This window comes from Tritonibacter horizontis (genome assembly GCF_001518015.1).
In the GTDB taxonomy this organism is placed as follows: domain Bacteria; phylum Pseudomonadota; class Alphaproteobacteria; order Rhodobacterales; family Rhodobacteraceae; genus Epibacterium; species Epibacterium horizontis.
The window spans coordinates 57,672-114,730 of the sequence record NZ_LPUY01000041.1 but is presented as its reverse complement, the minus strand read 5'-3'; the positions used below and the strand labels follow the sequence as shown (position 1 = coordinate 114,730).

Genomic DNA, 57,059 nt, shown 5'->3' with positions numbered 1-57,059 from the left:
GTTCAGGTGGATGACGCGGGGATGATCGACGCGGTGTTCCTGGTGCCGCAGGCGCCCTTGCTGGCCCAGACCGGCTATCGCCTGTTGAAGGCTGACCGTTTGAGCGCCCGCCAGACGCTGGCGCAGATGGCCTGCGTGTCCTTTACCCGTGGCACCCGGATCACACTGGGCACCGGGGCGCAGGTTGCGATCGAGGATCTGCAGCCCGGCGACCGGGTGCTGACCCGCGACAGTGGCGTCCAGGAGGTGACCTGGATCGGTCGCAGCACCGTGCGTGCCGTTGGCAGCATGGCGCCGATCCTGATCCGGGCCGGTGCGCTGAACAATGCCGCTGACCTGCTGGTCAGCCCCGATCACCGGCTGATGGTCTATCAACGCACCGACGAGATCGGCGCGGGCAGCCCGGAAATACTGGTCCGCGCCCGCGATCTGGTGAATGGCGATACGGTGGTGGTGCAGGACGGCGGCTTTGTCGACTATTACCAGATCCTGTTTGACCGGCATTACATCATCTACGCAGAAGGCATCGCGGCGGAATCGCTGCTGCTGGATCCGGTGACGGAAGTCACCCTGCCCGATGCGCTGCGGGACGAGGTCCGCCGCCGTCCGGCGCATGGGGTGCGTGCGGATCATGGGCTGGACATCAGCCGCAACCAGCAAAACCGCCCCGATCTGGTCGAACTGCTGAAACGCGCGTCGCTGCGCTAGCCCCGCCCGGCTTGCCCGGCCCGGTGGCACGGGGCTCCCTTGCAAGAGAGGCCTCTGCGGCGGAAGCCCTTGCGATGGCGGACGCGTGTCAGAGAACACTCTACGACACTGACGGTGACACTAAGCACGACTTTACAGGACTGAGCATGCCGCCCGGTCCTGTTGATTTTCGCCAATTTTGGCTAGCTGGTGTTCTGTCTGGCTAGTGCTTTTTCTGACTGCGGGCAAATCCTGCCCCTTCGTTCACACCGGCCATAAAGGCCTCTGCGACCGAGGGCGCAGTTGCAGCGTGGCCATTGGGATGGGCCACATGCGGCGCGCCCGACCGGGCCGCCCCAGCGACATCCGACAGATCCTCGCCCACGGCGGATTTCAACAGCAGGAATACGCCAGACATTCCGAACCACAGACAGGTCAGAATCAATCCCGCCATCGCATGTGTCTGACCGGAGGCCAGCAGGGCCGAATACAACGCCGCCGACCCAAAGCCCGCACCGACCAGGGCACAGAGCCCACAAAGGACCGAGAACAGGACCCGGCGCGCACCGCGCCGGGCCTTGGATTTCAGATGTCTCAGCATCGGGTTAGCGACGGTTGCTGAGAAAACCCAGCGCAAAGCCAAGACCGGCCGCGATGGCGGTTGCCGCAAGCGGCTGGGCGCGCACGGCGTCTTCGGCCTGACGCGTGACCTGCGCGGCACCATCGGCAATGGCCTGGGTTTGCTCGCGTGCGGTATCGCGGGCGGCCACCTTGGCCCGTGTGGCGCGATCCTTGGCAAGGTCGGACACAGAGCGGGTCAGCGCGGACATATCAGCGCGCAGCACTTCCATCTGAGCGGCGATATCGTCGGTCGAGGGGGCGGTTTGATCTTTCGGCATCGGAAAGCTCCTTCCTGTTCAATTCGTGTTCGACTGGTCAACGTCCGGGCCCGCGCCTTGTTCCCGACAGATGCGAAAAAAAATGCGCCCGCAGCTATTCCCCACAGGCAGGATCGGCGTTTGCCTGGCCTGCCCCGGCGCCGTTGCCAACACCGCTTTCCCTTGCCTCGGCTGCGGTTTCTGGCTAAGGCCAGCGTCATGTTGGACACGCCTCAGAACCGCCCTGAATTGCCGCCGGAAATCGCGCGGCGCCGCACGTTTGCGATCATCTCGCATCCGGATGCCGGCAAAACCACATTGACGGAAAAATTCCTGCTTTATGGTGGCGCGATCCAGATGGCTGGACAGGTGCGCGCCAAGGGCGAGGCCCGGCGCACGCGATCCGACTTCATGCAGATGGAAAAGGACCGGGGCATCTCCGTCTCGGCCTCGGCGATGTCGTTTGATTTCCAGAACCTGCGGTTCAACCTTGTCGACACGCCCGGTCACTCGGATTTTTCCGAAGACACCTACCGGACGCTGACGGCGGTGGATGCGGCGATCATGGTGATCGACGGCGCCAAGGGGGTGGAAAGCCAGACCCAGAAGCTGTTCGAGGTTTGCCGCCTGCGCGACCTGCCGATCCTGACCTTCTGTAACAAGATGGACCGCGAGAGCCGCGACACCTTCGAGATCATCGACGAGATCCAGGAAATGCTGGCCATTGATGTCACGCCGGCCAGCTGGCCGATCGGGGTTGGGCGCGATTTCATCGGCTGCTATGATCTGCTGCGTGACCGGCTGGAGCTGATGGACCGCGCAGATCGCAACAAGGTCGCCGAGAGCATCGCCATCGAAGGTTTGGAAGACCCCAAACTGGCCGAACATGTGCCCGCGCATCTGCTGGAAAAGTTCCTCGAAGAGGTGGAGATGGCGCGCGAACTGCTGCCCGCGCTTGATCCGCAATCCGTGCTCGAAGGACATATGACCCCGATCTGGTTCGGCTCTGCCATCAACTCCTTCGGGGTGAAAGAGCTGATGCAGGGGATCGGTGATTACGGCCCGTTGCCGCAGGTCCAATCGGCCGAGCCGCGCAAGATCGCCCCCGAAGAAACCAAGGTCGCCGGTTTCGTGTTCAAGGTTCAGGCCAATATGGACCCCAAGCACCGCGACCGCGTCGCCTTTGTCCGGCTCGCCTCGGGGCATTTCAAACGCGGCATGAAGCTGACCCATGTGCGCACCAAGAAACCGATGGCGATTTCGAATCCTGTGCTGTTCCTGGCCTCGGACCGCGAATTGGCCGAAGAGGCCTGGGGCGGCGATATCATCGGCATCCCCAACCACGGCCAGCTGCGCATTGGCGATACGCTGACCGAGGGCGAGGCACTGCGCGTCACCGGCATTCCGTCCTTTGCGCCAGAGCTGCTGCAGGGCGTGCGCGCGGGCGATCCGATGAAGGGCAAACACCTGGAAAAGGCGCTGATGCAATTTGCCGAAGAAGGCGCGGCGAAAGTGTTCAAACCCGCGATCGGCTCCGGCTTTATCGTCGGCGTCGTGGGCGCGCTGCAGTTCGAAGTGCTCGCCAGCCGGATCGAGATGGAATACGGCCTGCCGGTGCGGTTCGAGGCCAGCCAGTTCACCTCGGCCCGCTGGGTCCATGGCGACAAGCTGGCAGTGGAGAAATTCGCCCAGGCCAACAAGCAGCATATCGCCCATGATAACGACGGCGACGTGGTTTATATGACCCGGCTGCAATGGGACATTGACCGGGTGCAGCGGGACTATCCCGACCTGCAGCTTTCTGCGACCAAGGAAATGATGGTCTGAGATCGCGGGCGCCCTGTTGCAGGGGCGCCCGTTTTGCATGGCGCGCGACGACCACATGAGGAGCCTGAACCTGTGACGCAGACATCAGCGCAAGCCGCAAGCTGGGGCCTTGTCGCGACCATCAAGGCCGAGGCGGAACAGATCCTCGACTTTGCCGCCTGGCATCTGGAACAGGGGGCGCATCGGCTGTTTCTCTACCTTGATGCGCCCTGCCCCGACGCGCTGCCCCATCTGAGGGCGCATTCAAAGATTCGGGTGATCGAGACCGACGTCGCCCATTGGCAAAAGCGCCGGGGCGGAGTGCCGCCAAAACATCAGGCCCGCCAGAGCCTGAACGCCACCCGCGCCTATCGTCGTCAGGCCGGTGATGTGGACTGGCTGATCCATCTCGACGTGGATGAATTCCTGTGGTGCGGCGACAGGATTGCCGAGGTGCTGACCGCCCTGCCGGCGGATACGCTCTGCGCACGGGCGCGCCCGCTGGAGGCGCTGGCGGGCGAGGCCGAGACGTCGGCGGACAGTTTCAAGGCGCGTATCCCGTCGGGTCCGGAGCAGGACCACACCACAGAGCGGCTTTATCCCCGGTTCGGGCGCAACCTGCGCGGCGGTTTTGTCAGCCATGTGCAGGGCAAGCTGTTTGTGCGCACGGGCCTGGCGCCGGTCGAGCTGCGGATCCACAACGTCTTTGTCGATGGCGCGGAAAACCCCGGTCACTGCGAACTGCCCGCGGTCGATCTGTGCCATCTACACGCCGAGAGCTGGGCCCAATGGCTGGCGCAGTATCGCTACCGGCATCAAAAAGGATCCTACCGGGCGGAAATGGCGCCCGCACGCCGGTCGGACCCGACGTCCTGTAACCTGCACAGCCTGTTTGCGGCATTAGAAGCCGAACAGGGAGAGGCGGGGCTGCGCGCCTTTTTCGATGAGGTCTGCGCCAACAGCGACGATCTGCGCGCGCGGTTACAGGCAGAGGGGCTGTTGCGGCACCGCCCACTGGCCCGCCACGCGGCGCGGCAGCGACAATTTCCACAATATGGCTGAACTGTTTCCCAAAAACTGCAAATCAGCGCGAAGTCAAACGGATCTCCGAACTTCACCCGCGATCATTTGACCGTATCTCGCATTTTTGCTATGTGCCCGGCATCCGGGGACAAACTGCATCTGCAAGAGTTCGACTGATACCGGCATAAACACACACGCGCGGGCCAGGTCAGTGTCCGCAAAAACGGACGCATATGACAAAATTCACCGATCTGAACCTTAATCCCAAGGTCCTCAAAGCGATTGAGGAAGCCGGATATGAAAGCCCGACCCCCATTCAGGCCGGGGCCATCCCAGCCGCATTGGAAGGACGTGATGTCCTCGGGATCGCTCAGACGGGCACCGGCAAGACGGCCTCTTTTACGCTGCCAATGATCACCCGACTGGCGCGCGGTCGCGCCCGCGCCCGGATGCCCCGGTCGCTGGTGCTGTGCCCGACGCGCGAACTGGCGGCTCAGGTTGCTGAAAACTTCGATACCTACGCAAAACATGTGAAATTGACCAAAGCGCTGCTGATTGGCGGGGTTTCGTTCAAGGAACAGGACGCGCTGATCGACCGTGGCGTCGACGTGCTGATTGCCACGCCCGGCCGCCTGCTGGACCATTTCGAACGTGGCAAACTGCTGCTGACCGGGATTGAGATCATGGTGGTGGACGAGGCCGACCGGATGCTCGACATGGGGTTCATTCCCGACATCGAACGCATCTTCGCGCTGACGCCCTTTACCCGCCAGACGCTGTTTTTCTCTGCCACCATGGCAAGCGAGATCGAGCGGATCACCAACACATTCCTGTCCGCACCCGAGCGGGTAGAAATCGCCCGTCAGGCGACGACCTCCGAGACGATCAAACAGGCCGTGGTGATGTTCAAGGCCTCTCGCAAGGACCGCGAATCGACCGAGAAACGCCGGGTTCTGCGCGAGCTGATCGACCAGGAAGGTGACGCGGTCACCAATGCCATCATCTTTTGCAACCGCAAGACGGATGTGGATGCCGTCTCCAAGTCGCTGAAGAAATACGGCTATGACGCGGCGCCGATCCATGGCGACCTGGATCAGAGCCAACGCACCAAAACGCTCGACGGTTTTCGCGAGGGCAAGCTGAAGATCCTGGTGGCCTCTGATGTGGCTGCCCGTGGGCTTGACGTGCCATCGGTCAGCCATGTGTTCAACTTTGACGTGCCGGGCCACCCGGAGGACTATGTTCACCGTATTGGCCGCACCGGCCGGGCCGGACGGTCTGGCAAGGCGATTACCATCTGCAGTCTGCGCGACGAAAAATCGCTCAATGCTGTCGAAGGTCTGGTGCAACGAGAGATCACCCGGTTGGAAAACCCGGTGAAATCATCCGCTGCCGCGCCGAAGAAAGCCGACACCGCCGACGCGGAGACTGGACAGGCCGACAAGCCTGCACGGCCGACCCGCCGCCGCACCACCAGCAAGTCCAGATCAGCCACGACAGAGGCTGCTCCGGTGGCGGCACCGGCACAGCAGGCAGAGGCGACAACACCGGCACCAGAAGAGGCTGCAGCCCCCGCAGCCGCGGCCCAGTCTGAGCCAGCACCGGCAAAGCAGGAGCCGGCGAACTCTGATGCAAATCGCCACACAAGCGCCAAGTCCGACCCCAAGGCGCAAGACGCCGGCAGCGCCAACTCCGGCCCCAGCAAATCCAGCAACAAATCGCGTTCGCGCGGCCGCAAGGATGATCGTCGCGACGACCGTACCGTTGTCGGCATGGGCGATCATATGCCCAGCTTCATCGCGCTGAGCTTTGCTGAACGGCGCACCGGCTGACCGGTCACGGCCCGCTTTTGAGAGATGTCAAACCGCCCCTGCTCCGGCACGGGCGGTTTTTTCTTGCCGCATCTGCGGCTGGCGGAGGCCGGTCGGGGACACGACAGACCGGTGGCAGCCATCCCAGCCATTCCGGATCAAAAAAGGCCCGAACCTTGTGACAGGTCCGGGCCTTTTAATGTGATGTGGTGATCAAGATGCGCGTTTAGCGCATACGGCTGACAACCACGGTGACCTCTGGCTTCTTGCCGATTTCCGCATTGGCGGACTGACGGGCGATGCGCTTGAGTTCCTGTTCCAGCTTGTCGTCATCTTTCAAGGTCTTCTTGCCGGCCCGCATCAGGAACTGGTTGAGGTCCTCTTCCATCACCTCGACCAGCGCCGCATTGGACTGTCCGGTTTCGGCCAACCCCTTGATGTCGACCCAGGGTTCGCCCAGCGGTTCATCGTCCTCGTCCAGAATGGCGGTGACAACAACATGGCCGTTCAGCGCCATGCGGATCCGGTCGCGCACAATCCCGTCCATGGCGCCGATCTTGACCGACCCGTCCAGATAGGTGCGGCCAGTGTCGATGTATTCGGCCACCTTGGGCCGGTCCCCGGTGAGGTCCATCATCATGCCATTCACGACGATGGCAGACGCCATCCCCTTGGCCTCTGCAAGGCGGGAATGACGGCGCAGGTGGCGGTGTTCGCCGTGCATCGGGATCAGCATCGTCGGCTTGACGATGTCATGCATCCGCTCCAGATCGGGACCGTTGGCATGGCCGGACACGTGATAGAGCGAGGAGCTGTCATCAACCACATCCACGCCGCGTTCGGAAAACTGGTTGATGATCCAGATCACGCCTTTTTCGTTGCCCGGAATGGTCTTGGAGGAGAACAGGAACAGGTCGCCCTCTTTCAGCTCCAGACCGCGATATTTGCCCCGTGCCAGCTGCGCCGAGGCCGCCCGCCGTTCGCCCTGGCTGCCGGTGGTGATCAGCATCAGGTTTTCACGCGGGATTTCGCCCGCTTCTTCCGGTTGCAGGACCTTTGGGAAATCCGTCAGCACGCCGGTTTCGATCGAGGCTTCGATCATCCGGCGCATGGCCCGGCCCAGCAGCACGATGGAGCGCCCTGCCCGTTCGCCGGCTTCGGCCAGGGTTTTCACCCGCGCGACGTTGGAGGCAAAGGTGGTCGCGGCCACCATGCCGGTCGCCTCGGAGATGAGCTGCGTGATATTGCCGCCCAATTCGCTCTCGGAACGACCAGCGTGGGGCGAGAACACATTGGTCGAATCGCAGACCAGCGCCTTGACGCCATCCTTGGAGATCGAGGCCCAGAGGTCCGGATCGAAGGCCTCGCCCACGATGGGATTCTCGTCGAGTTTGAAGTCACCGGTGTGGACAATCCGCCCCGCCGGGCTGTCGATCACCAGCCCCCCGGATTCCGGGATCGAGTGCGAGATCGGCACCGCGCCAACGGTGAAGGGACCGAGTTTGGTCACTTCGGGCCAGGGCGAGATGATCTTGACCGCCTCCGGGTCCTGGCCGTGTTCTTCCATCTTGCGGCGGGCGATATTGGCGGTAAAGGCACGCGCAAAGATCGGCACGTTGTTCAGCCGTGAATAAAGATGCGCCACGGCACCGATGTGGTCCTCGTGGGCGTGGGTGATGAAAATGCCCTCCAGCTGGTCGGCGCGATCCGCCAGCCAGGTGATGTCGGGCATGATCAGGTCGACACCGGGGCTGGTGTCCATATCCGGGAAAGCCACGCCCAGATCGACGAGAATCAGACGCTCGCGGCCCGGCTCGCCATATCCGTAGACATAGGCATTCATGCCAATTTCACCCGCCCCGCCGAGGGGAAGGTAGATCAAACGTTCACTGCTCATGGTTACTTACCGATATCCTTGTTATGGTCGTGGATGAGCCTGAGACCTTGCATGGTCAGGTCATCCTCAAATGCGTCGAATAGGTCTGCTGCTTGCTGGAAGAGCGGCGCCAGCCCGCCGGTCGAGATAACTTTCATCGGCACGTCCGACTCGGCCCGGATCCGGGTACAGATCTCGCGCACAAGCCCCACGTAGCCCCAGAACACGCCGGATTGCATGCAGGCTACGGTATTGGTGCCAATGACGTTTTGTGGCTTGGAGATATCCACATGCGGCAACGCGGCGGCGGCCTGGTGCAGGGCCTCCAGGCTGAGGTTCACGCCGGGGGCGATCACGCCCCCAATATAGGCCCCGTCGGCAGCCACCACATCAAAGGTGGTGGCGGTGCCGAAATCGACCACGATCAGGTCGCCGCCATATTTGTGATAGCCCGCGACGGTATTGACCAACCGGTCAGGGCCGACCTGGGTCCCGACATCGACGCGCACATCCACCGGCAGCGCGCATTCGGGTTTGCCGACCACCAACGGGCGGGTGTTGAAATAGCGATCCGACAGAACCCGCAGGTTGAACACCACCCGCGGCACTGTCGAAGAGATGATCACATCGGTGATCTTGGCCTTGATCCCTTGCAGGTTCATCAGGGTCGAGAGCCAGACGTAATATTGATCCGCCGTGCGCTGCCATTCGGTCGAGGTGCGCCAATGGCCGACCATCTGATCCCCGTCCCAGATGGCAAATACCGTGTTGGTATTGCCGCAATCTACTGCCAGAAGCATGACGTCCCGCCCTCGCTCAAAAGAAAATATCCGCCGCCGGGATGCTGACAGGCCCCCGCGCGGTGGTGAGAACGAGGTTACCCGCCTCGTCAACGGTTTCAAACGTACCGGAAATCTCTTCGCGGGTGGTGCGGGCGGTGATCACCTCGCCCAGCTTCGCGGCGCGCGCCAGCCAGGCGGTGCGGATCGGCTCAAACCCATAGGTGGTGAACTGCTCCTCGTAGCGGGCAAAGGCATTGGCCAGGGCGGTCAGGAACGTTTCAGGGTCCACCTTCACGCCCATCTCCGACAGCAGCGAGACCGGCCAGACGGCGCCGGGTTCCAGCCATTCCTTCATCGGGGTTTCGGCGAGGTTCACACCGATCCCGATAGAAAGGTAGCTGACGCCACCTTTTGATCCGGCGCTTTCCAGCAGAATACCGGCCAGTTTGCCCCCGTTCAGCAGCACGTCGTTGGGCCATTTCAGCGCCAGCCCCTTGGTGCGGCCGGTCACGACCTCCACCGCGTCATAGAGCGCCAATGCGGCGACAAAGCTGCGCAGGGCGACCTGGTGCGGCGAGCCCAATGGACGATAGACCAGGGTTGCGGCGAAATTTCCCACCGGGTCGGTCCAGGCACGCCCCCGCCGCCCACGCCCCTTGGTCTGGCGCAGCGCAAGGATCCACTCCGGCCCGGAGAGGCTCGGTGCGAGGCGGGTTGCCTCGTCCAGCGTGCTGTCGATTTCCGCCAGCACGCGGCGTCCATATCCATTTGGCCATTCAGTCATGCGCGCCCTTTAGCACCCGGTTTCGCAAAAGGCAAAAGGCCCGGTCGCTCTGGACCGGGCCTTTTGATAAATTATCGGCGCACCCGCTCAGTGGACCAACATCGCAGCGGCCGTCGCAGCCGCGCCCTCAAGCCCGAATGTCGAGATCACGCCAATCAGCATCAGCGCGGCCCCCGCCGAGAAGAAGGCCAACAGCACCGGTGAGCGGGCGGTTTCGACCTCCACCCCTTCGGAGCCGAAGTACATGAAGAACACGATCCGCAGATAGTAATAGGCACCGATCACCGAGGCGATCACACCGGCGATCGCAAGCCAGGCCATGTCCGCCTCGACCGCGGCGCGCAGCACGAAAAATTTACCAAAGAAGCCAAGCATCGGCGGCACACCGGCCAGCGAGAACAGCAGCACAAGCATCCCCAGCGCCCGCCCCGGTTCGCGCTTGGCGTATTGGTTCAGCGCCCGGATGTCGGTCACCGGTTTGCCATCGCGATGCAGCATCATGATGAAGGCAAAGGTACCGATATTCATCGCAACATAGATCGACATGTAGATCAGCAGCGCCTGAATGCCGAGCTCGGTGCCCGCCGCCAGGCCGATCAACGCATAGCCCATGTGGGCGATGGAGGAATAGGCCATCAGGCGTTTCAGGTCGGTCTGGCCAATGGCAGCCACCCCTCCGAGGAACATCGACAGCACTGCCAGCAAGGCAACGATCTGGCTCCAGTCCGCAACGGCATGGCCAAAGGCGTCATGCATGACCCGTGCAAAGAGACCCATCGCAGCCACCTTGGGCGCGGAGGCAAAGAAGGCCGTGACCGGGGTCGGCGCACCCTCGTAGACGTCCGGTGTCCACATGTGGAAGGGCACCGCAGAGACCTTGAACGCAAGGCCCGAGATCAGGAACACGATGCCAAACAGAAGGCCCAGCGTGACCTCGCCATGCTGTGCCACTTCGATGATGCCCGAGAACAGCGTGGTGCCGGCAAAGCCATAGACCAGCGAGGCACCATAGAGCAGCAGGCCAGAGGACAGCGCGCCAAGCACGAAATACTTAAGCCCCGCCTCGGTCGATTTGATGCTGTCGCGCCGCAGGGCGGCGACCACATAGAGCGCGAGGGACTGCAGTTCCAGCCCCATATAGAGCGCCATCAGGTCGCCGGCGGAGACCATGACCATCATGCCAATGGCAGAGAGCGCGACCAGCAGCGGATATTCGAACCGCAGCATGCCGCGTTTGGACATATAGTCCTGCCCCATCACCATGACAGCAGCGGCGGACAGCAGGATCGCAACCTTGGCAAAGCGGGAGAAGGCGTCATCGACGATCATGCCGCCAAAGGCCTCGGTCGTGCCGGAGCCGGAGGTTCCGATCCAGACCCCGAGCACCGCCATCAGCGCGGCGGTAACCCACACGAGCATGGGCGCCAGCTTGTCCTTGGCAGTGTAAACGGCCCCGATCAGCGCCGCCATCACGTAGATGGCGAGGATGATCTCAGGCAGGATCACGGAGAGGTCAGCTTGCATCTGAGCGGCTCCTTAGTGGGAATTTGTGGCGGCGACATTGACCTCGGCCGCTTCCGCGAGGAAGCCAGCGTCGGCAACGGCCGTGTTGACGGAGGACACCAGTGCTTCGGTCGAGGGGCCGATCACATCGGTGACAACGGAAGGATAGACGCCCAGCAGCAGGGTCATGGCGACCAGCGGCGCAAAGATCCATTTCTCGCGGGCATTCATGTCCTGAATCGCCTTGAGGCTTTCCTTGATCAGGTCGCCAAAGACCACCCGACGATAGAGCCAGAGCGCGTAGCAGGCGGAGAAGATCACGCCGGAGGTGGCGACCAGCGCGACCCAGGTGTTGACCTGGAAGACGCCCATCAGGGTGAGGAATTCACCGATGAAGCCCGAAGTACCCGGCAGGCCGACGTTGCCCATGGTGAAGAACATGAACACCAGCGCATAGGCGGGCATGCGGATCACCAGACCGCCATAGGCGTCGATATCGCGGGTGTGCATGCGGTCATAAATGACCCCGACGCAAAGGAAGAGCGCCGCAGAGATGAAGCCGTGGCTGAGCATCTGGAAGATCGCGCCATCCACACCCTGCTGGTTGGCGGCAAAGATCCCCATGGTGACAAACCCCATGTGGGCGACCGAGGAATAGGCGATCAGCTTTTTCATGTCTTCCTGCACCATCGCCACGAGCGAGGTATAGACGATGGCAATCGCTGACATCCACAGGATGATATCCGTCATCACCTCGGACCCGATGGGGAACATCGGCAGGGAGAAACGCAGGAAGCCGTAGCCGCCCATTTTCAACAGGATCGCCGCCAGCACGACCGACCCGGCGGTCGGTGCCTGAACGTGGGCATCGGGCAGCCAGGTGTGAACCGGCCACATCGGCATCTTCACCGCGAAGGAGGCGAAGAAGGCCAGGAACAGCAGCGTCTGCATGCCGCCCAGCACATGAATGCCAAGCACATCAAAGCTGGTATAGGAGAATTCATGCACCAGCAGGCGGGTGATGTCGGTGGTGCCCGCATCGAAATACATCGCCACCATCGCCACCAGCATCAGCACGGAGCCGAAGAAGGTATAGAGGAAGAATTTGAACGACGCGTAGATCCGTTCCTTGCCGCCCCAGATGCCGATGATCAGGAACATCGGGATCAGGCCTGCCTCGAAGAACATGTAGAACAGCACCAGATCCAGCGCCATGAACACGCCGAGCATCAGCGTTTCAAGCACCAGGAAGGCAATCATATATTCCTTGACGCGGGTCGAGACGTTCCAGCTCGCCAGGATGGTCAGCGGCATCACGAAGGTGGTGAGCAGCACGAACAGGACCGAAATCCCATCAACGCCCATCTTGTATTTCAGACCGAAAATCCATTCCGCCTCTTCGACGAACTGAAAGCCTGTGTTGGCGGCATCAAACCCGAAATAGATGAACAGGCTCACCAAGAAGGTGATCGTGGTGGCCAGCAGCGCCACGTATTTGGCGTTGCGTTGCGCCGCCTCATCCTCGCCGCGCATCAGCAGGGCCATGACAGCCGCCGCCAACGCCGGGATGAAGGTGACGATGGATAGGATATTGTCCATCAGTGCGATCCTCCGCCGATCGACATCCAGGTGACCAGGGCGGCAATGCCCAGCACCATGTAGAAAGCATAAGTAAAGATATAACCGGACTGGGCCCGGCCAGCGAGACGCGTGAAGAAGGGAACGACGCCCATGGCAATCCCGTTCAGGAAGCCGTCGATGGTCTTGCCGTCGCCCTTTTTCCAGAAGAATTTGCCAATCGCCAGCGCTGGTTTGACGAAGACCACATTGTAGAGCTCGTCAAAGTACCATTTGTTCTTGAGGAACAGATACAGCGGCCGCTGCTGTTGCGACAGGCGTTTGGGCAGCTCCGGGTTGACGATGTAGAACAGGATCGCAAGCCCGAGTCCCAGCAGCATGGCGATAAAGGGAGACACCTTGACCCAGGCCGGTGCCGCATGGGCATCGTCAAGGACATGGTTGTCCGGCGCGATATAAAGCGCCCCTTCGCCCGGCGCACCGGCAAAGGCGTAGTGATGGTCACCCGCGTCGCCGTGAGCCGCCGCATCGCCATGATCGCTCTGCGCGACGGCGTGGCTGTCATCCGCTGCCCCGTGAGAGTCATCCGCACCATGAGAAACGTCGGCGGCACCATGGGCATCGGTCGCGCCATGACCGGCAGAGGCCTCTGCCACAGGGATGCCGTAGAATTTGCCAACCTTGTCCGCATGACCAAAGAAGCTGTTGTACCACAGCATGCCCGAGAAGACCGCACCAAGAGCCAGCACGCCGAGCGGGATCAGCATGACCATCGGGCTCTCATGCGCGTGGTCGTGCGTATGCTTGTCGCCGCGCGGCTTGCCGTAGAAGGTCAGAAAGATCAGACGCCAGGAGTAGAAGGAGGTCATCGCCGCCGCGATCACCAGCATCCAGAACCCATAGCTGGACCCGCCTGCATAGGCGCTCTCGATGATGGCGTCCTTGGACAGGAAGCCCGCGAAACCGATATGGGTGAGCGGAATGCCAACGCCGGTGATGGCCAGCGTGCCGATCATCATCGCCGCAAATGTATAGGGGATCTTCTTCCGCAGCCCGCCGTAGTTCATCATGTCCTGTTCGTGGTGCATCGCGTGGATGACAGACCCCGCGCCGAGGAACAGCATCGCCTTGAAGAAGGCATGCGTGAACAGGTGGAACATAGCCGCCGAATACATGCCGACACCCGCCGCCACGAACATATAGCCGAGCTGCGAACAGGTGGAATAGGCGATGACGCGTTTGATGTCGGTCTGCACCAGGCCCACGGTCGCCGCGAAAAACGCGGTTGTCGCCCCGACCACGGTAATAAAGGCGGTCGCTTCGGGCGCGACCTCCATCAGGGGCGACATCCGGCACACCAGGAAAACGCCCGCGGTCACCATCGTGGCCGCGTGGATCAGGGCCGACACGGGGGTCGGGCCTTCCATCGCGTCCGGCAACCAGGTGTGCAGGAACAGCTGCGCCGATTTGCCCATCGCGCCGACGAACAGCAGGAAGGCAATCAGGTCGGCCGCGTTCCACTCGGTCCACAAGAAGTGAACAGAGGTCTCCGCCAGCTGCGGCGTCGCCGCAAAGACGTCGCCAAGGTTGATGCTGTCGGTCAGCAGGAAGAGCGCAAAAATACCAAGGGCAAAGCCGAAATCACCCACACGGTTGACGATGAACGCTTTCATCGCTGCCGCGCCGGCTGTTGGTTTGCGATAGTAGAAACCGATCAGCAGGTAGGAGGCAACGCCCACCCCTTCCCAGCCAAAGAACATCTGGACCAGGTTGTTGGAAGTCACCAGCATCAGCATGGCGAAGGTAAAGAACGACAGATAGGCAAAGAAGCGCGGCTTGTAGCTCTCGCCGTCCTTCCACTGCGGATCGTGATCCATGTAGCCGAAGGAATACAGATGCACCAGCGCCGACACAGTTGAGATCACGATCAGCATGATCGCGGTCAGCCGGTCGAGCCGGATTTCCCAGGAGGTTGACAGGCTGCCGCTCTCGATCCAGCGGAAGATCTCGATGATACGGGTTTCGCCGTCAAAGGACAGGAAGGTGATCCAGGACAGGAGCGCGGTCAGGAACAGCAGCCCGGTCGCCGTCCACATGGCGGCTTTTTCGCCGATGATCTTATGGCCAAAGCCGCAGATCACCGCCCCCACCAGCGGGGCAAAGAGGAGAGTGGTTTCCATCTGGATTAGCCCTTCATCACGTTGACGTCTTCGACCGCGATGGTGCCGCGGTTGCGGAAGAAACACACAAGGATCGCAAGACCAATCGCGGCCTCTGCGGCGGCAACGGTCAGCACGAACAGCGTGAACACCTGCCCCACCAGATCGCCAAGGAACGACGAGAAGGCGACGAGGTTGATGTTCACCGCCAGCAGCATGAGTTCGATGCTCATCAAGAGGATGATCACGTTCTTGCGGTTCAGGAAGAGGCCGAAGATGCCGATGACGAACAGCGTCGCCGCGACCGTCAGGTAATGTTCAAGTCCTATCATTGGTCAAAGCCCCTGCCCCGGTTTGATGTCCTTAAGCTCCATCGCGGTGGCCGGATCGCGGTACATCTGCGCCAGGACATCCTGGCGCTTGACGTCCTGGCGATGGCGCAGGGTCAGAACGATGGCGCCGATCATGGCCACCAGCAGAATGAGCCCCGCAAGCTGGAACAGAAGGAAGTATTGGTCGTAAATGATGAGGCCAAGCGCCTCGGTGTTGTGGCGGTCGACAGGCACCGGCTGGGTGATGTTCGCGGCCACATCCTGGGCGCTCTCCCAGGAGCCGAAGGCGATCACGAATTGCATCAGGATCACCAGCCCGATCAGCAGGGCCAGCGGCATGTATCTCGCCATCTCGGCTTTCAGCTCGGCAAAGTCGACGTCGAGCATCATCACCACAAACAGGAACAGCACCGCGACCGCGCCGACGTAGACGATCACCAGCAACATGGCGACGAATTCCGCCCCCAGCAAAACAAACAGCCCGGCCGAGGAAATAAAGGCCAGGATCAGCCACAGCACCGAATGCACCGGCTGGCGGCTGATCACAGTGAACAGCCCGCCGGTGATGGCGCTGATGGCGAAGAGGTAAAAGGCAAAAACGCTCATGTCTCATCGTCCCCTTTGTCGCCCAGGACCTCTTGCGCCAGTTCCAGCGCCCGGGTCATGGCCGGAATGCCGGCAAACACCGACATCTGTCCGATCGTCTCGACGATCTCTTGTTTTTTCGCGCCCGCTTCCAGAGCGTGGCGCACGGTCTGACGCACGGCGCTGTCCGCCTGTGCGCCCTGCATGGTCAGCCCGGCCAGCGTCAAAAGCAGCCGGGTCTTGGCGTCAAGGCCGTCCTTGTTGACGGCATTGCCGAACATCATTTCCATGACCTCTTTGGGCATGGTCGGCCAAAGCGCCTCAAACCCTTTGGGAGAAAAGCTCTCCAGCGCGGGATTGAGGGCCTTCGCCATCTCCTGCGCCTGGGCCATCATGGCCTCGAAAGGGTTTTTCGGTGTTTCACTCATCGGTACGGCGCGTCCAGTTCGAGGTTGCGGGCAATCTCCGCTTCCCAACGCTCGCCATTGGCCAGAAGTTTGTCCTTGTTGTAGAACAGCTCCTCGCGGGTCTCGGTGGCGAATTCAAAATTCGGCCCTTCGACGATGGCGTCCACCGGGCAGGCTTCCTGACAGAAACCGCAGTAGATGCATTTGGTCATATCGATGTCGTAGCGCGTAGTGCGGCGGCTGCCGTCCTCGCGCGGTTCGGCGTCGATAGTGATGGCCTGCGCCGGGCAGATCGCCTCGCAAAGCTTGCAGGCAATGCAGCGTTCCTCGCCATTGGGGTAGCGGCGCAGCGCGTGCTCGCCCCGGAAGCGTGGGCTCAGCGGGCCCTTTTCATGCGGGTAATTCAGGGTCGATTTTGGAGCAAAGAAATACTTCAGCCCCAGTTTCATGCCCTGCCAGAAGTCCTGCAGCAGAAAATATTTGGCGGCGCGGGTATAGTCGATCTGGGTCATATCAGCCTCCTGTGCTCCAGCGGGCGAAAGCCCCCCAGAACCAATCGAAACGTGCGGCAAAGGCCACGAAGACCACCCAGACCAGCGAGAACGGCAGGAAGACTTTCCAGCCAAGGCGCATCAGCTGGTCGTAGCGGTAGCGCGGGGTGATGGCTTTGACCATGGCGAAGAGGAAGAAGAAGAACGCCATCTTCGCAATCATCCACAGCGGGCTGTCCGGCAGGAACGGAATGGGCGAGAGCCAGCCGCCGAAGAACAGCAGCGAGGTCAATGCGCACATCAGGAAGATGGCGATATACTCGCCCGCCATGAACAGCAGAAACGGCGTCGAGGAATATTCCACCTGATACCCGGCCACCAGTTCGGATTCGGCTTCGGGCAGGTCGAAGGGCGGGCGGTTCGTCTCTGCCAGGCAGGAGATGAAGAACAAAAAGACCATCGGGAAATGCGGCAGCCAGTACCAGTTGAACAGCCCGGCAGAGCCATCCTGGGCGCGCACGATGTCGCCAAAGTTCATCGAACCGGTGGTGAGGATCACGCCGATGATGATCAGGCCGATGGAAACCTCGTAAGAAATCATCTGCGCCGCAGAGCGCAGGGAGCCAAGGAACGGATATTTGGAGTTCGAGGCCCAGCCGCCCATGATCACGCCGTAGACCTCAAGCGAGGAAACCGCGAAAACATAGAGGATGGCGACGTTGATGTCCGACAGCACCCAGGTGTCGTTGAACGGGATCACCGCCCAGGCGATCATCGCCAGCACGAAAGAGGTGATCGGCGCCATGATAAAGACCGTTCGGTCTGCACCGGCCGGGATCACGACCTCCTTGACGATGTATTTCAACGCATCGGCGACGGTTTGCAGCAAACCAAAGAGGCCCACCACGTTCGGACCGCGACGCATCTGGACCGCGGCCCAGATCTTGCGGTCACCGTACACCAGAAACAGCAGCGAAATCATGACGAAGGCCACGACAGCCAAGGTCTGCGCCAAGATGATGACAGCAATGCCGCCTGGGGTGTTAAAGAAATCAGCCATAGGTCCTCACACCGTAGGTATTCCGTTTGCCTCGCAATTTGCGACCACGACTTCGGCGTCGATGGTGCGCAATCCGCGCGGGAGAGCTGGCGAGATGGTGTAGACAGCATCTGCCTCCCAAATGCCACCCTCTTGTTTCATTTTTGTGCGCACGTGACGCGCAAATCCGTAACCACGGATCAGGGCATACTGTGCGGCCGCACAATCGGCGTAATCGTTCAATTCATCCGCGGTTTGCAACCGGTCCATGGACAGGTGGAATTGAACCAGATCCCCTTCCAGAAGGCTGGTGCCGACGCCCAGATAAGAGGGCGCGGCGCGGCTGACCTCGCCGTCCGGCGCATCGGCGCAGGCGGCAAGGGCAAGCCCCAGTCCGGATATGAGGACCCAGCGGATCACTCGGCCGCGATCTTGGTGTCGCGCCGCGCCATCGCCTGTGCGGAAAGCTCCGCCATCAGCTGAGACGACCGCGCAATCGGGTTGGTCAGGTAGAAATCCTTCACGGCGGGCAGGAACGCCGCCTTGCCCAGCGGTTCCAGCGGCAAAGCATCGCCTTCGTTGGCGACGACCCGGTCCACTTTGGCCAGATGCGGTACGTCCTTGATCAGGGCGGTGCGCAACTGCGCCAGGCTGTCAAACGGCAGCGTCGCACCCAGCTCGGCTGAGAGTGCCCGCAGGATGGCCCAGTTTTCCTTGGCCTCGCCAGGGGCGAAACCGGCGCGCATCGCCAGCTGAGGCCGCCCTTCGGTGTTCACGAACAGCGCGTTTTCTTCGGTATAGGCCGCGCCAGGCAGGATCACGTCGGCCCGATGAGCGCCCCGGTCCCCGTGGCTGCCCTGATAGACCACAAATGCGCCCGGGTCGATTTCGACCTCGTCCGCGCCCAGGTTATAGATCACCTCGGCACCGTCGATTGCGGCCGCCATGCCGCCTTCGGTCACTGCGCCGATGTCGAGCGCGCCAACGCGGGCCGCCGCCGTGTGCAGCACCAGGAGCTTGCTGTTGGTGTCCGCCGCCAGCTTTTGCGCCGCTGCCAGAACCGCCAGACCGTCGGCCTCGCGCAGAGCGCCCTGCCCGATAATCACCACGGAGGGCGCGTCGCGCACATCGCCGTAGTCCTTGTTCAGCAGACCGTCCAGCGCGGCGCGATCCGTGCCGACATGGGTATAGTCATAGGTCAGATCCACTTCGGGACCGACCACCCCCACCTGCGCGCCCTTCAACCAGGCCTTGCGGATGCGGGCGTTCAGAACCGGTGCTTCGTCACGCGGGTTGGTGCCGATCAGCTGGATGAACTTGGCGCTGTCGATATCCTCGATTGTCGCGGTGCCGACATAGGCCGCGCGGTTGCCGATGGGCAGGCGGGCGTTGTCCGTGCGGGCCTCGACCTTGCCACCGAGCCCTTCGATCAGCTGCTTCAGCGCATAGGCGGCCTCGACAGAGACCAGATCACCGATCAGACCGGCGACCTTTTTGCCCTTCATCGCGGTGGTGACCGCGTCGAGTGCCTCGGGCCAAGTGGCGGGCCGGAGCTTGCCATCAATCCGCACATAGGGGCGGTCCAGCCGCTGACGCCGCAGACCATCCCAGACAAAGCGGGTCTTGTCGGAAATCCATTCCTCGTTCACGCCATCGTGGTTGCGCGGCAGGATCCGCATCACTTCGCGGCCCTTGGTATCGACGCGGATGTTGGAGCCTAGCGCATCCATCACGTCGATGGTTTCCGTCTTGGTCAGCTCCCACGGACGGGCGGTAAAGGCATAGGGTTTCGAGGTCAGCGCGCCCACCGGACACAGGTCGATGATATTGCCCTGCAGGTTCGAATTCAGCGTTTCATTCAGATAGGAGGTGATCTCGGCATCCTCGCCGCGACCGGTCTGGCCCATCTGAGTGATGCCAGCCACCTCGGAGGTGAAGCGCACGCAGCGGGTGCAGGAAATGCAGCGGGTCATCGCCGTTCCGACAAGCGGGCCGAGGTTCAGCTCGTCCACCGCGCGTTTGGGTTCGCGGAAACGCGAGAAATCCGCGCCATAGGCCATCGCCTGGTCCTGCAGGTCACATTCGCCGCCCTGGTCGCAGATCGGGCAATCCAGCGGGTGGTTGATCAGGAGGAACTCCATCACCCCTTCCCGCGCCTTTTTCACCATCGGCGAATTGGTTTTCACCTGCGGCGCCTGACCTTCCGGTCCGGGGCGCAGATCGCGCACCTGCATCGCGCAGGAGGCCGCCGGTTTCGGCGGGCCGCCAACAACTTCGACAAGGCACATGCGGCAGTTGCCGGCAATCGACAGGCGCTCATGGTAGCAGAAGCGCGGAATTTCGATGCCCGCCTGCTCACAGGCCTGGATCAGGGTCATTGCCCCGTCCACTTCGATCTCGTTTCCGTCAATGTTGATCTTGCGGAGGTCAGACATGGTCTATTTCGCCCTCAGTAACACGCCGATCGCGCTGTTTTTCTCAATCTCTGCCAGCCCGTAGGCGCAGAAGGTTTCCGGTTGGTCCAGTTTGACCCCTTCCTGCGTCAGCAGGCGCTCGCCCTTGGCGCGCATCCGGGATTTTTCCTGATCCGATTTGATGTAGGCCTTGATCTCGCTGTCGCTGTACCCAAGCGCATTGGCGCGCGAGCGGATCTGGTAGAGCTGGTTCAGCCCCTTCAGGGTTCGCGGCGCCAGCCTGTGGTTGCAGCTGTCTGCAACTTCGCTGGCCACAGCGACCGCAAACAGCGGGTTTTCGATTTCCGGCACATCGCGCAACGAGGGCCTGGCCTCGCCCGCGGTGGCGCTGACCGCAAGTACACTGGCCAGCATCAGCGACCAGAACACGGTCAACAGAAGACGGGACGGGGTCGGGGCGGCAACAGTCATGGCATTCTCCTTGGGTGGTGTTTTGCAACCACCTGTGGAAATCGCCCTGCTATGCAATAGCAGTGCCGCGCGCCCGGTTTCAAACCGGCCAGGATATGCCGATCTGCCCGTCACGGTTTGCAGGTCCCCGTGAACACACCGGCCCCGTTGTCCAGATGCAGACCATAGCTGCCGTCGGGTCCGACCGTGATATTCGTCCAGTCGAATTTCGAGGTGCCGTAATTCTCGATGCAATAGCTTTTGGCGGCGTGGTCAGCCGCAGCATATGCGCCAGACTGCGACCGTGTCGCATCTGCCACCTCGACCCGGAAATCGGCCAGAGTTTCCCGCTTGTTGATCGCCTTGGCACTCACCCGGAACGGTACGCCGTCAAAGCGCGGGTATTTGTCCTCGTTGAGCTTGCCACAAGACACCAGCCCGAGGCCAAGCGCCGCGATCAAGGTCACTGGAAGAGCTGGGTGCATCCGCATATCCTTGGTTATTCCGCTGCCATCGCGCCCAGGCGGCCCGATTTTTGCGCCTTGATGCGGTCTTCGATTTCCTCGCGGAAGTTGCGGATCAAGCCCTGGATCGGCCAGGCCGCCGCATCGCCGAGCGCACAGATAGTGTGGCCTTCGACTTGTTTGGTCACATCCCAAAGCATGTCGATCTCTTCGATTTCCGCTTCGCCACGGACCAGACGATCCATCACACGCATCATCCAGCCGGTGCCTTCGCGGCAAGGGGTGCACTGGCCGCAGCTTTCGTGCTTGTAGAACTTGGACAGGCGCCAGATCGCTTTGATGATATCGGTCTGCTTGTCCATCACGATGACCGCCGCAGTGCCCAGGCCCGAGCCGAGCTCGCCCCGCAGGTAGTCAAAGTCCATGATCGCGTCTTTCATCTTCTCGCCGCGCACACAGGGCACCGAAGAGCCGCCAGGGATCACCGCCAGAAGATTGTCCCACCCGCCGCGAATACCGCCGCAATGCTTGTCGATCAGCTCCTCGAAGGAGATCGACATCGCCTCTTCGACGACGCAGGGCGTGTTGACGTGGCCAGAAACCGCAAACAGTTTGGTGCCTGCGTTGTTTGGGCGCCCAAAGCCCGCAAACCATTCGGCCCCGCGCCGCAGGATCGTTGGCACGACGGCAATGGATTCGACGTTGTTCACCGTGGTCGGGCAGCCATAAAGGCCGGCGCCAGCCGGGAACGGCGGCTTCATCCGGGGCATGCCCTTCTTGCCCTCAAGGCTTTCCAGCAGCGCAGTTTCCTCGCCGCAGATATAGGCCCCTGCCCCGTGGTGCAGGAAGACGTCGAAATCCCAGCCGGAACCGGCCGCATTGCGGCCGAGAAAGCCCTTGTCGTAAGCTTCGTCGATTGCGGCCTGCAGCGCCTCGCGCTCGCGGATGTATTCGCCACGCAGATAGATATAGCAGGTATGCGCCTGCATCGCGAAGGACGCGATCAACGCCCCTTCGATCAGCGTATGGGGATCATGACGCATGATCTCGCGGTCTTTGCAGGTGCCGGGTTCGGATTCATCGGCGTTGATCACCAGATAAGACGGGCGACCGTCGCTTTCCTTGGGCATGAAGGACCATTTCAGACCGGTCGGAAAGCCCGCGCCGCCCCGTCCGCGCAGCCCGGAATCCTTCATCGTCTGGATGATCCAGTCCCGGCCCTTGCCGATGAGATCCGCTGTCCCATCCCAATGGCCGCGTTTCTGGGCGCCCGCCAGCGTGCGCTCATGCATCCCGTAAAGGTTGGTAAAGATCCGATCCTGGTCTTTCAGCATGTCTGCCTACCTTTGGTTCTTTTGTTCAGTGGCCTGACGCAGGCGCCAGAGTTGAAAAATATTGATCGCCGCATAGACCATGCCCGCAAGCGCGGCAAAATCAAACAACAGCGCGTATCGTCCTGGCAACCCGATGGCGGGACCGACAAAGAGTGACAGGATCAACCAGGCCACCATCGTTCCGGCAATCACCAGCGCGGCGTGCCGTCCCTTGGCTGCTATGGCCTTGTCCTGTGCGTCGGCGTCCATCGGTCCTGCATCATCCTCGCCTGTGGGCATGCGCGATCACCAAAAGGGTCGCCGCGCTGCACCTTGGCTATTTATCGTCGTCGTAACGGCCGTCTTTCTTGGCCGTCTTGGCAAATTCGGTCTCTTCGCCCGCTGCAAGCTGTGCCGCCTGAGCGATCCAGCCATCGCGTTCGATGCGGCCCTTGAATTTGAGCCGCGCATCGACCCAGGCCACCTCAGCCTCGGTCCATTTGGCGATCTGGTCAAAGTGGAAAAAGCCCAACTCGTTGAGCGTCTCTTCGAGCTTTGGTCCCACGCCCTTGAGCAGCTTGAGGTTGTCAGCCTGACCACCGCGCGCAGCGGTCAGCGTCTCTGGCGCTTCTTCTTCGGTCACCGCTGCGGCGGCCGCTTCCGGCTGCGCCGGGGTGGCGGCTGCGGATTTCTTCAGCGGCGCCTTTTTCGCGGCGGCCTGCTTGACGGCTGGCATCGGACGTTCCGGCGCTGGCGGCGTCGGGGCGGCGGCGTCACGCCCTGCCACCTTGCCGTCCTTGCCGATCCATGGGGTCAGCAGAGGCACCTCGTCGCCCTGGATCCGCTTGACGCTATCGCCCAGTTCGGTGGCCAGCGCGACAGAGGCGTTATACTGCGGCTTGCCCGCATCGTAATCAGCCAGCGAGGTCAGGCCGGATTTCGGTTCGGCTGCGTAACGCCCGTTCTGCGGCCCCGGCACCACGGGTTTGCCCGCAGCAAGGTCGTCCAGCAGCTTCGCCAGGCTCTCGGTCGTGAGATCCTCAAAGTAGTCCTTGCCGATCTGCGCCATCGGCGCATTGGTGCAGGACCCGAGGCATTCCACCTCTTCCCAGGAAAATTTGCCATCGGCCGACAGCATATGCGCCTTGGGCGCGATCTTTTCGCGGCAGACCGCGATCAGGTCTTCGGCACCGCAGATCATGCAGGACGTGGTACCGCATATCTGCACATGCGCGACCGAGCCGGTCGGCTGCAGCTGGAACATGAAGTAGAACGACGCCACCTCCAGCACGCGGATATAGGCCATGCCGAGCATATCGGCGACATATTCCAGCGCCGGTTTGGTGACCCAGCCTTCCTGTTCCTGGGCACGCCACAGGATCGGGATCACCGCCGAGGCCTGACGGCCTTCGGGGTATTTGGTCATTTGCGCCTCGGCCCAGGCCTGGTTGGCGGGCGTGAAGGCAAAGCTTTCGGGTTGTTCGGAATGCAGACGACGGAGCATTAGCGGTCAATCTCTCCAAAAACGATATCCATGGTGCCGATGATGGCGGCGACATCCGCGAGCTGGTGCCCCTTGGCGACATGATCCATCGCTTGCAAGTGCGGGAAGCCCGGGGCGCGCAGCTTGGCGCGGTAAGGTTTGTTGGTGCCATCGGCGACCAGATAGACACCGAATTCGCCTTTCGGCGCCTCGACGGCGGCATAGACCTCGCCGGCCGGAACGTGGAAGCCTTCGGTATAGAGCTTGAAGTGGTGGATCAGGCTCTCCATCGAGGTCTTCATATCGCCCCGCTTCGGCGGCGACAGCTTGCCCCGCGCGATCACATCACCGGTGGCTTCGCGCAGCTTCTGGATGGCCTGACGGATGATCGACAGCGACTGGCGCATTTCCTCCATGCGGCAAAGGTAGCGATCATAGCAATCGCCGTTCTTGCCGACCGGGATCTGGAAATCGAACTCGTCGTAACATTCATAGGGCTGCGCGCGGCGCAGGTCCCAGGCCAGGCCGGAGCCCCGCACCATCACCCCGGAGAAGCCATATTGCTGGATCTCTTCTTCGGTCACGACGCCGATATCACAGTTGCGCTGCTTGAAGATCCGGTTTTCCGTCAACAGCCCGTCGATGTCATCCATCACCTTGGGGAATTCCATCGCCCAGAGGTCGATATCATCCAACAGGTCGTCGGGCAGGTCCTGATGGACACCACCTGGGCGGAAATAGGCGGCGTGCAGACGCGCACCACAGGCCCGCTCGTAGAAGATCATCAGCTTTTCGCGTTCCTCAAAGCCCCAGAGCGGTGGCGTCAGCGCCCCCACGTCCATGGCCTGTGTGGTCACGTTCAACAGGTGGTTCAGAATGCGGCCGATTTCGGAATAAAGCACCCGGATCAGCGAGGCCCGGCGCGGCACTTCGACGCCACAGAGCTTTTCAATCGCCAGGCACCAGGCATGTTCCTGGTTCATCGGCGCCACATAGTCGAGGCGGTCGAAATACGGCAGGTTCTGCAGGTAGGTGCGGCTTTCCATCAGCTTTTCGGTGCCGCGATGCAACAGGCCGATATGCGGATCGCACCGTTCGACGATCTCGCCATCAAGTTCGAGCACCAGACGCAGCACGCCGTGGGCCGCAGGGTGCTGCGGGCCGAAGTTGATGTTGAAATTGCGGATTTTCTGTTCGCCCGTCTGGGCGTCTTCGAAACCTTTGGAGCCGTCCATCATTTCGCCCCCTCCTTCTCGTCGCCGGGCAGGATGTATTCGGCACCCTCCCATGGGCTCATGAAGTCAAACTGGCGGTATTCCTGGACCAGCTTCACAGGTTCGTAGACGACGCGCTTTTGCGCCTCGTCGTAACGGACCTCGGTATAGCCGGTGGTCGGGAAATCCTTGCGCAGCGGGTGACCGCGGAAGCCATAGTCCGTCAGCAGGCGGCGCAGGTCCGGGTGGCCGGTGAACAGGATGCCGAACATGTCGAACACTTCGCGTTCGAACCAGTTGGCCGAGGGATGCACGTCCACGATCGAGGGCAGCATGTCCTCTTCACGCACCGCAACCCGCAGGCGGATCCGCTGGTTCTGGTACATCGACAGCAAATGATAGACCACATCGAACCGCTTGCTGCGCTCGGGGTAGTCGACGGCCGTGATATCCACCAGGGTGGAAAATTTGCAGGCGCGGTCGGTGCGCAGGAATTCGACCAGACCGGCGATATTCGAAGGCTTCACGTCAATGTTCAGCTCGTCATGGGCGATATCCCAGGACAGGACGCATTCCGGGCGCTTGGCTTCGATCTGGTGGCCCAGCTCTTGCAATGCTTGGATCATCTGTCTCTCCTGCCCCTTAGCGAACCAATGTGCCGGTGCGGCGGATCTTGCGCTGCAACTGCATCAGGCCATAAAGCAGCGCCTCGGCGGTCGGGGGACACCCGGGCACATAGATATCGACCGGCACGATCCGGTCACAGCCCCGTACGACGGAATAGCTGTAGTGATAGTAGCCACCGCCATTGGCGCAGGACCCCATCGAGATCACATAGCGCGGTTCCGGCATCTGGTCGTAGACCTTGCGCAGCGCCGGCGCCATCTTGTTGGTCAGCGTGCCTGCAACGATCATCACGTCGGACTGACGCGGCGAGGCGCGCGGCGCGATGCCAAACCGTTCCGCGTCATAGCGGGGCATCGAGGTATGCATCATCTCGACCGCGCAGCAGGCCAGACCAAAGGTCATCCAGTGCAACGAGCCGGTGCGGGCCCAGTTGATGATGTCCTCGGCCGAGGTCAGCAGAAAGCCCTTGTCCTGAAGCTCCGCATTGAGGGCCTGAGTCGCGACTTCCTTGTCGACGCCCGCCGTATTCGCTCCGGTCATCATTCCCATTCCAGCGCCCCCTTCTTCCACTCGTAGGCAAAGCCGATGGTCAGCACGCCCAGGAACACCATCATCGACCAGAACCCGGTGTCGCTGATGTCCTTGAAGCCGACGGCCCAGGGAAACAGGAAGGCGATTTCCAGATCAAAGATGATGAACAGAATCGACACCAGATAAAAGCGCACGTCGAACTTCATCCGCGCATCGTCAAATGCGTTGAAGCCACATTCATAGGCGCTGACTTTTTCAGGGTCGGGATTGCGGACCGCGACAACAACGGCGGCCAGAACAAGAACTAGACCTAGACCGATTGCGACGGCCAAAAACACCAGGATCGGGAGGTACTCCCGCAACATCTCTTCCACGAGTGGCTCCTTTCCGCGCACACGGCAATTCCTGCACGCGCGCCGTCAATTGGCGTGTTGACTTGGGCCGTTACTACTCTCGCCGCCCACGACCGTCAACCAACGCCGGGTTAATAGGAAACGCTTTGTGCAGCGGTTTCGCAGTTGCGCAACAACCCCTTAAAAACCTATGGTTTTTGTCGGATTTAGCAGATCGGGAAATGGGCGTAAATCATTGCCGCCCAGCGGACGTAAAAGCCCTTATTTCTCTTGCCAGCCGGGGCGCCGTTTTTCAAAAAATGCCCCGATGCCCTCTTCTGCTTCGGGACTTTCCCAGCGGGTCACCAGCGCGGAAATCGTCAAATCAATAACAGATTTGTCGATCTTCGGCCCCAGGGCGCGGGCCAGCGCCTTGGCTTCGGCAACGGCACCCGGGGCACAATCCAGGTAGGGGACCACTTCTGCCTCGACCGCGGCATCGAGTGAGTCGGCAGGCACCTGGCGCGCCAGCAGCCCCAGCTCCACCGCTTCGGCCGCATCAAAGAGCCGCGCCGACATGAACACCCGGCGTGCGCGTGCTTCGCCCATGCGCGCGATCACATAGGGGCCGATGGTGGCCGGGATCAGGCCCAGCCGGGTTTCGGTCAGCCCCATTTTCAGATGATCCGCACCAATCGCGACATCGCAGACAGAGGCCATACCGACTCCGCCGCCAAAGGCGTTGCCCTGCAGCCGCCCGATGAGCGGCTGCGGTAAAGTGTTCAGAAGGTTGAGCATTTCCGCCAGCACCCGCGCCTCGCGCGCGCGCGTGTCCGCATCGGCCTGCATCTGGGCCTGCATCCAGCCCAGATCACCGCCGGCGCAGAAACTTTTGCCCGCGCCGGTCAGAACCACCACCCGCACCGATCTGTCGGCCGCAAGGGCCCGCGCCGCTGCCTGCAGCTCCTGCAGCATCTGGCCCGACATGGCGTTGTGCTTTTGCGGTCGGTTCAGGGTCAGCGTTGCGACGCCGCGATCATCGCGCGACAGATCCAATGTGTCATACATAGTCGGGTCCTTGGTGGTGAGTGTGGTTGTGGAAAACCTCAGGCGTCGGCCGTCACGGGACGCAGCGCCTGTGCCATCGCGGCCGCCTCGGTCAGGACGCTACGGTCAAGCCCGGTCACGTAGCCCAACCGGGTTAGATGGTCGTGCACGGCCTCGGTCGCCACATTGCCAGCCGCCCCCGGTGCAAAAGGACAGCCGCCCAGCCCGCCAACGGAGGTATCGAACACCCGGATCCCCAGCGCCAGCGCCGCGTCGATATTGGCCATCGCGCGCCCCCCGGTGTCGTGGAAATGGCCCGCAAGCCGCGTCACGGGCACCGCATCCTTGACCGCGATCAGCATCCGGGCGGTGCTGTCAGGCGTCGCCTTGCCGATGGTATCCCCCAGCGAGATTTCATAGCAGCCCATGGAGAACAGGCGATCCGCCACTTCTGCCACCATTTCCGGCGCTGTCGGGCCATCGTAGGGGCAGTCGGTCACGCAGGAGACATAGCCACGGACCGGCAGATCGATATGGCGCGCCGCCTCAAGGATCGGGGCGAACCGTTCGATGCTCTCGGCGATGCTGGCGTTGATGTTCGCTTTGGAAAAACCTTCGGAAGCGGAAGCGAAGACGGCGATCTCGTCCGCGCGCGACGCCAGCGCATCCTCATAGCCCCGCATATTTGGCGTCAGTGCGGCATAGCGCACGCCGGACGCCTTGGTGATACCTTGCAAAACCTCGGTGCTGCCCGCCATCTGCGGCACCCATTTCGGGGAGACAAAGCTCGCCACCTCGATACGACTGAACCCGGCCCGGCTGAGGCAGTCGACCAGCGCCACCTTCTCCGCCACCGAGATTTCGCGCTTTTCGTTTTGCAGCCCATCGCGCGGGCCGACTTCAAAGAGTTCAACGCGGTCTTTCATTCTGAGATCCTCCCGTTACGCGCTCGGTTCGGCCTCCTCAAGCCGAACCAGCGCCGCTCCAGCCTCCACCTGATCGCCCGCTTGCGCAAGGATTTCCGCAACGATCCCGTCCCGGGCCGCCAAAAGCGCGTGCTCCATCTTCATCGCTTCGAGAATCGCCAGCCGGTCGCCCGCCGCGACTGGCGCGCCGACCCTGGCAAACACCGCCTTGACCAGCCCCGGCATCGGCGCCTCGACCACATTGCCATCGCCGGTCATGCCGGCATCGCGGGCAAGCGGGTCGATGATGTCAAAAGACAGTCCAAACCTGTCAAAGACGGTGATCCGCGCGCCATCCCGCACAACCGGCGGCAGTCGCATCCCTGCGACGTCCCAGCCCTGCGCGCGCCGGACACAAGAAAGTGTCTCGCTGCCGATGGACCAGGTCTGATGATCCGGCCCATCCACCGCCACCGTCGCCACAAAAGATGTCCCCTGCCAGGACAGCTCCACTGCGCGCTGAAGCGGCGCCCAGAGCGTGAACCCCGTCTCTGCTGTCGTATCGATCAGGTCGAGCGCGGCCATGGCGGCGGCCACCTGATGGCGCGGGTCCGGCTCTGGCGCGGCGGCAAGGCTGTCGAGGTCGCGCGCGATCAGACCGGTGTCAACGTCGCCCGCTGCAAATCCCGCATGGCCGGCCAAGGCGCCCAGAAAGGCAAGGTTGGTCACGGTCCCTGCGACCTCGGTGCGCATGAGGGCATCCTCCAGCCGCCGCAGCGCCGCCGCCCGGGATGGACCATGCACGACGACCTTGGCGATCATCGGGTCGTACCAGGGGCTGATTGTATCGCCGGCGCGCACACCGCTGTCGGCACGCACGCCATCCGGGAAGGTCAGATGCGAGAGCGTACCCGTGGCGGGCAGGAAACCCTTTGGGACATCTTCGGCATAAAGCCGCGCCTCAAAGGCGTGACCCGTGATCGTCAGGTCCTCCTGGCGGCACGGCAGCCCTTCGCCCGAGGCGACCCGCAGCTGCCATTCCACCAGATCGACGCCGGTGATCGCCTCGGTGACCGGATGTTCCACCTGGAGACGGGTGTTCATCTCCATGAACCAGAAACGATCGGCGCGCAGCCCGTCAGAGCCGTCAACGATAAATTCAACGGTGCCCGCCCCGGCATAGCCGATGGCCTCGGCCGCGCGCACGGCGGCCTGCCCCATGGCGCGGCGCATCTCTTGCGTCATGCCGGGTGCGGGGGCCTCTTCGATGACCTTCTGGTGACGCCGCTGCAGGGAGCAGTCGCGTTCGAACAGATGCACAGCCGAAACGCCATCGCCAAAGACCTGCACCTCGATGTGTCGGGGCTTCTGGACGTATTTTTCGATCAGCACCGCGGGGTTGCCAAAAGCGGTGGTCGCTTCGCCCTGCGCCGAGGCGAGCGCGTCGGCGAAGTCCTTTGGCGCCTCGACCAGCCGCATGCCTTTGCCGCCGCCGCCCGCGACCGCCTTGATCAGCACTGGATAGCCGATCTGCTCCGCCTGTTCGGCGAGGAATCCCGCCTCCTGATTTTCGCCGTGATAGCCGGGCACCACCGGCACGCCGGCCTCCTCCATTAGCGCCTTGGCAGCGTCCTTGAGCCCCATCGCGCGGATGGCGGCAGCTGAGGGGCCGATGAAGGCGAGACCTGCTGCCTCGACCTTTTCCACGAAATCGGGGTTTTCAGAGAGAAACCCGTAGCCCGGATGTATGCCTTCCGCGCCGGTGGCTTTGGCGGCGGCGAGGATCTCGTCCTGCAGCAGGTAGCTATCCGCCGGTGCCGGTCCATGACCGATGTGGACAGCCTCATCCGCAAGGGCCACATGTTTGGCGTCTCGGTCAGCATCGGAGTAGACGGCGACGGTGCGCAGCCCCAGGCGGCGGGCGGTTTCCATGACACGGCAGGCGATTTCGCCGCGGTTGGCAATCAGGATCTTGTTGAACATCTTCACGGTGCTCCTGTGTCGGGCGGGTCTGCCGGGGGCGCTGCCCCCGGACCCCCGAGGTATTTGAGAAAAGATGAAATTACATCCGGAAGACGCCAAAGCGCGTCTCCTCGATGGGGGCATTGAGGGCAGCAGACAGGGACAGCGCCAGCACCTCGCGACTTTTGCGCGGGTCGATGATGCCATCGTCCCAGAGGCGCGCAGAGGCATAGAGCGGATGGCTTTGTTCGGCGAACATGTCGATGGTGGGTTGTTTGAACTCTGCTTCTTCTTGTGCCGACCAATGGCCGCCCTGGCGTTCGATGGCGTCCCGTTTCACCGTCGCCAGCACCCCTGCCGCCTGTTCGCCCCCCATCACCGAGATGCGGGAATTGGGCCAGGTCCAGAGGAAACGGGGGGAATAGGCGCGCCCTGCCATCCCATAGTTGCCCGCGCCAAAGGAGCCGCCGACCAGCATGGTGATCTTTGGCACATTGGTGGAGGCCACTGCCGTCACCATCTTGGCACCATGGCGGGCGATGCCTTCGTTTTCATATTTGCGGCCCACCATGAAGCCGGTGATGTTTTGCAGGAAGACCAGCGGGATCTTGCGCTGGCTGCAAAGCTCGACAAAATGCGCGCCTTTTTGGGCGGCTTCGGAAAAGAGCACGCCGTTGTTGGCGATGATGCCCACCGGGCAGCCTTTGACATGGGCAAAGCCGGTGACCAGTGTTTCGCCAAAGCGGGGTTTGAACTCGTCAAAACGGGAGCCATCGACCAGGCGCGCGATCACTTCGCGGATGTCATAGGGCGTGCGCAGATCGCCGGGCACCACGCCGAGGATTTCATCGGGGTCATAGGCGGGCTCTTCCGGGCTTTGCCAGTTCACGCCCAGGGGTTTGGTTCGGTTCAGATGGCTGACCGCGCGGCGCGCCAGGGCAAGCGCATGGGCGTCATCCTCGGCCAGGTAATCGGCCACCCCGGAAAGCCGCGTGTGCACATCGCCGCCGCCGAGGTCCTCGGCAGTGACCACCTCACCAGTGGCGGCCTTCACCAGTGGCGGACCGGCCAGGAAGATGGTGCCCTGTTCCTTGACGATGATGGTGACGTCGGACATCGCCGGAACATAGGCGCCCCCCGCGGTACAGGACCCCATGACCACGGCGATCTGCGGAATACCCTTGGCCGACATCCGCGCCTGGTTGTAGAAGATCCGGCCAAAGTGGTCGCGGTCGGGAAAGACCTCATCCTGCTGCGGCAGGTTGGCGCCGCCACTGTCCACAAGATAGACGCAGGGGAGGTTGTTTTCCTCGGCAATCTCTTGGGCGCGCAGGTGTTTTTTCACCGTCATCGGGAAATAGGTGCCGCCCTTCACGGTGGCGTCGTTGCAGACCACCATGACTTCCTGACCGTGGACCCGGCCGATGCCTGCGATCACGCCCGCTGCGGGGGCCGCGCCATCATACATGCCATGGGCCGCCGTGGCGCCGACCTCAAGGAAGGGAGAGCCGGGATCGAGGAGGTTCGCCACCCGGCGGCGCGGCAGCATCTTGCCGCGACTTTCATGACGGGCGCGGGATTTCTCGCCACCGCCCAAGCGCGCGGCCTCAGCGGCCTCGCTGATCTCGGCCAGGGCAGCGAGATGCGCCTCGCGGTTCTCCTTGAAGCCTTCAGAGGAAGGCATGGCCTTGGATTGGAGTTTCATTGGATCAGTCCTCCAGTTCCGCCGACGCGCGGCGTTTCAATTCTTTGCGGATCACCTTACCGGTCACGGTCATGGGCAGAGCGTCGAGAAAGGCGATTTCGCGGGGATAGGAATAGCTGGCAAGGCGCTCTTTGACGTAGTCTTGCAGCTCTTTTTCGCTCGGGGCGTGGTCCGGCTTCAGCACCACATAGGCCTTGACGATCTCGGTGCGCAGGGCGTCGGGCTTGCCGACCACACCGACGGTGGCCACTGCCGGGTGGGTCATCAGACAATCCTCGATCTCGGAGGGGCCGATGCGGTAGCCGGCAGAGGTGATCACGTCATCCTCGCGACCCACGAAGCGCAGATATCCGTCCTCCCAGATGCCACGATCGCCGGTCACCAGCCAGTCGCCGCGAAACTTCTCCGCCGTGGCCTCGGGGCGGTTCCAATAGGCCAGCATCATTGCGGCAGAGCCGCGCCGGACGGCGACGTCGCCTTCGGCCATGGTGGGCTGGCCTGCCGCGTCGATCACCTCGACGCCATGGCCTGGCACTGGCCGACCGATGCAACCGGGGCGGACCGGGAAATCCGCACTGCAGGAGGACACCGTCATATTGCATTCCGTCTGGCCGTAGAATTCGTTGATGGTCACCCCCAGGTGGCGTTGGCCCCAGGCGAGCATCTCTGCGCCCAGGGGCTCTCCGCCAGACGCCACAGAGCGTAGACCGTCGAGCCCCTGCCCCGCCGCTTTCAGCATGCGCAAGGCGGTGGGGGGGAAGAACACGTTGCGGACCTCGCCCCAGCGGATCACCTCGGCGCAGGTGTCCGGGCTGAACTTGTCGAGCCGTGCCGCCACCACCGGCACGCCCAGCGCCAGGCCCGGCATCGCCACGTCAAAAAGCCCGCCAATCCAGGCCCAATCCGCAGGTGTCCAGAGGCAGTCATCAGGCTGGCCCAGGTGATCGTGGCTCAGCGATACGCCGGGCAGATGTCCGGTCAGGACCCGATGCGCATGCAGGGCGCCCTTTGGCTTTCCCGTTGTGCCAGAGGTATAGATCAGAACGGCCGGATCGTCGCATCCTGTGTCGGCATAGGCCACCGGAGCGCCCTCTTGGCCGATCTCTGCCGCCAGCAACGGGATTGCCAGATCGCCCAGCTGGGCCGCCCCATCCCGATCGGTCAACACATAAGCAGCCCCGGCATCGACAATCCGGTTTGCCAATGCGTCTTTTTGGAACAGCTTGAATAGCGGCACCGAGATCGCGCCCAGTTTCCAGATCGCCAAATGCGCCGCCGCACACCAGGGAGACTGGCTCAGCAGCACACCAATCCGGTCTCCCGCTGCGACCGTCTGCGTCAGCGCCCGGACGAGGCCATCGACCATCTCGGTCAACGCGCCAAAGGTCACATCCCGGCGCGGTCCGTCGGTCAGGTCAATCACCGCCAGACGGTCCTGCGGATGGTTCAGGATCTGCGCCGCCATATTCAGCTGTGGCGGCAGGTCCCACGTCCCTGATCGCGTCAGCCCCGGTATGATGCCTTGTTCGAACATGTCTCATCCTGTGCGGGCTATGCCCGTCCGATAGTTAGGCCTCTCGCCACGGGCGTGGCGCTTTCGAGGCGTCAGGTCCGTGGTTCAGCGGGACCGGTTTCTTGCCTGCCTCGGCCCGGACCACTGGCGTCGATCAACCCGCCCAGCCAATTCACCCGGTAGGTAAAAGTGGCGTCGCCACCGGTGTCTTGTGGCTGACAGCGCACCACCAGCCAAGTCCAGACTGCTGGCGCCGGCCTTGCGGAACAGTCGCTGGAGCTTGCACGCCCTGCCGCGGAAGAGGCCGCATGATCCGCCAGGTAGATTTGCGCATAAAGCGTGATGACATCGTTCTCTGACATCCCCTGGCGGATGACGCCGTAGCGAAACCCCATGACCGCGAGCAGCAGCGCCAAGATCCCGATCGGGACCCATCGCAGGACCCGCATCAGCCCATATGCGTCATCAGTTCGCGCCCGATCAGCATCCGCCGGATCTCGGAAGTGCCTGCCCCGATCTCCATCAGCTTGGCGTCACGGAAAATCCGCCCCACCGGGTTGTCGTTCAGATAGCCCGCACCGCCAAAGGCCTGCACTGCCTGATGCGCCTGCGTCATTGCCACCTCAGAAGCATAAAGACAGCAGGCTGCGGCATCCTGCCGGGTTACCGTGCCCTTGTCACAGGCCTTTGCCACCTCATAGACATAGGCGCGGGCAGAGTTCATCGCCGTGTACATATCGGCGATCTTGGCCTGCATCAGCTGGAAGTTCCCGATCGGCTGGCCGAATTGCTTGCGCTCGGCCATATAGGGCATCATTTCGTCCATGCAGGCGGCCATGATCCCCAGACCAATCCCCGCCAGCACCACCCGCTCGTAGTCAAGCCCGGACATCAGCACCCGCACGCCCTTGCCTTCCTCTCCCAGAACGTTCTCGAACGGCACTTCCACATCTTCAAAAATCAGCTCTGCGGTATTGGAACCGCGCATGCCGAGTTTGTCGAAATGTGTCGAGGTGGAAAACCCTTTGAAGTCCTTCTCGATCAGGAAGGCTGTCATGCCCTTTGATCCCGCCTCCGGGTCCGTCTTGGCATAAACCACCAGCGTGTCCGCATCGGGGCCATTGGTGATCCAGTATTTGTTGCCGTTCAGCACATAACGGTCGTTGCGCTTTTCAGCCCTCAGCGACATCGACACCACATCGGACCCCGCGCCGGCTTCGGACATGGCCAATGCACCAACATGGGCGCCGGAAATCAACCGCGGCAGATACTTGGCCTTCTGCTCGGGCGACCCGTTCAACTTGATCTGATTGACGCAGAGGTTGGAATGCGCGCCATAGGACAGCGAGACCGAGGCCGAGGCCCGAGCGATTTCCTCGACCGCAACCGTATGCGCGAGATAGGTCATGCCCGCGCCGCCGAATTCCTCATCGACGGTGATGCCCAGCAGACCCAGTTCGCCCATTTCGGACCAGAGCTCGGCCGGAAATTCATTGGTCTGATCGATCTTTTGCGCCAGCGGCTTGACCCGGTCCTGCGCCCAGCGGTGCACCATGTCGCGCAGGGCGTTCACGTCCTCACCTAGGTCGAATGTCATGCTTGCGTTGAACATCTGCGCGTCTCCTCCCGAGTCACCATTGTCCGAGTCGGCTCAATTATATGAACACTTGTTCATTTATGGTCGGATCGGATCCGATCCGTCAAGCCCCCAGTCGGCCCCGTCAAAGGTAGTGCTCCCGCCCGTCCCGTCAGCATGGACATGCCAACGGTCCCGTTGGGCCCGGCCTGCCCCACCGCGATTTGCAAGGCAAAGCGCAAAACCTCAGACAGCGTCTCCCTCCGGACGGAGGGGGACACCATTGGATACGCTTGCAAAAATGAAACCGGCGTTTTGCCGCCTCAGGCCCCCGCCTGCCAGACCGCACCGACCTCGGCCCGGATGATCCGGGCGATCAACGCGCAATCCTCAAGGCTGAAGGTCAGCGGCACCCGCATATCGACGATACCCGCAAGGATGCGGTCGCTGTCGGGCAGGCTTTGCGTCGGCGCATAGCGCCAGCTATCGTAACGCGAGGTAAAGGCCACCGGCTCCGGCACGCCAAACCATTTGAGTTCGACCCCGCGCGCCGCACAGCGCGCCAACACCGCCTGCACTGCCTCCGGGGCCCAATCCAAAAGCAGGAACTGGATCGAAGACCCCACATAGGTTTCCGCCTCGGGCCGTTGGACCAGCGTCAGGCCGGGCGTGTCACGCAGACCTGTTTCCAAGGTCTGATACCGGGCATTCCAACGCGTCACCTGCGCGGCGAGATTGCGTAATTGCGGGCGCAGGATCGCGGCACGCAGATGATCCATCCGGCCCGAGATGTTGGGCGTGTCATATTTGACCTGCTCGAACGCCTCCGGTCCCGGCGCAGCCAAATGGCGGGAATAGAGCATATACGACCCGGACAGCATGATCGCCCGCGCCGCGACTTCTTCATCGTCGGTGACCAGCAGGCCCCCTTCGCCGGAATTCAGATGCTTGTAGGTCTGACAGGAATAGCAGCCGACGCGCCCATGGCGACCCGAAGGCACACCGTTCCAGGCGGCCCCCATCGTATGGGCACAATCTTCGATCACGACCACCCCGGCCGCGTCGCAGATCTCCATCAGCCGATCCATGTCGCACAGATGTCCGCGCATATGGCTCAGCATCAGGACCCGGGCCTGATCAAGCTTCGCCGCCAGATCCTCCAGATCAATGGTCAGCGCCTCGGTCACTCCGACAAAGACCGGCTGCGCCCCAACCGAGGCGATCGCCCCCGGCACAGGTGCCAGCGTGAAGGCATTTGTCAGCACCCTGTCGCCCGGCGCCACACCAACGGCCCGTAGCGCGGTTGCCAGCGCATAACCGCCCGAGGCCACGGCCAGACAGTATTTGGCGCCGGTGAAGGCGGCAAATTCCTGCTCCAGAAGCGCCACTTCGCCCTGCTCACCCCCCGCAAGGTTGTAGCGATGCAGACGCCCGTGACGCATGACCGCGACGGCCGCCTCGATGGCCTCCTCCGGGATCGGTTCCTGCTGGGTGAAATTGCCGGTAAACTGTTCTGTCATGCGCAAAGTCATGAGCCGCCGCCCTGCCGAGGTCAAGGGGGCGTTGCTGCCAAGTCAGACCAGCCGTTGCGGCCCTGCCCTTTGCGCGCCGCCCTGACCTGACCGCGGGTCAGGCCGCGTTGGTGCCGATCAGCTCTGCCACGATGGCGGGAAGATCGGCAAAGTCATGCAGCAGCGCCTCCGGTTTCAGCGCCGCCATATCCGGCCCCGCCGGACCAAAGGTGACCAGCACCGACGGCACCCCGGCATTGGCCGAGGTGTTTCGGTCGGTGTCGCTGTCGCCGATCAGCACGCACATCTCGGGGGTGCCGCCCGCACGGCGCGCCGCCTCAAAGAGCGGCGCCGGGTCGGGCTTGCGAACCGCCAGGGTATCCGCCCCCACAAGCGAGGCAAAGGCATCCCGCACCCCGAGCCGCTGCATCAGCAGTTCGGCCAGGGCTTCGGGTTTGTTGGTGCAGATCCCAACCCCATAGCCCGCCGTCTTGAGCGACTCGACGGCCTCCATCGCGCCGGGATACATCACCGTATGGGTGTCGATCCCCTCGCGATAGGCGTCGAGAAGAACGGGGTAGTATTCCTCGACTGTCGTGTCCTTCATCTGGGCGGCGCGGCTGAGCCCTTCTGTGAGCATCCGCTTGCCCCCCCGCAGAGCGATCTTGGCATCCATCGGGTGGGTCAGAAGATCCCCGAGCCCCATCACCCGAAAACAATGGTTCGCCGCCGCCAGCAGATCCACCGAAGTATCCGCGAGCGTTCCGTCGAGGTCAAAAATCACTGTGCGCATGAATTCTCCTGCCTTCGGCGCAAATTCGCCGTCACATATTGCAAGTCGCAACCGAAGTTTACGGGCAGGCACCTTGCGCCGCCCCTGTTAGCGGATAAAACGGGGGCAACAAAAACTCAAAGGGAAAACACCCCATGAGCACCGCTCTCGTCATCCTCGCCGCAGGCAAAGGCACCAGGATGAACTCTGACCTGCCAAAAGTTCTGCATCCGATCGCACAGGCGCCGATGCTGGAACACGCCATGGCGGCCGGTCGCGCGCTCGACCCGGACCGCACCGTCGTCGTCGCCGGGCACGAGGCGGAGAAGGTGCGCGCCGCTGTCGCAGAGATCGACGAGACCGCGACCGTTGTGCTGCAAGACGAGCAGCTCGGCACCGGCCATGCGGTCTTGCAAGCCCGCGCCGCGCTGGAGGGTTTCGCCGGGGATGTCGTCGTCCTATATGGCGACACACCCTTTGTGTCAGAAGAAACCCTGGAGCGTATGATCGAGGCGCGCAGCCGGGCCGATCTGGTGATCCTCGGTTTTGAGGCCGCAGATCCAGCGCGCTATGGCCGCCTGGTGATGCAAGGCGAGAGCCTTGAAAAAATTGTCGAATACAAGGATGCCAGTGGCGCCGAACGCGCGATCAGTTTTTGCAACTCGGGTCTGATGGCCTGTGACGCCGAGGTTATGTTCCGGCTACTTGAACGTGTCGGCAACGACAATGCCGCCGGCGAATACTATCTGACGGATCTGGTCGAACTGGCCCGGACCGACGGGCTGCGCGTGACGGCTGTGTCCTGCGCCGAAGCGGAAACCCTCGGCATCAACTCCCGCAGTGATCTGGCGACCGCTGACGCGGTGTTCCAGGCCCGCGCCCGCGCCGCGCTTCTGGACCTCGGCGTGACGCTGATGGCACCGGATACGGTGTACCTCGCCTTTGACACCTATATCGGCCGGGACGCGGTGATTGAGCCCAATGTGGTGTTTGGCCCCGGTGTGACGGTCGAGTCCGGCGCATTGATCCGCGCGTTTTCGCATCTGGAAGGCTGCCATGTCTCGCGCGGGGCCAAAGTCGGCCCCTATGCCCGCCTGCGCCCCGGCACCGAATTGGCCGAAGACACCCATGTCGGCAACTTTGTTGAAATCAAGAATGCCGAGATCGCCGAAGGGGCCAAGGTGAACCACCTGAGCTATATCGGCGACGCCACGGTCGGCAAGGGCACCAACATCGGCGCAGGCACGATCACCTGCAACTATGATGGCGTCATGAAGCATCGGACCGAAATCGGTGCGCGGGCCTTTATCGGGTCCAACACCTGTCTGGTGGCCCCGGTGCGGGTCGGCAACGAAGCCATGACCGCGACCGGCGCGGTGATCACCCGCAACGTCGACGACGGCGACCTCGCCATTGCACGGGTCGAGCAGACAAACAAACCGGGCCGCGCCCGCAAGCTGATGGACATGCTGCGCGCAAAAAAGGCCCGGATGAGCAAAGGATAACGCCATGTGTGGCATCGTTGGAGTTCTGGGCAGCCACGAGGTGTCTCCGATCCTCGTAGAGGCTCTGAAACGGCTGGAATATCGCGGCTATGACAGCGCCGGCATTGCGACCGTCAATGCAGGCAAATTGGATCGCCGCCGCGCGGTCGGCAAACTGGTGAACCTCTCTGACGAACTGGTGCACAATCCGCTGCCGGGAAAATCGGGCATCGGCCATACCCGCTGGGCGACCCACGGCGCGCCGAGCGTGACCAATGCCCACCCGCATCAGGCCGGGCGCGTCGCGGTGGTCCACAATGGCATCATCGAAAACTTCAAGGATCTGCGCGCCACGCTTGCGGGCCACGGCATCACCTTTGCCACACAGACCGACACCGAAACCGTCGCCTTGCTGTGCGAGTTTCACATGCGCGATGGCACCGGCCCGGTCGAGGCCGCCCGCAAGACTGTCGCGCAACTGGACGGTGCTTTTGCGCTGGCCTTCCTGTTCGATGGCGAAGAAGATCTGATGGTCGCCGCCCGCAAGGGATCGCCGTTGGCAATCGGCCATGGTGACGACGAGATGTATGTTGGATCGGATGCCATCGCGCTGGCATCGTTGACCGATCAGGTGACCTATCTGGAAGAAGGCGATTTCGCCGTTCTGACCCGCCAAAGCCTGGAAATCCGGGACAGCAAGGGTCATTTGGCCAATCGCGAGCTGCGTCAGATCACACTGGAAAACACCCGCGTCGACAAGGATGGCCACAAGCATTTCATGGCCAAGGAAATCGCCGAGCAGCCGGTCGCCGTGGACAAGGCACTCAGGGCCTTTCTGGACGATCAGGATGTGATCACCTTGCCCGAGGGGCTGGATTTCAGCAAGATCGAGCGCCTTTCGCTGGTTGCCTGCGGCACCGCCTACTACGCCTGCATGGTTGCGAAATACTGGTTCGAGACCATCGCCCGCCTGCCGGTCGAGGTCGATGTCGCCTCTGAGTTCCGCTATCGCGAACCCCCGGTCAGCCCCGGCACGCTGGCGCTTTTTGTCAGCCAGTCCGGCGAGACCGCCGACACGCTGGCAGCGCTGCGCTACATGCAGGGCAAGGCCGATGTGATTGCCGGTCTGGTCAACGTGCCCGAAAGCTCCATCGCGCGCGAAAGCGACGTTGTTCTGCCGATCCATGCCGGACCCGAAATCTCGGTTGCGTCGACCAAGGCGTTTACCTGCCAGCTGACGGTGCTGCTGCTGCTGGCGCTGAAAGCCGCCCAGACGCGCGGGCTGCCGCTGCCTGCCGGGATGCCGGATGACCTGCGCGCCCTGCCCGGGCTGATCCACCAGTCCCTTGCATCGGAAGTACAGATCGCCAGTGCTGCCCGCGACCTTGCCACTGCGCGCGACATCATTTTCCTCGGACGTGGTCAGCTTTATCCGCTGGCGCTGGAGGGCGCGCTGAAGCTCAAGGAACTGAGCTATATTCACGCCGAGGGATACGCCAGCGGCGAATTGAAACACGGGCCGATTGCGCTGATCGACGACACCGTCCCCGTCATCGTCATGGCGCCCAAGGATGCCCTGTTTGAAAAGACGATCTCCAACATGCAGGAGGTGATGGCGCGCGGCGGGCGCGTGGTGCTGGTGACCGACCCGGACGGCGCGCGCGAGGCCTCGGAAGGAACCGCCGAGGTCATCACACTGCCACGGGCGCCAGTGACGCTCGCCCCGATCCTCTATGCGATTCCCGCGCAGCAAATCGCCTATTTCACCGCAATCGCAAAGGGCACCGACGTGGATCAACCCCGCAACCTCGCCAAATCCGTGACCGTCGAATGACCCTGCCCCCGGTCGAAGAGACGCTCGACACGCTCCGGCAGGGCCGTGATAGCGAACGCGCCACCCAGATGACGGCCTATCACAAGCAAACCCGCGAGGTGCTGGGCGTCAGCAATGAGGTTCTGAATACGCTGGCCCGCGATCTGCGACAGACGTGTGACCTGGAGGCCCGTGTCGAATTGGCCGCACAGCTCTGGGCGAGCGACATATTCGAGGCCCGAATCCTCGCGGCGAAACTGTTGACGCAAGCGCGGATCAAACCCGACACCCCCCCCTGGGAACTGCTGGTAAGCTGGGTGCCGGAGTTCGACAGCTGGGCCATTGCGGACCACGCGGCCTCTGCCCTGGGCAAGCGGTTGCAGGCGGCACCAGACCGGCTCGATCTGGTCGAAACCTGGACCACGGCGGAGCATATGTGGACGCGGCGGGCGGCCCTGGTGGCGACCCTGCCCTGGGCGAAGATGGTGAATCCAAAGCCTGCGGAGCTGGAAGCCCGCGACCGGATCCTCGGCTGGGCCGGGCGCTATGTCGCCGACCGGGCCTGGTTCATCCAGAAATCCATTGGTTGGTGGTTGCGCGACCTGTCCAAACACGACCCCGACCGGACCCGCGCCTTTCTCCACGCCCATGGTGCCCAGATGAAAGGCTTTGCCCGCAAAGAAGCGGCAAAATACCTCAAGGACTAACTCCGCCTGAGATCAGGCCGGGCCGACGCGGATCTCGACAAGTTCCGTCAAGGGCAACCCAAGCGCGCGCATGCCGTCGATGGACAGGCGGCTGCCCTGTCCTGCGTCACCGGCAATCGGCTCCAGCGTGACAACAACGCTCTTACCATTGGGCGCACTCAGCCGTGCATTGCGGCGCGACGTCACCAGCGGCGTTTCCATCCAAAGCCCATCGCGCCCCGGATCGCCCAAACCGACCACGGTGGTTTGCTGTCCCGCGAAGGATTGCGCGGAGGCGACGATCGGCGCGGGCGCGGGCTGTGGCGCCGGCGGGGTGACGGAGGACGACGCGACCTCGGTTGTGCTGACAACGGGGGCCTCAATGATTGCGGACATTGGCGCATCTGCGGCACCAGGCGCCGCCTCGGTTGATGCCGCCCAGGACGCGGTGCTCCCTGACGTGTCGTTCTGGCGCTCGGTGTCCGCACCGGCATTCCGGCTGCCCCGCGTCAAGGACAGCGGTTCCAGCTCGACGCCGGAGCCACGCCCCTGCAGAACCTGCGAGTTCAGATGCACGCCCCCGATGGGATTGCACGCGGAAACACCGCCGAACAGCAGCACCGAAAACGTCAGAGTGTTGAGAGTAATACGAGTCATGCCGCGACCCTAGCCGCCCCGTGCCACCGACGCCAGACAGAATGGCACCATTTGAAACCCGCGACGCTATTGTCCTGAGCGCATTCGCCGCTTACCTATGGTTCCATGACAGCACCTTTGATTGATCCCTTCGCACGCGCGATCACCTACCTTCGGGTCTCGGTTACTGACCGCTGCGATTTTCGCTGCGTTTACTGTATGTCGGAAAACATGACCTTCCTGCCGAAGAAAGACCTTCTGACGCTGGAAGAGCTGGACCGCATGTGTTCGACCTTTGTGTCGCTTGGCGTTGAAAAGCTGCGCATCACCGGCGGCGAACCGCTGGTGCGGCGAGACATCATGACATTCTTCCGCTCCATGACCCGCCATCTTGACAGCGGCGCCCTGAAGGAACTGACACTGACCACCAACGGCAGCCAGCTGGAAAAACACGCGCAGGCCCTGTTTGATGCAGGTGTGCGCCGGATCAACGTGTCGCTCGACACGCTGGACGAGGCGAAATTCGCCGAAGTCACCCGTTGGGGTCGCCTGCCCCAGGTGCTGCGCGGCATCGACGCGGCGCAGGCAGCGGGCCTGCGGGTCAAGATCAACGCGGTTGCGCTCAAGGGGTTCAATGAGGACGAGCTGTTTTCGATCACACAGTGGTGCGCCTCGCGCGGGATTGACCTGACATGGATCGAGGTCATGCCAATGGGTGACATTGGCAATGAAAACCGTATCGGTCAGTTCTGGTCCCTGAAGGATGTGCGCAAAGCCTATGAAGACGGCTATCAAGTGACCGATCTTGCCGAGCGCACCGGTGGCCCGGCGCGCTATGTCCGGCTGGAAGAGACCGGGCAGCAGATCGGTTTCATCACCCCGCTGAGCCATAATTTCTGTGAAAGCTGCAACCGGGTGCGCCTGACCTGCACCGGCGAGCTTTATATGTGCCTTGGCCAGGAAGACATGGCAGACCTGCGGGCGCCTTTGCGCGATCACCCCGACACGGAGGCCCCGCTGGAAGAGGCCATCCGCGCCGCCATCAACCTCAAACCCAAAGGGCACGATTTTGACTATTCCCGGCAGACGGTGGATGGTCAGATGACGCGCCACATGAGCCATACCGGCGGGTAGGGACGAACATGTCCCGGCAAGATCCGTTCCCGACAGGCGCCGCCCGGCGACAGCCCGCGCGCCCGACACTGCTTTATTTTCTCTACCGCGCGGTCAGCGCCGCGATACGGCCAGCGGTATGGCGCAGCGTGGCCAGGAAGCTCCGCGCGGCGGGGGTGGCGGAACCGCGGCTTCGCGAACGCCTCGGTCATGCCAGCTTGCCGCGTCCCAAGGGGCGGCTGATCTGGTTCCATGCCGCCTCGGTCGGCGAGAGCCTTTCAGTGCTGACCCTCATCCGCAGACTTGGCGACGCGGTGCCGGATCTGGAATTCCTCATTACCTCCGGCACGCCCAGCTCGGCGGATCTGGTGGCAAAACGCATGCCGCCGCGCTGTCGCCATCAGTTCGCGCCGCTGGACACAGCCGCCGCCGTGGATCGCTATCTGGCGCATTGGCGCCCAGACCTTGGTGTATTTGTCGAAAGCGAACTCTGGCCGCACATGCTGGTGCGAGGACGCAAATTCGGGGTTCCCCTGCTGCTGCTCAATGCGCGCCTGTCGCCGAAATCGGTGGCACGCTGGACGAAACACCGCCGCACAGCCCGTTTTCTGCTGGACCAATTCCAACTGCTGCTGACGCAAAACACCCAGACCGCGACCAATCTGCTGGCCATGGGCGCCGACCCTGACCGCGTTCAAAGCGGCAGCAACCTCAAGGCGCTCTCGGACCCGCTCCCGGTCGACCAGACCGTTCTTACGCAGGTGCGACAGGCCATCGGGGACCGCCCCGTCTGGGTGGCGTCCTCAACCCATCCCGGCGAAGAAGAAGCCATCCTGCGCGCGCATCGGGAATTGCTGGTCGAGCGTCCGAACCTGCTGCTGTTGCTGGCCCCCCGACACCCGGCGCGCGGGCACGACATCGAAGCGTTGATCGCCGATGCGGGCCTGACCTCGGTCCGCCGCAGCCGGGACGCCCTGCCCCGCACCTCGACCCAGGTATATCTTGCCGATACCCTGGGCGAAGTCGGGATCTGGTACAGCCTCTGCCCGCTGGTTTTTCTCGGCGGTTCCCTGCGCGACATCGGCGGCCACAACCCGTTTGAGGTGTTGCAGCTCGGCGGCGCCGTCCTGACCGGTCCGGGCGCCTTTAATTTCGCCGAGTCCTTTGCCGAACTGAGCGCACTGGGCGCGGCCCGCGAAATCAACGACGCCGAAACGCTGGCAGCCGCAGTCGATGCTTGGCTGCGGGACCCTGCTGCCCTAGACACAGCCCGCGACCGGGGGCGTGCCTTTCTGGCACAGCAATCGGATCGGATGGATAAAACCGTGGCCACGTTGCTTGAACAATTGCCACCGGCCACATGAAGGGCGCCCCATGAGCCAGATCAACCTCAGCCAGATCGACGTGATCGCGCCGAATTTCAAAAAACGCTACTCGGGCGTGACCTCGACGGTGATCCGCCTGGTGCCAATTCAGGCACGGGACATTGCCATCTGCGCCGCCGCGCCGGATCTGCCGCCGGACGTGCCGCAGGTGACACCTGATGCGCTCTGGACCATGTCGCGCCGTGGGCCGTCCGGTCACCGCGTCTGGCACGCCCGCCGCAACAACGAAATGGTTGCCGGGCTGGCATTGAAATACCTGTTGGGCAAGAAACTCAAGCTGCTGTTCACCTCTGCCGCGCAACGCCGCCACACCGGGTTCACCCGTTGGCTGATCCGGCGAATGGATGCTGTCATTGCCACCTCGGCGAAATCGGCAGGCTACCTGGAGCGGGATGCAACCGTCATCCGTCACGGCATTGATTGCGATCTCTTTTGCCCGGTCACCGATCGGGCCGCCCTGCGTGCCGACCTGAACCTTCCCAGTGATGGATTTCTGGTCGGCTGTTTTGGCCGGATCCGCCATCAAAAAGGCAATGACCTGTTCGTCGCAGCGATGATTTCGGCCTGCCGCGCCAATCCAAAAGTGCACGGCCTGATGATGGGGCGCGCGACGGCCGACAACGCGGCATTTCTCGATGACCTGAAAGCGCAGGTCGCAAACGCGGGTCTTGCCGACCGGATCCTGTTTCGCGATGAGGTCCCTGTCGCAGATGTGCCGCGCCATTTTCAGGCACTGGACCTCTACGTGGCGCCGCAGCGCTGGGAGGGATTTGGCCTCACTCCGCTGGAAGCAATGGCTTGCGGCGTCCCCGCAGTCGCCACCCGCGTCGGCGCGTTCGAGGAATTGGTGATCCCCGGCGAAACCGGCACGTTGTGCGAGATCGAAGACCTGGACCAGATCACCGCGGACATTATCTCCTGCCTCTCCGATCCGGCACAACTGAAGAAAATGTCACACTCCGCACGCAGTCATGTCAGCGGCAACTTCCGCCTCGAAGGCGAGGCAGCCGCGATTATCGAAATCTACCGCGCGCTCCTGTCGCAAACGCCGCCAGCTAACACGTTGAAATAAATAAACCTCCACAGTACCTCCAAATCAAACATTCAGAAAATTACACGGCCAGAGGAACATTCCGCGCCTCCAATACGTTGATTGATCAGACGGCGTGACGAGACGCCGAATTCAATTAGTCAAAGTCATGGTAGCCCATGACATGGAGGTTCCGATGTTTAAGACACTTTCGCTGACCGCTGTAACCCTTGGGTCCGCACTGGCCCTGAGCACCCCTGTCCTGGCACAGAGCGAGGCCGAGGCCCCTGTGATCGTCAAAAATCCCCGCATTCTGGAAATTGATGCCAGCATCTGTGATCGCGAAAGGTCAAATCTGGCCAATTGGGCGGCCAAGACCGATGGCTATGGCTCTTATGCGGTCCCTGTTTATCCGGCTGGCGTGACATTGGATTGTGAAAAACCCGCTGCTGTGCTTCCGGTGGGGCAGTCCTGGGGTTTTGACGACCAGAAAGCGGCCGATATCGCCGCTATGCAGGAATGTACCGAAAGCCTGCCGGATGGCTTCGAACGTTGCGCCCTGATCGGCCGTAGCTACGATCAATAAACCACGTGTATCAGGGCAGCCGTCCGGGCTGTCCTGCTTTCCGTGACACAAAAGAGCGTCGCGCAAACGACAAAGGGGGCTAATGGCCCCCTTTTTTAGTGAACGCTGATCCAGGAGCGTGCGGCGGGTTCAGGCGGCTGGCATCCGTTGTTCGACAATCTCGGCCCACCAGCTGCAGCCCGCAGGGATTGCATCATCGGTAAAGTTGTATTTCGGATGGTGGACGGCAGCAGTATCGCCATTCCCCACGAGAATATATGCGCCTGGACGTTCCTCAAGCATGAAGGCGAAATCTTCGCCGCCCATGACCAACGGCGCATCGTCGCATCCGCCCGACACGTCGCGCGCCACTTTCGCCGCGAATTCGGTCTGTTCCTCGTGGTTCACCATGACGGGGTAGCCGCGGTAGTAGATCACATCCGCCTCGCCCCCAAAGGTCGCAGCGACACCCGCGCAGATCTCCTTGATCCGCTTTTCAGCCAGGTCGCGGACTTCGGGCGCCATCGTGCGCACGGTCCCTTTGATCTGCACGCGGGCCGGGATGACGTTGAACGCCTTGGATGATGTCTCAAAGGAGGTCACCGACACCACAATCTGTTGCACCGGATCAGCATTTCGCGACGCAATTGTCTGCAGCGCCAGTACGGCCTGGGCGGCCATCACGGTTGTGTCGATGGTTTCCTGAGGTTTGGCCGCATGACCGCCCCGCCCGGAGAATGTAATATCGAACTGGTCCGTTGCTGCAAAAAACGCACCCGGACGGATGGCAAAGCTGCCCACCGGGCGGCCGGGCCAATTGTGCATGCCGTAGACTTCCTGGATGTTCCAACGCTCCATCATACCGTCGTCGCACATTTCCTTGCCGCCGCCGCCGCCTTCTTCGGCGGGTTGGAAAATCAGCACGACCGTCCCGTCAAAGTTCCGGGTCTCGGACAGGTATTTCGCCGCGCCCAGCAACATCGCCGTGTGGCCATCGTGGCCGCAAGCATGCATGGCATTGGCCGTCTTGGAGGCATAGTCCAGCCCGGTTTCTTCGTGGATCGGCAGCGCATCCATATCGGCCCGAAGACCAATCACCTTGCCAGAGGTGTCGGTTTTGCCCTTGATCACCGCGACAACCCCGGTGCGCCCGATGCCGGTAACGACCTCGTCACAGCCAAATGCGGTCAGTTTCTCTGCCACCAGCGCGCTGGTGCGATGGGTCTCAAACAGGATTTCAGGGTTCTCGTGAAGGTCTCGGCGCCACTCGGTGATTTCTGCCTGCAGTTCAGCAAAACGGTTTTTGACGGGCATCTGTTTTCTCCATGTTATTCCAATTGGCCCCTGCTGTTCGACGCCTGCCCGGGTCTTGTGACCCCCGTGCCGCAGCTTTTGAAAAAAGCCCGGCAAAGCGGTTTCGGACGTGCATGAGGCACTTTCTTTAACGTGTTAGCGAAATCTGTGACTCAACGGCGCAATGAACGCAAGCCTAACTGCACAGATGAACCACAGAGCGACACATCTGCCCGAGGTTTCATCAGCGCAGCCCAGTCCATTGCTCCGTCCCGGCCCGGCGAGCAGAGCAATCAGGCCTGTCATTATCGTCTGCCTGACCAAGTTCTGCCCCGGGCCTGTCCACTCCTGAACCTAGCGCGCTGGGATCAGCGGGCGAGTCGGTCCAACAGATCCCGCATCAGGTGATGACCGGCCTGAAATTGCGCCACGGTTATGAATTCATCCGCTTGATGCGCCTGGGCGATGTCGCCGGGACCGCAGATAACTGCGGAATAGCCCGCCTGCTGGAACTGTCCCGCCTCGGTGCCATAGCTGACCACGTGACGGCCGTTGTCACCGGTCAGGCTGCGCACCAGCGTTTCCGCCGCACCGTCTTCTTCGGGCACCAGTCCGGGCACGTCAAAGACCTTTTCGACCTCGATCCGGGTGTCGGGATGAACGGCCTGCATGGCCGCCTCGACCTGCGCGACTTCGGCCCGGTAGTTGGCCTCCCACTGCGCCAGCGTCTCGCCGGGAACCACGCGGAAATCCATCCAGAACCGGCATTCGCCTGCGGTGATGTTGTGGGCGGTGCCACCCGAGACCATACCGACATGGCAGGTGGTCCAGGGCGGAGTAAACATCGCGGCCAGATCCGTGGCCGGTTTGCTGCGATTCTCAGCATTGCGTTGATTGGCCCAGTCGATCAGGCGGGCGCCTTCCATGATGGCGCTGACCCCCTGATGCATCAGCGAACTGTGCACTTCGTGGCCGACAATCCGCGTTGCAAACCCGGCGCCGCCCTTGTGGCCGGTCACCGCCTTCAGCATCGAAGGCTCTCCGACGATCACCGCCTCTGCCTTTGGCAGGTGCTTTTGCATTTCAACAATCAACGGCGGTGCGCCGGTGCAGCCGATTTCCTCGTCAAAGGTATAGGCCAGTTGCAAGGGGCGTTTCAGATCGCGGTAGTGCCCTTCGACCAGCGCCCAGAGCGCCAGCGCATCAAACCCCTTCATGTCGGCACAGCCCCTGCCGAAGTATTTGCCTTCGCGTTCCTCGACCACAAAAGGGTCGCTGGACCAGTCCTGCCCGTCAACCGGCACCACATCGGTGTGGCCGGACAGAACCAGCCCCCCCGCGATCCGGGGGCCGACATGCGCATATAGCCCGGCCTTTTCCGGCTGCTCCGGATCGACCCAGATGTGGTGTTCGATTCCGTGGTCCGACAGGTAGGCGGCCACCCAGTCGATCAGTGGCCTGTTGGTGTCCCGGCTCACGGTCGGAAAGGACACCAGTCGCGTCATAAGGTCCAAAGGGGACAGGCGTTCGACTGTCATTCCTCAATATCCTGCATCGGTCGTCAGGACAAAATGACCGGGTTCGACTTCCATATATTGCGACGGCTCCGGCGTGTAGCCAAGCGGGTGGATCGGCGACGGAATCGGTTTGAAGTTGAGGTCTTTCTCGCTCTTGCGCTGTTTCGGATCGGCGATCGGAACGGCGCTCATCAGCGCCTGAGTATAGGCATGGGCCGGGTTCTCGAAGACCCGCTCGCGCGGACCGATTTCGACCAACCGACCAAGGTACATCACCCCAACCTGGTGGCTGACACGTTCCACCACGGCCATATCGTGGCTGATGAACAGGAAGGACAGCCCGAGATCGGCCTGCAACTCCATCATCAGATTGAGCACCTGCGCCTGCACCGATACATCCAGCGCCGACACGGCCTCGTCCGCCACAATCAATTTCGGGTTCAGGGCGAGCGCCCGGGCAATCGCGATCCGCTGCCGTTGACCACCCGACATCTCGTGCGGAAACCGCCGCATGAAGCTGCGGGGCAAATGCACCCGGTCAAACAGGGCCGCAACCCTGTCCTGCAATTCGGAACCGGAGGCGATGGCGTAGTTCTTCAGCGGCTCGGCAACCTGATCCTGCAACTGCATCTGCGGGTTCAGCGAGGCAAAGGGATCCTGAAAGATCATCTGCATGTCCAGACGCGCCTTGTGCAGCTCGCGCGGGTTCAGGGCCCGAATGTCGCGCCCCTCGAATTCGATCTTGCCCGCGTTCGGTTCGACAAGGCGCAGCAGGGACCGGCCACAGGTGGATTTACCGCAGCCAGATTCCCCCACAAGGCTGAGCGTCTGGCCCTTGAAGACCTTGAACGAGACATCCTCGACCGCATGAACCTGCGCCACGGTCCGGCGCAGCAGCCCGCCCTTGACCGGGAACCGCGTCACCAGGTTCTCTACATTGAGCAACACCTGATCCGAGCCCTTGATCGGTTTGATCTCGGCCTGCGCGACGCCCATCAGCTTCATCGGTTCCGGATAGGGTTTGCCGCGCATCTCGCCAAGTTTCGGGACCGCCGCCAGCAGGGATTTTGTGTAGTCATGTTTGGGCGCGTCAAAGATCTCGTGGACGGTGCCCTCCTCAACCTTGTTGCCGCGGTACATCACCACCACCCGGTCCGCCATCTGAGCGACCACGGCCATATCGTGGGTAATGAACATCACCGCCGTCCCGGTATCGCGTTTCAGCCGGTCCATCAGGGCGAGGATCTCCGCCTGAATGGTCACATCAAGCGCCGTGGTCGGTTCATCCGCGATCAGCAGGCGCGGCTCACAGGCCATCGCCATGGCAATCACGACTCGTTGCCGCATCCCCCCCGACAGTTCGTGCGGGTATTGCGTCATCCGGCGCTCTGCCTCGGGGATACGCACCTCGCGCAAGATTTCGATGGCGCGGGCGGTTGCCTCTTTTTTAGACATCTTCTTGTGGATGCGCAGACCTTCGGTCAGTTGGCGCCCGACGGTAAAGACCGGGTTCAGCGCCGTCATCGGTTCCTGAAAGATCATCCCGATTTGATTGCCCCGAATCTGGCGCATCATATCGGTTTCTGCCTTGGCCAGATCGACCGGCTTTCCATCGCCTGGATCGAACAGCAACTCGCCGCCCGCAATGGTGCCGCCGCCATACTCCACAAGGCGCATCAGGGAAAGCGAGGATACGGATTTCCCCGACCCCGACTCCCCCACGATGCACAAAGTTTCACCAGACCGCACGTCGAAGGACACATTTTCGACCCCGACGACAGGCCCGTCCTTGGTTTGAAACTCAACCCGGAGGCCTTTGATCTGTGCAATGGGGTGGTCCAGCATCCGCGTATCCTGTCTGTTTTTGGCGGTGCCTTGGTGGCACCCGTTGGGCGCGATCTAAGCCGAAGCAGTCTGACCCGTCAAACCCCCGTACTCTTTTTCATGTTAAGCAGGTCTTGCATTTTTTGAAAACTCTGCTTCGATGATGGCAGTGAACGCCAAAGGCGACAGGGGGTTATGAAAACAGGTTCGGCAAACCGAACCGATCCGGCCGGTGCGGTGTGCACCGTCATTTCTGACATCCAAACGTCCTTGGTTGACGCATTTTATGACTGCGGTGGCGCCTGCTGCCGTGGGAAGAAGCCGTAGCAACGGCAGGGCTGTCCCATTCAACGATGCGTGGCCCACACAACAAAAACACTACGTCGGTTCCGACAAGGAGAGTGCAATGAAATTGAAAACGCTTTTGCTGGGAGCTGTCGCCGCGACAGCCTTTTCCCCGGCGGCCTTCGCCGAGCGTGGCGCAGATGGTCAGGTCAGCATCATCTATTGGCAGGCCCCGTCCATCATGAACCCGTTCCTGTCTGGCGGGACCAAGGACATTGAAGCCGCATCGCTCGTGATCGAGCCGCTGGCGCGCTACAACTCCAGCGGCGAAATGGTGCCATGGCTGGTCGAAGAGGTCCCGACCGTTGAGAACGGCGGCGTCAACGCAGAGCTGACCCAAATCACCTGGAAGATCAAACCAGGTCTGAAATGGTCCGACGGGTCCGATTTCACCTCGGGCGACGTGAAATTCACCTATGACTACTGCACCCACCCCGAAGGTGGCTGCGCGCAAGTCACCAAATTCGAAGGCGTGACATCGGTCGAAACCCCCGATGACCTGACCGTTGTGGTGAACTTCGGCAGCGCCACCCCGTTCCCCTATGGCCCCTTTGTCGGTGGCGAAAGCCCGATTTTGCAGGCCGCTCAGTTCAGCGAATGCATGGGCGCCAAGGCCCCTGAGTGCACCGAGGCGAACTTCAACCCGATCGGTACCGGCCCGTTTGTGGTGGATGAGTTCAAACCCAACGACGTGATCACCCTGTCCGCGAACCCGAACTATCGCGATCCGGCCAAACCGGCCTTCGCCAAGGTTCTGTTCAAAGGCGGCGGCGACGCAACTGCTGCGGGCCGTGCGGTTATGGAAACCGGCGAATTCGACTACGCTTGGAACCTCCAGCTGGCGCCCGACGTCATCGCCCAGATGGAAGCCGGCGGCAAGGGCAAGGCCGTTGCAGGCTTTGGTCCGCTGCTGGAGCGGATCATGCTCAACAACACCAACCCGTCTGCCGACCTTGGTCCCGAAGAACGCTCCGTGATCCGTCCGCACCCGTTCCTGTCTGACCCGGCCGTCTACAAGGCCATGTCGATGGCGATCGACCGCGACCTGCTGGTCGAGATCGGCTATGGCAAAGCGGGCCGCGTGTCCTGCTCCTGGGTTCCCGCACCCGAAGCCTTTGCGATCAACCCCGAGGGTTGTGACACCCAGGACATCGCCGGTGCCAACGCCATGCTTGACGCAGCTGGCATCGTCGACACCGATGGCGACGGCATCCGCGAAAAAGATGGCACCCCGCTGAAACTGCTGTACCAGACCTCGACCAACGCCGTCCGTCAGGACTTCCAGGCGCTGATCAAACAGTGGTGGAGCGAAATCGGCATCGAGTCCGAGCTGCGCAACATCAACTCGTCCGTCTTCTTTGGTGGTGACCCCGGCTCCCCGGACACGTTCCAGAAGTTCTATGCGGACGTGGAAATGTACGCCAACACCTTTAACGGCACCGACCCGCAGTCCTACTTCGGCAACGGTCTGTGCGACAAGGCACCGCGCCCCGAGACCCAGTGGCAGGGTGAAAACATCTCCCGCTTCTGCGACGAGGAATTCGATGCCCTGCACGCCGAGCTGTCCGCGACAGCCGATATGGCCAAGCGTATCGAGATCGGCCAGAAGCTGAACACCATCGTGTTCGAAAAAGGCGGCATGATCCCGCTGGTGCACCGTGGCCGTCTGTCCGCGCATGCCAACTCCCTCGGCGGCGTTGACCTGAACGTATGGGACAGCGAGCTGTGGAATGCAGCGGACTGGTTCCGCGCCGAGTAAGCGTCAAACCGCAGTCTTCAGGGGCCCCGGACACTGTTCCGGGGCCCACTGGTCTTAACGTGGTCTTTCCGTTGACATCCTGCGTTGTCCGCCGCCTCAAGAGATCGTATGACAGCGCGATGACGCGACCTGGCCTCTCTGGCCGGGGTAAAAGCGGACCTCAACACCTCCCAATTGCAAAGGCGCCCGGCTGATGCTGACCTTTACCATCCGACGGCTGATCCTCGCAGTCCCAACGCTGCTGTTTATCAGTCTGGTGATCTTCCTGTTGCTGGAGCTTGCCCCCGGCGACCCGATGGCCCAGGTCCCCCTGACCGTCCCCCCCGAAGTCAAAGAAAAGATGCGCATGGCCCTGGGTCTGGGCGAACCCGTCCATATCCGGTTCTGGAAATGGCTGGTGCAGTTCTTCTGGATCGAACCACAGGTTCTGGTGGATCATATCTTTGGCACCACGTTTTCCCAAGGCGACCTGCGTGTGATCTCCTGGCAGACCCGGTCGCCGGTGATGGACATCGTTGTCCAACGTCTGCCGCAGACCCTGTCGGTCGTGGGCACCGCCTATATCGTCGCGATCCTGATTGCCCTGCCGATTGGCATCTATTCCGCCTATCGCCAGTATAGCTGGTTCGACCAACTCGGCACGTTCGTGTCGATGGTCGGATTTTCCGTGCCGCCGTTTTTCTCGGGCGTGCTGGTGATCGTGATCTTCTCGGTCCAGCTGGGCTGGTTCCCGTCGATCTATGACACCACGCTGGTGGTCAACAGCTGGGAGAGCTTCGTCAAGCAGCTCCAACAGATGGTCATGCCGGTCATGGTGCTGGCGTTGCAGATCACCGCGCAGCTGTCACGTTTCATGCGCGCCTCGATGCTCGACAACCTCAATCAGGACTATGTGCGCACCGCGCGCGCCAAGGGGCTGGGCGAATATGTCGTGGTCATGGTGCATGTGCTGCGCAATTCCATGATCCCGGTCGTCACCGTCATCGCCCTTGGCATCCCGTCGATCTTTGGCGGCGCCATCATCACCGAACAGGTGTTCAAGGTGAACGGCATCGGACAATTGCTGATCGGTGCCATTCAGGCCAACGATCTGCCGATGGTACAAACCCTGACTTTCATCTTTGCCGTGCTTATCGTGATGTTCAACCTCATCGCCGATGTGCTTTATGGCATTCTCGACCCGAGGATCCGCTATGACTGAAGCTGCCAAAGACCAACCGGTGCAGCACTCCAGCGTGCAGACCGAACCAGCGTCCCCCCCCCGCAGCCAGTGGCACGACATCTGGGTGCAGTTCAAATCCCACCGCGGCGCGCTTTTTGGCGCCTGTCTGTTCCTGGTGATCGTCCTTGGCGTCGTGGTTGGCCCTTTTGTCTACTGGAACGATGCGAAATTCGTGCCCACGGGCCGCGATTTCATCAAGCTGCGTGACATGCGTCCGATCTACCACATCCTGTGGGACAGCGGCGCCAAGATGGATTGGGCCTATCCGCTGGGCACAGACAACCTTGGCCGGGACACGCTGGCACGATTGATGTTCGGCGGGCGGGTCTCTCTCGCCGTCGGGATGGCTGCGATGATCCTGGCACTGATCCTGGGCAGCCTGATCGGCGTTATGGCGGGCTACTTCAAGAAGCTGGATGGCCTTCTGATGCGCCTGACGGATCTTTTCCTGGCGCTGCCGCTGCTGCCGATGATCCTGGTCGCGGCCGTCTTGTTCCGCGAGGCACTGTCCAAGTCGATCGGACCGGAAGGCGGGGTGTTTGTTCTGATTGTCTGCCTGATCGGGATCACCTCCTGGATGCCAACAGCCCGGATCGTGCGCGGCGATGTGTTGGCGATCAAGGAGCGCGAATTCGTGCTCGCGGCGCGTTCTATCGGCACCAAACCCAGCAATATCATCACCCGGCATATCCTGCCCAATGTGATGTCGCCGATCATGGTGTCTGCGACGCTCGGGATTGCCACCGCGATCATCACCGAGTCGGCGCTGTCCTTCCTCGGTTTCGGCTTTCCACCGGATTTTCCGACCTGGGGCCGTTTGCTGAACGACGCTGTGGACCGGATGACCCTGTTCCCCGAGCGGGTGGTCTGGCCCGGCATCCTGATTTCGCTGACGGTGCTGTCAGTGAACTACCTTGGCGATGGCCTGCGCGACGCGCTTGATCCGCGCATTCGGGGCCGCTGACGCCTGACCTTCGAAACATGTTGAAAAGGCCGCCTCTCAGGGCGGCCTTTTTTATCCCCCCGCGTCAGTGGAGTTTCTTGCGGACCTGTCGCACCGCCAGAAAAACCGCTCCGATCACAAGCGGCGTCAGGATGGCTGTCATCATGCCCTTGCTCAGGTCGAGCGCCTGGGCCAGCGGGTAAAGCGCATAGGCCGCCAGCGACACCGCGTAATAGCTGATCGCCACGACAGACAACCCTTCGACCGTATGCTGCAGCCGCAATTGCAGATCTGCCCGTTTGTCCATGCTTTCCAGCAACGCCTGGTTCTGGGCAGAGCGTTCCACATCGACCCGCGTGCGCAACAGCTCGCCCGCGCGCCGGGCCCGGTCTGCCAGGACCTCCAACCGCTTGCCGGTGGATTGCACCGTGCGCATGGCCGGCTCAAACCGACGCTGCATGAACTCTCCCATGGTCTGGAACCCCTCGAACCGCGTCTCTCGCAACACCGCGATCCGCTGATGGACCAGCGCCTCATAGGCGCCTGTCGCCCCGAAGCGAAAGGCCGACTGCGCCGCCATCGCTTCCAACTCGGCAGAGACTGTCAGCAGCTGACCCAGCGTCTGTTCGGAGGGCGCATCTCCCCGTGTCATCTCGCCCATCATTTCCGACAGCGACGCATCCAGCGTGCTGATGGTCGGGCTGAGGTCCCGCGCCCTTGAAAACCCAAGCATCGACATCGCCCGGTAGGTTTCGATCTCGCAAAGACGCTGCGCCACCCGCCCCACCCGCTGTGGCCCGGTATCGGCATTGGCAAACAGCGCAAACCGCATATGACCGGCCGGGTCGATGCGAAAATCCGCCGCCACCACCGCATTGTCGTCCAGCACTGCCGATAAAGCCAGGCTTTCAGGGACGAACCAGTCCTTTGCTCTGGCTTTGATCTCGGCATCATCAGGGCGTCGCACGATGCGGATCAACGCCGAGGTGATGCGCTGCCCCGGTGCACGGGCCAGCCATTCAGCCGGAAAGAGATCGAAATCCTGCGGATCAAAGGCGCGGTCCCCCTGCCCTTCGCCATGCAGCGTGTAGGACACAAATTCGGTATGCTGTTCCCACTTCAGCGTGTGACGCCCAAGCTGAACCGTATGATGCGTTGCCCCCGGTTGCGGATGGGCGGCCCCGTGGCGATCAAGCAGATCCTTCAGGTGTTGCAGGTCCAGCGACCGGTCGCGGTGCACGGCTTCCTTGGGCTGTTTGACCGCGAGATAGGCCAGGGTTGACGGCACGGTGATGGTTGGAAACGGACGGGCATGCAGCTCATTCGCGAGCTGGAAACGCAGGGGGTGATCTTCTATTGCGGCCATGGCATCTTTCCGGTTCGAGATGCCGAACCCTAGGCGGAAGCGACCGATGTTGTAAAGTTTTACTACACAATCAATATGTTAGCGGAATGCGGCGGTATACCGAGCGGTCAAGATACGTCTTCATCGTTTCAAATGTGGCACGGACGCGGGTGGGTGGCTCGGATCACCCGGATCAGGGCGGGACCGCGCGCCGTCCCGCGCGTTTGGCGGGACGGCGCCTATTTTGGGGCGCTGCCCCCGGCCCTTTCGGGCCTCCCCCAAGGTATTTTCAAAAAGGTGAAAGCCGAAGGGGCGCCCCGATTGGAGCGCCCCCTGCGTGGTGTCATATGGTTTGCGTTCAGTCGATCAGGTTCAGCAAACTGCCCAAAGACTGTTTTGCATCGCCATAGAACATCCGCGTGTTTTCCTTGAAGAACAGGGGGTTCTCGATCCCGGAGTAGCCCGTACCCTGACCGCGTTTGGAGACAAAGACCTGCTTGGCCTTCCAGCATTCGAGCACCGGCATGCCCGCGATGGGA

At 62.1% G+C, this 57,059-nt stretch carries 53 protein-coding genes (2 of these 53 cut by a window edge); 14 read left to right on the top strand and 39 right to left on the bottom strand.

The genetic code is table 11. The annotated features are described in order from the left end of the window. Positions 1-708, top strand: partial view of a Hint domain-containing protein gene (locus TRIHO_RS06800; protein WP_068241536.1) — the 3' portion only. The gene continues 324 nt to the left of window position 1, outside the view; the window shows 708 of its 1,032 coding nt (coding positions 325-1,032); its start codon lies off the left edge, out of view; its stop codon occupies positions 706-708. 202 nt (positions 709-910) lie between these two features. On the opposite strand, the gene TRIHO_RS06795 is transcribed toward TRIHO_RS06800, so the two are convergent. Both TRIHO_RS06795 and TRIHO_RS06790 read right to left on the bottom strand, forming a co-directional pair. Further along, entirely contained in the window at positions 911-1,288 is a 378-nt protein-coding gene (locus TRIHO_RS06795) for a hypothetical protein (protein WP_068241534.1), read from the bottom strand. A gap of 4 nt (positions 1,289-1,292) precedes the next feature. Continuing rightward, positions 1,293-1,586: a DUF883 family protein gene (locus TRIHO_RS06790; RefSeq protein WP_068241532.1), complete on the bottom strand. Its 294-nt coding sequence runs from the start codon at positions 1,584-1,586 to the stop codon at positions 1,293-1,295. A 198-nt stretch (positions 1,587-1,784) separates the two neighbouring features. On the opposite strand from TRIHO_RS06790, the gene TRIHO_RS06785 reads away from it, so the two are divergent. From TRIHO_RS06785 to TRIHO_RS06775, 3 genes are all read left to right on the top strand, one after another. Further along, complete coding sequence (locus TRIHO_RS06785; RefSeq protein ID WP_068241530.1) at positions 1,785-3,392, top strand: peptide chain release factor 3; 1,608 nt, start codon at positions 1,785-1,787, stop codon at positions 3,390-3,392. Between the two features lie 72 nt (positions 3,393-3,464). After that, positions 3,465-4,433: a glycosyltransferase family 2 protein gene (locus TRIHO_RS06780; RefSeq protein ID WP_082705050.1), complete on the top strand. Its 969-nt coding sequence runs from the start codon at positions 3,465-3,467 to the stop codon at positions 4,431-4,433. A gap of 194 nt (positions 4,434-4,627) precedes the next feature. Beyond that, a complete protein-coding gene (locus TRIHO_RS06775; protein ID WP_068241527.1) occupies positions 4,628-6,226 on the top strand; it encodes a DEAD/DEAH box helicase in 1,599 nt (532 codons plus the stop codon). Positions 6,227-6,431: 205 nt separating this feature from the next. Here the strand turns inward: TRIHO_RS06775 and TRIHO_RS06770 are convergent, their stop codons facing one another. The 31 genes from TRIHO_RS06770 to TRIHO_RS06615 form a co-directional block, all read right to left on the bottom strand. After that, positions 6,432-8,102: a ribonuclease J gene (locus TRIHO_RS06770; protein WP_068241525.1), complete on the bottom strand. Its 1,671-nt coding sequence runs from the start codon at positions 8,100-8,102 to the stop codon at positions 6,432-6,434. Between the two features lie 2 nt (positions 8,103-8,104). Next, complete coding sequence (locus TRIHO_RS06765; protein ID WP_068241522.1) at positions 8,105-8,881, bottom strand: type III pantothenate kinase; 777 nt, start codon at positions 8,879-8,881, stop codon at positions 8,105-8,107. Positions 8,882-8,897: 16 nt separating this feature from the next. Further along, entirely contained in the window at positions 8,898-9,647 is a 750-nt protein-coding gene (locus TRIHO_RS06760; protein ID WP_068241520.1) for a biotin--[acetyl-CoA-carboxylase] ligase, read from the bottom strand. An 87-nt stretch (positions 9,648-9,734) separates the two neighbouring features. Continuing rightward, positions 9,735-11,171 (bottom strand): NADH-quinone oxidoreductase subunit NuoN, encoded by a 1,437-nt coding sequence (gene nuoN, locus TRIHO_RS06755; RefSeq protein ID WP_068241518.1) that lies wholly within the window; start codon positions 11,169-11,171, stop codon positions 9,735-9,737. A 12-nt stretch (positions 11,172-11,183) separates the two neighbouring features. Next, on the bottom strand, positions 11,184-12,749 hold the full coding sequence (locus TRIHO_RS06750) for an NADH-quinone oxidoreductase subunit M (RefSeq protein ID WP_068241516.1): 1,566 nt from the start codon (positions 12,747-12,749) through the stop codon (positions 11,184-11,186). Beyond that, positions 12,749-14,908 (bottom strand): NADH-quinone oxidoreductase subunit L, encoded by a 2,160-nt coding sequence (gene nuoL, locus TRIHO_RS06745; protein WP_068241515.1) that lies wholly within the window; start codon positions 14,906-14,908, stop codon positions 12,749-12,751. The genes TRIHO_RS06750 and nuoL overlap by 1 nt, the downstream gene beginning before the upstream one ends. Before the next feature lie 5 nt (positions 14,909-14,913). Then, entirely contained in the window at positions 14,914-15,219 is a 306-nt protein-coding gene (gene nuoK, locus TRIHO_RS06740; RefSeq protein ID WP_008553673.1) for an NADH-quinone oxidoreductase subunit NuoK, read from the bottom strand. 3 nt (positions 15,220-15,222) lie between these two features. Then, the gene (locus TRIHO_RS06735) at positions 15,223-15,825 is read right to left on the bottom strand and encodes an NADH-quinone oxidoreductase subunit J (RefSeq protein WP_068241513.1); all 603 of its coding nucleotides are present in this window, start codon (positions 15,823-15,825) and stop codon (positions 15,223-15,225) included. Further along, complete coding sequence (locus tag TRIHO_RS06730; RefSeq protein WP_068241511.1) at positions 15,822-16,232, bottom strand: carboxymuconolactone decarboxylase family protein; 411 nt, start codon at positions 16,230-16,232, stop codon at positions 15,822-15,824. Before TRIHO_RS06730 ends, TRIHO_RS06735 begins: the two co-directional genes overlap by 4 nt. Continuing rightward, positions 16,229-16,723 (bottom strand): NADH-quinone oxidoreductase subunit NuoI, encoded by a 495-nt coding sequence (gene nuoI / locus TRIHO_RS06725; RefSeq protein WP_068241510.1) that lies wholly within the window; start codon positions 16,721-16,723, stop codon positions 16,229-16,231. Before nuoI ends, TRIHO_RS06730 begins: the two co-directional genes overlap by 4 nt. Position 16,724: 1 nt before the next feature. Beyond that, positions 16,725-17,762 carry an NADH-quinone oxidoreductase subunit NuoH gene (gene nuoH / locus TRIHO_RS06720; protein WP_068241508.1) on the bottom strand — a complete coding sequence of 346 codons (1,038 nt, stop codon included), beginning with the start codon at positions 17,760-17,762 and terminating at the stop codon, positions 16,725-16,727. A gap of 6 nt (positions 17,763-17,768) precedes the next feature. Then, positions 17,769-18,161, bottom strand: coding sequence for a hypothetical protein (locus TRIHO_RS06715; protein ID WP_068241507.1), 393 nt, complete (start codon positions 18,159-18,161; stop codon positions 17,769-17,771). Continuing rightward, positions 18,158-20,176, bottom strand: coding sequence for an NADH-quinone oxidoreductase subunit NuoG (nuoG, locus tag TRIHO_RS06710; RefSeq protein ID WP_068241505.1), 2,019 nt, complete (start codon positions 20,174-20,176; stop codon positions 18,158-18,160). The genes TRIHO_RS06715 and nuoG overlap by 4 nt, the downstream gene beginning before the upstream one ends. Positions 20,177-20,179: 3 nt before the next feature. Further along, positions 20,180-20,569, bottom strand: a complete 390-nt coding sequence (locus TRIHO_RS06705; RefSeq protein ID WP_068241581.1) for a DUF5333 domain-containing protein — start codon at positions 20,567-20,569, stop codon at positions 20,180-20,182. Positions 20,570-20,736: 167 nt separating this feature from the next. Then, complete coding sequence (locus tag TRIHO_RS06700) at positions 20,737-21,090, bottom strand: hypothetical protein (RefSeq protein WP_068241579.1); 354 nt, start codon at positions 21,088-21,090, stop codon at positions 20,737-20,739. A 14-nt stretch (positions 21,091-21,104) separates the two neighbouring features. After that, positions 21,105-22,403, bottom strand: a complete 1,299-nt coding sequence (nuoF, locus tag TRIHO_RS06695; protein ID WP_068241503.1) for an NADH-quinone oxidoreductase subunit NuoF — start codon at positions 22,401-22,403, stop codon at positions 21,105-21,107. A gap of 6 nt (positions 22,404-22,409) precedes the next feature. After that, positions 22,410-22,652, bottom strand: coding sequence for a DUF5337 domain-containing protein (locus TRIHO_RS06690; protein ID WP_068241577.1), 243 nt, complete (start codon positions 22,650-22,652; stop codon positions 22,410-22,412). Positions 22,653-22,719: 67 nt separating this feature from the next. Further along, positions 22,720-23,886: an NADH-quinone oxidoreductase subunit E gene (locus TRIHO_RS06685; protein WP_068241501.1), complete on the bottom strand. Its 1,167-nt coding sequence runs from the start codon at positions 23,884-23,886 to the stop codon at positions 22,720-22,722. After that, entirely contained in the window at positions 23,886-25,100 is a 1,215-nt protein-coding gene (locus tag TRIHO_RS06680; protein ID WP_106406156.1) for an NADH-quinone oxidoreductase subunit D, read from the bottom strand. Before TRIHO_RS06680 ends, TRIHO_RS06685 begins: the two co-directional genes overlap by 1 nt. Further along, positions 25,100-25,705, bottom strand: a complete 606-nt coding sequence (locus TRIHO_RS06675) for an NADH-quinone oxidoreductase subunit C (RefSeq protein WP_068241497.1) — start codon at positions 25,703-25,705, stop codon at positions 25,100-25,102. The genes TRIHO_RS06680 and TRIHO_RS06675 overlap by 1 nt, the downstream gene beginning before the upstream one ends. A gap of 16 nt (positions 25,706-25,721) precedes the next feature. Next, complete coding sequence (locus TRIHO_RS06670; protein WP_068241494.1) at positions 25,722-26,255, bottom strand: NuoB/complex I 20 kDa subunit family protein; 534 nt, start codon at positions 26,253-26,255, stop codon at positions 25,722-25,724. Then, positions 26,246-26,611, bottom strand: coding sequence for an NADH-quinone oxidoreductase subunit A (locus TRIHO_RS06665; protein ID WP_068241491.1), 366 nt, complete (start codon positions 26,609-26,611; stop codon positions 26,246-26,248). Before TRIHO_RS06665 ends, TRIHO_RS06670 begins: the two co-directional genes overlap by 10 nt. A 240-nt stretch (positions 26,612-26,851) precedes the next feature. Beyond that, the gene (locus TRIHO_RS06660) at positions 26,852-27,637 is read right to left on the bottom strand and encodes a crotonase/enoyl-CoA hydratase family protein (RefSeq protein WP_068241489.1); all 786 of its coding nucleotides are present in this window, start codon (positions 27,635-27,637) and stop codon (positions 26,852-26,854) included. A gap of 38 nt (positions 27,638-27,675) precedes the next feature. After that, the gene (locus tag TRIHO_RS06655) at positions 27,676-28,542 is read right to left on the bottom strand and encodes a hydroxymethylglutaryl-CoA lyase (protein WP_068241487.1); all 867 of its coding nucleotides are present in this window, start codon (positions 28,540-28,542) and stop codon (positions 27,676-27,678) included. Between the two features lie 15 nt (positions 28,543-28,557). Continuing rightward, on the bottom strand, positions 28,558-30,504 hold the full coding sequence (locus TRIHO_RS06650) for an acetyl/propionyl/methylcrotonyl-CoA carboxylase subunit alpha (protein WP_068241484.1): 1,947 nt from the start codon (positions 30,502-30,504) through the stop codon (positions 28,558-28,560). Positions 30,505-30,583: 79 nt separating this feature from the next. Beyond that, a complete protein-coding gene (locus TRIHO_RS06645; protein WP_068241482.1) occupies positions 30,584-32,188 on the bottom strand; it encodes a carboxyl transferase domain-containing protein in 1,605 nt (534 codons plus the stop codon). Positions 32,189-32,192: 4 nt separating this feature from the next. Beyond that, on the bottom strand, positions 32,193-33,722 hold the full coding sequence (locus tag TRIHO_RS06640) for an AMP-binding protein (protein WP_068241479.1): 1,530 nt from the start codon (positions 33,720-33,722) through the stop codon (positions 32,193-32,195). Positions 33,723-33,793: 71 nt separating this feature from the next. Then, complete coding sequence (locus tag TRIHO_RS06635) at positions 33,794-34,150, bottom strand: hypothetical protein (protein WP_068241477.1); 357 nt, start codon at positions 34,148-34,150, stop codon at positions 33,794-33,796. Further along, complete coding sequence (locus tag TRIHO_RS06630) at positions 34,150-35,313, bottom strand: isovaleryl-CoA dehydrogenase (protein ID WP_068241475.1); 1,164 nt, start codon at positions 35,311-35,313, stop codon at positions 34,150-34,152. Before TRIHO_RS06630 ends, TRIHO_RS06635 begins: the two co-directional genes overlap by 1 nt. A gap of 287 nt (positions 35,314-35,600) precedes the next feature. After that, on the bottom strand, positions 35,601-36,797 hold the full coding sequence (locus TRIHO_RS06620; RefSeq protein WP_068241575.1) for a DegT/DnrJ/EryC1/StrS family aminotransferase: 1,197 nt from the start codon (positions 36,795-36,797) through the stop codon (positions 35,601-35,603). A 109-nt stretch (positions 36,798-36,906) separates the two neighbouring features. Further along, positions 36,907-37,581 (bottom strand): HAD-IA family hydrolase, encoded by a 675-nt coding sequence (locus TRIHO_RS06615; protein ID WP_068241471.1) that lies wholly within the window; start codon positions 37,579-37,581, stop codon positions 36,907-36,909. Between the two features lie 134 nt (positions 37,582-37,715). Between TRIHO_RS06615 and glmU the strand changes: the two genes are divergently transcribed. Genes glmU through TRIHO_RS06600 form a run of 3 tightly spaced genes read left to right on the top strand, consistent with a single transcriptional unit; the run spans position 37,716 to position 41,564 of the window. Then, the gene (gene glmU / locus TRIHO_RS06610; RefSeq protein ID WP_068241469.1) at positions 37,716-39,065 is read left to right on the top strand and encodes a bifunctional UDP-N-acetylglucosamine diphosphorylase/glucosamine-1-phosphate N-acetyltransferase GlmU; all 1,350 of its coding nucleotides are present in this window, start codon (positions 37,716-37,718) and stop codon (positions 39,063-39,065) included. 4 nt (positions 39,066-39,069) lie between these two features. Next, on the top strand, positions 39,070-40,878 hold the full coding sequence (glmS, locus tag TRIHO_RS06605) for a glutamine--fructose-6-phosphate transaminase (isomerizing) (RefSeq protein ID WP_068241468.1): 1,809 nt from the start codon (positions 39,070-39,072) through the stop codon (positions 40,876-40,878). Next, complete coding sequence (locus TRIHO_RS06600; RefSeq protein WP_068241466.1) at positions 40,875-41,564, top strand: DNA alkylation repair protein; 690 nt, start codon at positions 40,875-40,877, stop codon at positions 41,562-41,564. The genes glmS and TRIHO_RS06600 overlap by 4 nt, the downstream gene beginning before the upstream one ends. Positions 41,565-41,576: 12 nt before the next feature. Here TRIHO_RS06600 and TRIHO_RS06595 read toward each other — a convergent pair whose 3' ends face one another. Continuing rightward, positions 41,577-42,200, bottom strand: coding sequence for a hypothetical protein (locus TRIHO_RS06595; protein WP_068241464.1), 624 nt, complete (start codon positions 42,198-42,200; stop codon positions 41,577-41,579). Between the two features lie 105 nt (positions 42,201-42,305). Here TRIHO_RS06595 and moaA point away from each other — a divergent pair, with 105 nt between their 5' ends. The 4 genes from moaA (at position 42,306) to TRIHO_RS06575 (ending at position 46,293) form a co-directional block, all read left to right on the top strand. Beyond that, positions 42,306-43,313 carry a GTP 3',8-cyclase MoaA gene (moaA, locus tag TRIHO_RS06590; RefSeq protein ID WP_068241462.1) on the top strand — a complete coding sequence of 336 codons (1,008 nt, stop codon included), beginning with the start codon at positions 42,306-42,308 and terminating at the stop codon, positions 43,311-43,313. Positions 43,314-43,321: 8 nt separating this feature from the next. After that, positions 43,322-44,656, top strand: coding sequence for a 3-deoxy-D-manno-octulosonic acid transferase (locus TRIHO_RS06585; RefSeq protein ID WP_068241460.1), 1,335 nt, complete (start codon positions 43,322-43,324; stop codon positions 44,654-44,656). A gap of 10 nt (positions 44,657-44,666) precedes the next feature. After that, complete coding sequence (locus tag TRIHO_RS06580; RefSeq protein WP_068241458.1) at positions 44,667-45,749, top strand: glycosyltransferase family 4 protein; 1,083 nt, start codon at positions 44,667-44,669, stop codon at positions 45,747-45,749. A gap of 154 nt (positions 45,750-45,903) precedes the next feature. Further along, the gene (locus TRIHO_RS06575; RefSeq protein ID WP_068241456.1) at positions 45,904-46,293 is read left to right on the top strand and encodes a hypothetical protein; all 390 of its coding nucleotides are present in this window, start codon (positions 45,904-45,906) and stop codon (positions 46,291-46,293) included. A gap of 129 nt (positions 46,294-46,422) precedes the next feature. Here TRIHO_RS06575 and TRIHO_RS06570 read toward each other — a convergent pair whose 3' ends face one another. From TRIHO_RS06570 to TRIHO_RS06560, 3 genes are all read right to left on the bottom strand, one after another. Then, positions 46,423-47,586, bottom strand: a complete 1,164-nt coding sequence (locus TRIHO_RS06570; protein WP_068241454.1) for a M20 aminoacylase family protein — start codon at positions 47,584-47,586, stop codon at positions 46,423-46,425. Positions 47,587-47,933: 347 nt separating this feature from the next. Next, positions 47,934-49,103 (bottom strand): acetylornithine deacetylase, encoded by a 1,170-nt coding sequence (gene argE, locus TRIHO_RS06565; RefSeq protein ID WP_068241452.1) that lies wholly within the window; start codon positions 49,101-49,103, stop codon positions 47,934-47,936. A 3-nt stretch (positions 49,104-49,106) separates the two neighbouring features. Beyond that, positions 49,107-50,927 carry an ABC transporter ATP-binding protein gene (locus tag TRIHO_RS06560; RefSeq protein WP_068241450.1) on the bottom strand — a complete coding sequence of 607 codons (1,821 nt, stop codon included), beginning with the start codon at positions 50,925-50,927 and terminating at the stop codon, positions 49,107-49,109. A gap of 385 nt (positions 50,928-51,312) precedes the next feature. On the opposite strand from TRIHO_RS06560, the gene TRIHO_RS06555 reads away from it, so the two are divergent. The 3 genes from TRIHO_RS06555 (at position 51,313) to TRIHO_RS06545 (ending at position 55,196) form a co-directional block, all read left to right on the top strand. Continuing rightward, the gene (locus TRIHO_RS06555; protein WP_068241448.1) at positions 51,313-53,010 is read left to right on the top strand and encodes a peptide ABC transporter substrate-binding protein; all 1,698 of its coding nucleotides are present in this window, start codon (positions 51,313-51,315) and stop codon (positions 53,008-53,010) included. Between the two features lie 193 nt (positions 53,011-53,203). Further along, on the top strand, positions 53,204-54,211 hold the full coding sequence (locus TRIHO_RS06550) for an ABC transporter permease (protein WP_068241445.1): 1,008 nt from the start codon (positions 53,204-53,206) through the stop codon (positions 54,209-54,211). Beyond that, entirely contained in the window at positions 54,204-55,196 is a 993-nt protein-coding gene (locus TRIHO_RS06545; protein WP_068241443.1) for an ABC transporter permease, read from the top strand. Before TRIHO_RS06550 ends, TRIHO_RS06545 begins: the two co-directional genes overlap by 8 nt. 64 nt (positions 55,197-55,260) lie before the next feature. Here the strand turns inward: TRIHO_RS06545 and TRIHO_RS06540 are convergent, their stop codons facing one another. Together TRIHO_RS06540 and TRIHO_RS06535 are read right to left on the bottom strand one after the other, a co-directional pair. Then, on the bottom strand, positions 55,261-56,541 hold the full coding sequence (locus TRIHO_RS06540; protein ID WP_068241442.1) for a DUF3422 family protein: 1,281 nt from the start codon (positions 56,539-56,541) through the stop codon (positions 55,261-55,263). A 337-nt stretch (positions 56,542-56,878) separates the two neighbouring features. Further along, positions 56,879-57,059, bottom strand: the 3' portion of a protein-coding gene (locus tag TRIHO_RS06535; RefSeq protein WP_068241440.1) for an NAD(P)(+) transhydrogenase (Re/Si-specific) subunit beta. The gene runs 1,253 nt beyond the window's last position; only the last 181 of its 1,434 coding nucleotides appear in the window; the start codon falls outside the window, past its right edge; it ends in the stop codon at positions 56,879-56,881.

Coding starts and splice junctions, on each gene's coding strand:
- TRIHO_RS06640 (WP_068241479.1), bottom strand. CDS start 33,722: ATGTTCGAACAAGGCATCATACCGGGGCTGACGCGATCAGGGACGTGG.
- TRIHO_RS06760 (WP_068241520.1), bottom strand. CDS start 9,647: ATGACTGAATGGCCAAATGGATATGGACGCCGCGTGCTGGCGGAAATC.
- TRIHO_RS06660 (WP_068241489.1), bottom strand. CDS start 27,637: ATGTATGACACATTGGATCTGTCGCGCGATGATCGCGGCGTCGCAACG.
- TRIHO_RS06550 (WP_068241445.1), top strand. CDS start 53,204: ATGCTGACCTTTACCATCCGACGGCTGATCCTCGCAGTCCCAACGCTG.
- TRIHO_RS06690 (WP_068241577.1), bottom strand. CDS start 22,652: ATGGACGCCGACGCACAGGACAAGGCCATAGCAGCCAAGGGACGGCAC.
- TRIHO_RS06635 (WP_068241477.1), bottom strand. CDS start 34,150: ATGCGGGTCCTGCGATGGGTCCCGATCGGGATCTTGGCGCTGCTGCTC.
- TRIHO_RS06795 (WP_068241534.1), bottom strand. CDS start 1,288: ATGCTGAGACATCTGAAATCCAAGGCCCGGCGCGGTGCGCGCCGGGTC.
- TRIHO_RS06675 (WP_068241497.1), bottom strand. CDS start 25,705: ATGATCCAAGCATTGCAAGAGCTGGGCCACCAGATCGAAGCCAAGCGC.
- TRIHO_RS06685 (WP_068241501.1), bottom strand. CDS start 23,886: ATGCTCCGTCGTCTGCATTCCGAACAACCCGAAAGCTTTGCCTTCACG.
- TRIHO_RS06545 (WP_068241443.1), top strand. CDS start 54,204: ATGACTGAAGCTGCCAAAGACCAACCGGTGCAGCACTCCAGCGTGCAG.
- TRIHO_RS06570 (WP_068241454.1), bottom strand. CDS start 47,586: ATGCCCGTCAAAAACCGTTTTGCTGAACTGCAGGCAGAAATCACCGAG.
- TRIHO_RS06580 (WP_068241458.1), top strand. CDS start 44,667: ATGAGCCAGATCAACCTCAGCCAGATCGACGTGATCGCGCCGAATTTC.
- nuoI (WP_068241510.1), bottom strand. CDS start 16,723: ATGACCCAGATCGACTATACCCGCGCCGCCAAATATTTTCTGCTGCAG.
- TRIHO_RS06645 (WP_068241482.1), bottom strand. CDS start 32,188: ATGAAACTCCAATCCAAGGCCATGCCTTCCTCTGAAGGCTTCAAGGAG.
- TRIHO_RS06790 (WP_068241532.1), bottom strand. CDS start 1,586: ATGCCGAAAGATCAAACCGCCCCCTCGACCGACGATATCGCCGCTCAG.
- TRIHO_RS06765 (WP_068241522.1), bottom strand. CDS start 8,881: ATGCTTCTGGCAGTAGATTGCGGCAATACCAACACGGTATTTGCCATC.
- TRIHO_RS06615 (WP_068241471.1), bottom strand. CDS start 37,581: ATGCGCACAGTGATTTTTGACCTCGACGGAACGCTCGCGGATACTTCG.
- TRIHO_RS06785 (WP_068241530.1), top strand. CDS start 1,785: ATGTTGGACACGCCTCAGAACCGCCCTGAATTGCCGCCGGAAATCGCG.
- moaA (WP_068241462.1), top strand. CDS start 42,306: ATGACAGCACCTTTGATTGATCCCTTCGCACGCGCGATCACCTACCTT.
- TRIHO_RS06600 (WP_068241466.1), top strand. CDS start 40,875: ATGACCCTGCCCCCGGTCGAAGAGACGCTCGACACGCTCCGGCAGGGC.
- TRIHO_RS06630 (WP_068241475.1), bottom strand. CDS start 35,313: ATGTTCAACGCAAGCATGACATTCGACCTAGGTGAGGACGTGAACGCC.
- TRIHO_RS06750 (WP_068241516.1), bottom strand. CDS start 12,749: ATGGACAATATCCTATCCATCGTCACCTTCATCCCGGCGTTGGCGGCG.
- nuoH (WP_068241508.1), bottom strand. CDS start 17,762: ATGGCTGATTTCTTTAACACCCCAGGCGGCATTGCTGTCATCATCTTG.
- TRIHO_RS06680 (WP_106406156.1), bottom strand. CDS start 25,100: ATGGACGGCTCCAAAGGTTTCGAAGACGCCCAGACGGGCGAACAGAAA.
- nuoK (WP_008553673.1), bottom strand. CDS start 15,219: ATGATAGGACTTGAACATTACCTGACGGTCGCGGCGACGCTGTTCGTC.
- TRIHO_RS06770 (WP_068241525.1), bottom strand. CDS start 8,102: ATGAGCAGTGAACGTTTGATCTACCTTCCCCTCGGCGGGGCGGGTGAA.
- TRIHO_RS06540 (WP_068241442.1), bottom strand. CDS start 56,541: ATGGCCGCAATAGAAGATCACCCCCTGCGTTTCCAGCTCGCGAATGAG.
- TRIHO_RS06595 (WP_068241464.1), bottom strand. CDS start 42,200: ATGACTCGTATTACTCTCAACACTCTGACGTTTTCGGTGCTGCTGTTC.
- TRIHO_RS06555 (WP_068241448.1), top strand. CDS start 51,313: ATGAAATTGAAAACGCTTTTGCTGGGAGCTGTCGCCGCGACAGCCTTT.
- TRIHO_RS06655 (WP_068241487.1), bottom strand. CDS start 28,542: ATGAAAGACCGCGTTGAACTCTTTGAAGTCGGCCCGCGCGATGGGCTG.
- TRIHO_RS06705 (WP_068241581.1), bottom strand. CDS start 20,569: ATGCTGGCCAGTGTACTTGCGGTCAGCGCCACCGCGGGCGAGGCCAGG.
- nuoN (WP_068241518.1), bottom strand. CDS start 11,171: ATGCAAGCTGACCTCTCCGTGATCCTGCCTGAGATCATCCTCGCCATC.
- nuoL (WP_068241515.1), bottom strand. CDS start 14,908: ATGGAAACCACTCTCCTCTTTGCCCCGCTGGTGGGGGCGGTGATCTGC.
- TRIHO_RS06650 (WP_068241484.1), bottom strand. CDS start 30,504: ATGTTCAACAAGATCCTGATTGCCAACCGCGGCGAAATCGCCTGCCGT.
- TRIHO_RS06735 (WP_068241513.1), bottom strand. CDS start 15,825: ATGAGCGTTTTTGCCTTTTACCTCTTCGCCATCAGCGCCATCACCGGC.
- TRIHO_RS06700 (WP_068241579.1), bottom strand. CDS start 21,090: ATGCACCCAGCTCTTCCAGTGACCTTGATCGCGGCGCTTGGCCTCGGG.
- argE (WP_068241452.1), bottom strand. CDS start 49,103: ATGACAGTCGAACGCCTGTCCCCTTTGGACCTTATGACGCGACTGGTG.
- nuoF (WP_068241503.1), bottom strand. CDS start 22,403: ATGCTGAAAGACCAGGATCGGATCTTTACCAACCTTTACGGGATGCAT.
- TRIHO_RS06620 (WP_068241575.1), bottom strand. CDS start 36,797: ATGACAGAACAGTTTACCGGCAATTTCACCCAGCAGGAACCGATCCCG.
- TRIHO_RS06575 (WP_068241456.1), top strand. CDS start 45,904: ATGTTTAAGACACTTTCGCTGACCGCTGTAACCCTTGGGTCCGCACTG.
- TRIHO_RS06775 (WP_068241527.1), top strand. CDS start 4,628: ATGACAAAATTCACCGATCTGAACCTTAATCCCAAGGTCCTCAAAGCG.
- nuoG (WP_068241505.1), bottom strand. CDS start 20,176: ATGTCTGACCTCCGCAAGATCAACATTGACGGAAACGAGATCGAAGTG.
- TRIHO_RS06585 (WP_068241460.1), top strand. CDS start 43,322: ATGTCCCGGCAAGATCCGTTCCCGACAGGCGCCGCCCGGCGACAGCCC.
- glmS (WP_068241468.1), top strand. CDS start 39,070: ATGTGTGGCATCGTTGGAGTTCTGGGCAGCCACGAGGTGTCTCCGATC.
- TRIHO_RS06730 (WP_068241511.1), bottom strand. CDS start 16,232: ATGAGTGAAACACCGAAAAACCCTTTCGAGGCCATGATGGCCCAGGCG.
- TRIHO_RS06670 (WP_068241494.1), bottom strand. CDS start 26,255: ATGGGAATGATGACCGGAGCGAATACGGCGGGCGTCGACAAGGAAGTC.
- glmU (WP_068241469.1), top strand. CDS start 37,716: ATGAGCACCGCTCTCGTCATCCTCGCCGCAGGCAAAGGCACCAGGATG.
- TRIHO_RS06560 (WP_068241450.1), bottom strand. CDS start 50,927: ATGCTGGACCACCCCATTGCACAGATCAAAGGCCTCCGGGTTGAGTTT.